Annotated in this window: 46 protein-coding genes; 26 read left to right on the top strand and 20 right to left on the bottom strand. The window is 70.5% G+C overall.

Annotation, left to right across the window (positions count from 1 at the left end; genetic code table 11):
* Positions 1-140: 140 nt before the first annotated feature.
* The 8 genes from ACWCRA_RS13075 to ACWCRA_RS13040 all read left to right on the top strand — a co-directional run bounded on the left by ACWCRA_RS13075 (position 141) and on the right by ACWCRA_RS13040 (position 6202).
* Positions 141-383 carry a hypothetical protein gene (locus ACWCRA_RS13075; protein ID WP_451067484.1) on the top strand — a complete coding sequence of 81 codons (243 nt, stop codon included), beginning with the start codon at positions 141-143 and terminating at the stop codon, positions 381-383.
* The gene (locus ACWCRA_RS13070; protein ID WP_451067483.1) at positions 380-1762 is read left to right on the top strand and encodes a hypothetical protein; all 1383 of its coding nucleotides are present in this window, start codon (positions 380-382) and stop codon (positions 1760-1762) included. Before ACWCRA_RS13075 ends, ACWCRA_RS13070 begins: the two co-directional genes overlap by 4 nt.
* A gap of 4 nt (positions 1763-1766) precedes the next feature.
* Positions 1767-2627 carry a hypothetical protein gene (locus ACWCRA_RS13065; protein WP_451067482.1) on the top strand — a complete coding sequence of 287 codons (861 nt, stop codon included), beginning with the start codon at positions 1767-1769 and terminating at the stop codon, positions 2625-2627.
* A gap of 311 nt (positions 2628-2938) precedes the next feature.
* Positions 2939-3175: a hypothetical protein gene (locus ACWCRA_RS13060; RefSeq protein ID WP_451067481.1), complete on the top strand. Its 237-nt coding sequence runs from the start codon at positions 2939-2941 to the stop codon at positions 3173-3175.
* A 314-nt stretch (positions 3176-3489) separates the two neighbouring features.
* Positions 3490-3738 (top strand): hypothetical protein, encoded by a 249-nt coding sequence (locus ACWCRA_RS13055; protein WP_451067480.1) that lies wholly within the window; start codon positions 3490-3492, stop codon positions 3736-3738.
* 230 nt (positions 3739-3968) lie between these two features.
* Positions 3969-4436, top strand: coding sequence for a hypothetical protein (locus ACWCRA_RS13050; protein ID WP_451067479.1), 468 nt, complete (start codon positions 3969-3971; stop codon positions 4434-4436).
* Positions 4433-4987, top strand: coding sequence for a hypothetical protein (locus tag ACWCRA_RS13045; protein ID WP_451067478.1), 555 nt, complete (start codon positions 4433-4435; stop codon positions 4985-4987). Before ACWCRA_RS13050 ends, ACWCRA_RS13045 begins: the two co-directional genes overlap by 4 nt.
* Positions 4988-5173: 186 nt before the next feature.
* Entirely contained in the window at positions 5174-6202 is a 1029-nt protein-coding gene (locus ACWCRA_RS13040; protein ID WP_451067477.1) for a hypothetical protein, read from the top strand.
* Between the two features lie 134 nt (positions 6203-6336).
* Here the strand turns inward: ACWCRA_RS13040 and ACWCRA_RS13035 are convergent, their stop codons facing one another.
* Genes ACWCRA_RS13035 through ACWCRA_RS13015 form a run of 5 tightly spaced genes read right to left on the bottom strand, consistent with a single transcriptional unit; the run spans position 6337 to position 10286 of the window.
* Positions 6337-6741 (bottom strand): pyridoxamine 5'-phosphate oxidase family protein, encoded by a 405-nt coding sequence (locus tag ACWCRA_RS13035; protein WP_451067476.1) that lies wholly within the window; start codon positions 6739-6741, stop codon positions 6337-6339.
* Between the two features lie 3 nt (positions 6742-6744).
* Positions 6745-8325, bottom strand: coding sequence for an amidase (locus ACWCRA_RS13030; RefSeq protein WP_451067475.1), 1581 nt, complete (start codon positions 8323-8325; stop codon positions 6745-6747).
* Positions 8322-9509, bottom strand: coding sequence for an MAB_1171c family putative transporter (locus tag ACWCRA_RS13025; RefSeq protein ID WP_451067474.1), 1188 nt, complete (start codon positions 9507-9509; stop codon positions 8322-8324). Before ACWCRA_RS13025 ends, ACWCRA_RS13030 begins: the two co-directional genes overlap by 4 nt.
* A 6-nt stretch (positions 9510-9515) precedes the next feature.
* Positions 9516-10022 (bottom strand): ImmA/IrrE family metallo-endopeptidase, encoded by a 507-nt coding sequence (locus ACWCRA_RS13020; protein WP_451067473.1) that lies wholly within the window; start codon positions 10020-10022, stop codon positions 9516-9518.
* A gap of 51 nt (positions 10023-10073) precedes the next feature.
* Positions 10074-10286 (bottom strand): hypothetical protein, encoded by a 213-nt coding sequence (locus ACWCRA_RS13015; protein WP_451067472.1) that lies wholly within the window; start codon positions 10284-10286, stop codon positions 10074-10076.
* Positions 10287-11225: 939 nt separating this feature from the next.
* Here ACWCRA_RS13015 and ACWCRA_RS13010 point away from each other — a divergent pair.
* The 3 genes from ACWCRA_RS13010 to ACWCRA_RS13000 are packed head-to-tail and all read left to right on the top strand — an operon-like array spanning position 11226 to position 14100.
* The gene (locus tag ACWCRA_RS13010; protein ID WP_451067471.1) at positions 11226-11750 is read left to right on the top strand and encodes a hypothetical protein; all 525 of its coding nucleotides are present in this window, start codon (positions 11226-11228) and stop codon (positions 11748-11750) included.
* 11 nt (positions 11751-11761) lie between these two features.
* Positions 11762-12913: an MAB_1171c family putative transporter gene (locus ACWCRA_RS13005; protein ID WP_451067470.1), complete on the top strand. Its 1152-nt coding sequence runs from the start codon at positions 11762-11764 to the stop codon at positions 12911-12913.
* Positions 12907-14100: an amidohydrolase family protein gene (locus ACWCRA_RS13000; RefSeq protein ID WP_451067469.1), complete on the top strand. Its 1194-nt coding sequence runs from the start codon at positions 12907-12909 to the stop codon at positions 14098-14100. Before ACWCRA_RS13005 ends, ACWCRA_RS13000 begins: the two co-directional genes overlap by 7 nt.
* A gap of 20 nt (positions 14101-14120) precedes the next feature.
* Here the strand turns inward: ACWCRA_RS13000 and ACWCRA_RS12995 are convergent, their stop codons facing one another.
* The gene (locus tag ACWCRA_RS12995; RefSeq protein ID WP_451067468.1) at positions 14121-15008 is read right to left on the bottom strand and encodes a helix-turn-helix transcriptional regulator; all 888 of its coding nucleotides are present in this window, start codon (positions 15006-15008) and stop codon (positions 14121-14123) included.
* Between the two features lie 257 nt (positions 15009-15265).
* Between ACWCRA_RS12995 and ACWCRA_RS12990 the strand changes: the two genes are divergently transcribed.
* The 8 genes from ACWCRA_RS12990 (at position 15266) to ACWCRA_RS12955 (ending at position 23000) form a co-directional block, all read left to right on the top strand.
* On the top strand, positions 15266-16531 hold the full coding sequence (locus ACWCRA_RS12990; protein ID WP_451067467.1) for an MSCRAMM family protein: 1266 nt from the start codon (positions 15266-15268) through the stop codon (positions 16529-16531).
* 107 nt (positions 16532-16638) lie between these two features.
* Complete coding sequence (locus ACWCRA_RS12985; RefSeq protein WP_451067466.1) at positions 16639-17514, top strand: class E sortase; 876 nt, start codon at positions 16639-16641, stop codon at positions 17512-17514.
* Positions 17511-17834 carry a hypothetical protein gene (locus ACWCRA_RS12980; RefSeq protein WP_451067465.1) on the top strand — a complete coding sequence of 108 codons (324 nt, stop codon included), beginning with the start codon at positions 17511-17513 and terminating at the stop codon, positions 17832-17834. Before ACWCRA_RS12985 ends, ACWCRA_RS12980 begins: the two co-directional genes overlap by 4 nt.
* Before the next feature lie 105 nt (positions 17835-17939).
* A complete protein-coding gene (locus ACWCRA_RS12975; RefSeq protein ID WP_451067464.1) occupies positions 17940-19301 on the top strand; it encodes a helix-turn-helix domain-containing protein in 1362 nt (453 codons plus the stop codon).
* Positions 19298-20053: a DciA family protein gene (locus ACWCRA_RS12970; RefSeq protein WP_451067463.1), complete on the top strand. Its 756-nt coding sequence runs from the start codon at positions 19298-19300 to the stop codon at positions 20051-20053. Before ACWCRA_RS12975 ends, ACWCRA_RS12970 begins: the two co-directional genes overlap by 4 nt.
* A gap of 12 nt (positions 20054-20065) precedes the next feature.
* Positions 20066-20518, top strand: a complete 453-nt coding sequence (locus ACWCRA_RS12965) for a winged helix-turn-helix domain-containing protein (protein WP_451067462.1) — start codon at positions 20066-20068, stop codon at positions 20516-20518.
* Positions 20519-20568: 50 nt separating this feature from the next.
* Positions 20569-22119 (top strand): AAA family ATPase, encoded by a 1551-nt coding sequence (locus ACWCRA_RS12960; RefSeq protein WP_451067461.1) that lies wholly within the window; start codon positions 20569-20571, stop codon positions 22117-22119.
* Entirely contained in the window at positions 22119-23000 is an 882-nt protein-coding gene (locus ACWCRA_RS12955) for an HNH endonuclease (RefSeq protein WP_451067460.1), read from the top strand. Before ACWCRA_RS12960 ends, ACWCRA_RS12955 begins: the two co-directional genes overlap by 1 nt.
* A gap of 53 nt (positions 23001-23053) precedes the next feature.
* On the opposite strand, the gene ACWCRA_RS12950 is transcribed toward ACWCRA_RS12955, so the two are convergent.
* The 4 genes from ACWCRA_RS12950 to ACWCRA_RS12935 all read right to left on the bottom strand — a co-directional run bounded on the left by ACWCRA_RS12950 (position 23054) and on the right by ACWCRA_RS12935 (position 29045).
* Positions 23054-24244, bottom strand: coding sequence for a methyltransferase domain-containing protein (locus ACWCRA_RS12950; RefSeq protein ID WP_451067459.1), 1191 nt, complete (start codon positions 24242-24244; stop codon positions 23054-23056).
* A complete protein-coding gene (locus ACWCRA_RS12945; protein WP_451067458.1) occupies positions 24241-24402 on the bottom strand; it encodes a hypothetical protein in 162 nt (53 codons plus the stop codon). Before ACWCRA_RS12945 ends, ACWCRA_RS12950 begins: the two co-directional genes overlap by 4 nt.
* 237 nt (positions 24403-24639) lie before the next feature.
* Positions 24640-28254 (bottom strand): DEAD/DEAH box helicase, encoded by a 3615-nt coding sequence (locus tag ACWCRA_RS12940; protein WP_451067457.1) that lies wholly within the window; start codon positions 28252-28254, stop codon positions 24640-24642.
* On the bottom strand, positions 28251-29045 hold the full coding sequence (locus ACWCRA_RS12935; protein WP_451067456.1) for a hypothetical protein: 795 nt from the start codon (positions 29043-29045) through the stop codon (positions 28251-28253). The genes ACWCRA_RS12940 and ACWCRA_RS12935 overlap by 4 nt, the downstream gene beginning before the upstream one ends.
* A gap of 276 nt (positions 29046-29321) precedes the next feature.
* On the opposite strand from ACWCRA_RS12935, the gene ACWCRA_RS12930 reads away from it, so the two are divergent.
* The 7 genes from ACWCRA_RS12930 (at position 29322) to ACWCRA_RS12900 (ending at position 36356) form a co-directional block, all read left to right on the top strand.
* Positions 29322-29873 (top strand): hypothetical protein, encoded by a 552-nt coding sequence (locus tag ACWCRA_RS12930; RefSeq protein ID WP_451067455.1) that lies wholly within the window; start codon positions 29322-29324, stop codon positions 29871-29873.
* Complete coding sequence (locus ACWCRA_RS12925; protein WP_451067454.1) at positions 29873-32047, top strand: Mucin-19; 2175 nt, start codon at positions 29873-29875, stop codon at positions 32045-32047. Before ACWCRA_RS12930 ends, ACWCRA_RS12925 begins: the two co-directional genes overlap by 1 nt.
* A 60-nt stretch (positions 32048-32107) precedes the next feature.
* Entirely contained in the window at positions 32108-32878 is a 771-nt protein-coding gene (locus tag ACWCRA_RS12920; RefSeq protein WP_451067453.1) for a hypothetical protein, read from the top strand.
* 607 nt (positions 32879-33485) lie between these two features.
* Entirely contained in the window at positions 33486-33956 is a 471-nt protein-coding gene (locus tag ACWCRA_RS12915; RefSeq protein ID WP_451067452.1) for a hypothetical protein, read from the top strand.
* Positions 33957-34275: 319 nt separating this feature from the next.
* Positions 34276-34974: a nuclease-related domain-containing protein gene (locus ACWCRA_RS12910; RefSeq protein ID WP_451067451.1), complete on the top strand. Its 699-nt coding sequence runs from the start codon at positions 34276-34278 to the stop codon at positions 34972-34974.
* Positions 34975-35433: 459 nt separating this feature from the next.
* Positions 35434-36078, top strand: a complete 645-nt coding sequence (locus tag ACWCRA_RS12905) for a hypothetical protein (protein WP_451067450.1) — start codon at positions 35434-35436, stop codon at positions 36076-36078.
* Positions 36075-36356 carry a hypothetical protein gene (locus ACWCRA_RS12900; protein ID WP_451067449.1) on the top strand — a complete coding sequence of 94 codons (282 nt, stop codon included), beginning with the start codon at positions 36075-36077 and terminating at the stop codon, positions 36354-36356. Before ACWCRA_RS12905 ends, ACWCRA_RS12900 begins: the two co-directional genes overlap by 4 nt.
* A 39-nt stretch (positions 36357-36395) precedes the next feature.
* Here the strand turns inward: ACWCRA_RS12900 and ACWCRA_RS12895 are convergent, their stop codons facing one another.
* From ACWCRA_RS12895 to ACWCRA_RS12850, 10 genes are all read right to left on the bottom strand, one after another.
* The gene (locus ACWCRA_RS12895) at positions 36396-37214 is read right to left on the bottom strand and encodes a hypothetical protein (protein ID WP_451067448.1); all 819 of its coding nucleotides are present in this window, start codon (positions 37212-37214) and stop codon (positions 36396-36398) included.
* Positions 37215-37231: 17 nt separating this feature from the next.
* Entirely contained in the window at positions 37232-38521 is a 1290-nt protein-coding gene (locus tag ACWCRA_RS12890; RefSeq protein ID WP_451067447.1) for a hypothetical protein, read from the bottom strand.
* 362 nt (positions 38522-38883) lie between these two features.
* Positions 38884-39327, bottom strand: coding sequence for a hypothetical protein (locus ACWCRA_RS12885; protein WP_451067446.1), 444 nt, complete (start codon positions 39325-39327; stop codon positions 38884-38886).
* A 62-nt stretch (positions 39328-39389) separates the two neighbouring features.
* Positions 39390-40265: a hypothetical protein gene (locus ACWCRA_RS12880; protein ID WP_451067445.1), complete on the bottom strand. Its 876-nt coding sequence runs from the start codon at positions 40263-40265 to the stop codon at positions 39390-39392.
* Positions 40266-40379: 114 nt separating this feature from the next.
* A complete protein-coding gene (locus ACWCRA_RS12875) occupies positions 40380-40613 on the bottom strand; it encodes a hypothetical protein (RefSeq protein WP_451067444.1) in 234 nt (77 codons plus the stop codon).
* Positions 40614-41565: 952 nt separating this feature from the next.
* The gene (locus ACWCRA_RS12870; protein WP_451067443.1) at positions 41566-43557 is read right to left on the bottom strand and encodes a hypothetical protein; all 1992 of its coding nucleotides are present in this window, start codon (positions 43555-43557) and stop codon (positions 41566-41568) included.
* A 37-nt stretch (positions 43558-43594) separates the two neighbouring features.
* Complete coding sequence (locus tag ACWCRA_RS12865) at positions 43595-43801, bottom strand: hypothetical protein (RefSeq protein ID WP_451067442.1); 207 nt, start codon at positions 43799-43801, stop codon at positions 43595-43597.
* A 23-nt stretch (positions 43802-43824) separates the two neighbouring features.
* Positions 43825-44472, bottom strand: a complete 648-nt coding sequence (locus tag ACWCRA_RS12860; RefSeq protein ID WP_451067441.1) for a bifunctional DNA primase/polymerase — start codon at positions 44470-44472, stop codon at positions 43825-43827.
* Positions 44473-44563: 91 nt separating this feature from the next.
* Entirely contained in the window at positions 44564-45094 is a 531-nt protein-coding gene (locus ACWCRA_RS12855) for a hypothetical protein (RefSeq protein ID WP_451067440.1), read from the bottom strand.
* 161 nt (positions 45095-45255) lie between these two features.
* Positions 45256-46251, bottom strand: coding sequence for a DUF932 domain-containing protein (locus ACWCRA_RS12850; protein ID WP_451067439.1), 996 nt, complete (start codon positions 46249-46251; stop codon positions 45256-45258).
* Positions 46252-46374: the final 123 nt, after the last annotated feature.

Here is a 46374-nt window from a genome sequence, read left to right as displayed (position 1 = left end):
CACGGCGTACGAGGACCTGGCGCTGGAGGCGGCCCTGCGGGGCGGTCGGGACCGGGTCTTCAAGGCGCTGCTGTCCCACCCGCGGATCGGCCCCGGGCGCTCTCCCCGCTTCTCTCGTCGCCGAGACCTCGGAGCACCCCATGCGATGGCCCCGCCGTACGGCCCGCTTCCCCAAGCGCACCCCCGACCGCGAGACCGTGACGATCACCTACCACCCGCCGCGGCGACCGGACTTCGGCCCGCGACCCGGGTCCGGTCCGGACCGGACCACCAACGGCGCAGACCACGCCCGGGCCCAGCCGGGCCCCGACGAGCTCCAGGCCCGGGCCCTCATGGCCCTGGCGATCGCCCTGTACGGGTGGGAAAGGACCCCGTTGCCATGACGACCGACCACACGGACGTCCCGCCCACCGGCGTCGACGACGTCCTCGCCGCCATCGACGACGTCCTGGCATCCGTCGGCAACGGCGCCGCGAGCCCCGAACCCACGACCCCGGCAGCCTCACAGGACACCGAACTCCCAACCCCCGCAACGGCGACGGCCCAGCCCCCGGCGCTGCCGCGGGAACCCGCGCCCTCGCAGGCCCCGGCACCCGCCGCCGTGCGGACGAGCCCGGATCCGCCGACCCGCCGGCCCCATCCGGACGACTGGTGGGACCCGCTCTTCCACCACCAGGACGCCGACCTCGACACCCACACGGGCAACCTGCCCACACCGCGGTACCACACCGCCGAGGCGAACGCGCCGCAGCCCGCCCCCGCGCAGACGCCCCCCGGCGGCGCCCCCACCCCCGCAACGCCCGGCACCAGCACCGCACGCGACACCCACGACGGCGAATCCACCAACGACGAGGGCGACGAGGGCCCCGGCGACGAAGACGTCGACGAGGACGAAGGCGAGGACGAGGAGGGACGGGACGAAGGCCGCCCGAGGCGGGGGTCGTTCCTCCGGCGGCCCCCGGCGCCGCCCCAGATGTCCGGGCCCGTCGAGACCGTCATCCGCTCCGCCGAACTGGACCGCTCCGGCTGGCACACCCGGCGCATCCTGTGGGTCCTGCGCTGGGGAACACCCGCCCTGCTGGGCTGGGGACTCGGCCTCGGCGACGCGGCCGTCCGGCACCTGGCCGCCTTCACCGCCGCGCCCTGGACCTGGGCCGTGATGGTCGCCCTGCCCGCCATCCCGACCGGCGTCCTGGCATGGCGCGCCCGCTGGTTCTGGCCCCCGCTCGGCTGGGCCTGCCGCATCCCCCTCGCGACATGGCTCACCGCCGCGTTCACGACCGCACCAGTTCACCACCGCACAGCAGAAGGAACGCACGACATGGACGAGCACGTCATCATCGCCGCCGACCTCGGCGGGGGCCTGAACCTCGGCACCGTCACCGCCGGCGGCCTCGCGGCCGTCATGACCGCTTTCTGCGTCCTGTACCTGAAGAGCGGCGGCGAGAGCAAGTACACCAAGTGGGTCAACACCGAGTTCCTCATGGTGTTCGGGTTCGCCGCCAGCGCCTTCTACGAGACCGCGGGCTGGAGCGGCCCCTCCGACCTGATCCTCCAGCTGACCAGCCAATGGGCGAACTCCTGGGGATACGGGGCACTCGCCATCATCATCACGGGCTTCCTCCTGCTGCGGAAGCACTCCGACAAGCGGGCCGTGATCGGCGGCTTCATGGCCTCCACCCTCTACGCCGCCGCCGGCGGCAGCTTCGCCTGGCCCGAGAACCTCCTCACCACCCTGGCCCAGGCCATCGGCTTGGTGTAGCCCGGTGACCGAACCCGCAACCCCACCGGCCCGGCCCGGCGGCGAACCACCGCCGGGCCGCCGCATACGCACAGCCCTGCGCGCACTCGTACGGCGGACCGTTCCGGCCGCCCGGCGGAAACCGGCCGCCGAAGGAGAGCACACCGCCCCCGCAGCGCCCCAGCCGCCGTCGGGATGGCGGGAGGTCCTGCACCGAAGGCCCTGGGCACAGGCCGCTCTGCGGCTGGAACGCGGCACACTCCCCGCCCTCGGCGAAGCCGTCCGCCTCGCCCTCCCGGACAGCGGATCGGCCAAGGACAAGGCCGAACACCTCGTCATCGCCCTCTTCGTGATCGCCACCGTCGTCACCGCCGTACCCCAGGCACCGGAAGTGGGCATGCCATTCCTCACCGGCCTCTATCTGTGGCGCGCCTGGGCCCTCGGCTCCCCGGACACCCAGCAGCCCGGCCTTCGCGGCCAGGAGGAACAGCCCGAGTCCGGCCCGCTTCCCGCCGCCCCGGAGCTCGACCCGGACCGGTGGCTTGCCGCGTTCGTCGAATACAGCGTCGCCGTCACCCACCGGGAGGGCCGCAAGGGCATTCACCTCTCGGACCTCCTCGCCGGCGCGCAGAAGTTCTCCGGCCGTCTGGCGGGATGGGACGTCGCCCGTCTCCGGAAGGAATGCGAACGGCTCGCCATCCCCGTCAGCAAGGGCATCAACATCGGCGGGAAGAACACAATCGGCATCCGCTACGACGAGCTCCACCAGCACCTCGGCCGCCGGCCCCAGATACCCCCCGGAATGGTGCCCGACCACACCCCCTCGACCACCCCCGCCGCCGGCCCCTCCCCGGCCCCGAAAAACAGCCGCCCGGACGGCCCCTGACACCCCCGGCCCGACCCCTTCGCGACGCCCGCCCAACCGGCCGGCGCCGGGCCCGCCCAACCCCCCGCCGGCACCCCGTCCCAAAGCCCTGGCGACAACCGAAAACCCGGCCACCCTCCCCCCACCCGAAACCCGCCCCCACACCACCTACCTCTCCCACCTACAACACTGTGACCTGCAACAACTACACCTCACCTACACCCATCCACATCCACCTACCCCCACCTACACCCGTGTTCGGCGCGGCACGGCGATGGCCGGATCAGCCGATCCCCGGACACCGCGCACCTTCCGACGGGCATCCTGAGCCCATGTACCGCTACACCTGCTCGACGTGCCGCCGCCATCACACCTCCGAGCACCAGGAGACGGCACAGGACCACCAGGCCGAGCACCACCGCACGGCACACCGGCAGGACGTGCCGGTGAGGGAGCACGTGTACTTCCGCCGCGAACCCCAGCGTCCGCGCATCGGCTGCCTGCTGGCCCCCTTCGCGATCGGACTCGTCATCGCCGCAGCGAACTGGATCCAGCGCCTGCTCGACTGAGCCGCCCCGCCCAGGATTACGGCTCGCTCCGGTGATTCCCGCCCGGCAGCCGCCCAAGGTGATGCCCCGCCCGGTCCCCGGGCCCATCCCCACCATGCTCCCCGGGTCCCGGCCGTCCCCGCTCCAGTCGTTTGAACGCGCCCCGACTCCCACACCGTGCTCGGCGCGGCCCCCGGGGCCGCCAAAGCGCAGGTCGCCCGAGTCCGCCACCGACGCCCACGCCGTTCACGGGCCGAACCCCCGGTCGCCATGAGCGACCGGACGATCCCCAGCCGTCCGGCACCCCACCGGACGGACCCGCTCAAGGAACCACCATGTGCTTCTTCTGCCGTATCCACACCATCCTGTTCCTCTGCCGCCTCACCCTGAAGACGCTGCGCCTCCTCCTGGTCGCCGCCTTCCTGACCGCCCTGGCCACACCGCTGCTGCTGACCGGACGAGCCGTCCGCACCACCATCGAGACAGCCAGCCCCGTTCCGCTCGCCGCCGGAGTGCTCGCCGCAACCGTCCTCACGGTCGCGGTACTCCGGTGCCGCTCCCACCGGCGGCGGCGCACCTCCTGACCTTGTTCCTCGCCGCCCCGCACATCCCGGGCTGAACTGCCCCGGGCAGCCCGCCGTCCGTCCGGCGGCAGCCCGCCGCACACCCAGCCCGCCGATCAGCCGCTTCCGCCGAAGCCCCCTCGCGGGGCGAACGTCCGCCGCACCGCGGGGAATCCGGCAACCCGCGGCGACGCCGGACCGCCCGCAGAGCACCGCAACCTCCATGTCGCCGACCGACGGAAGGATCTCCCGTGCCGCCCACACCCCGCGCCTATCCCGAACTCGACAAGGCTCCCGGCCTGCCGACCAACGGTGCCGCACGCGCCGCCTGCACAGCCCGCAGCACTCCGTTCGACGACCTCGACGCGAGCCCCGGCACACCGCCCAACCACCTCGTAGACGCCGCCGCCCGCATATGCGACGGCTGCCCCGTCGCCGCCGCGTGCCCGGTCCGCGTACACCGCAGAGCCGCCGCGGGCAAACGGCGGGCCGAACGCCCACGTTCGTCCCGCCAGGCGAAGACCACGGTCACCGCGTTCTTGCGCACGCACGGTGAGACCACCGCGCCCGCCATCCACGACGCGACCGGTCTGCCCCTGCACAGCATCCGCAGCGCGATCCACGACCTCCACACGGACGGCCGCATCAGCAAGCGCCCAGCTTCACCCGGCTCGGGCAACCGCGTCTATCTGACCCTCACCCAGGAGGCCGCCATATGACCCCGTCCGTCACCGGACACCAGCCGGCACCGGACATGCGTGACCTCGTCCACGCGCTGCGCGCCCTGGGCGCCTTCATCCGCCGACAGCAGGAGATCAGCAAAGCGTCACGGACCGGCCAGGCGTACCCCGCCGAATCGCTCGCCGCCCATCTCCACGAGACCGCCACCGTCCTCGCGACGGCGGTGGACCGCGGCACCCACCCCTGGGGCCGCGAGCACTACGACGCGACCATCCGACAACTCGACGGTGTCCGGGCCCGGGCGGACGCCGAGGGCCACGGTCTCGGCGACTTCCCCGACCCCGTACACACGGCGCGCTCCCGCCGCCAGGCCGCCGTGCTCGGCTGGAGGGGCGAACTGCGACGCCGCGAGGAGAACGGCGAGCGGATCGGCTACGACGAGCGGCACGCCTGTCTGACAGAACGGGTGGCCGTGTACGAGCTGTTGCTCCGCGCCGGGGATCCGGACCTGTCCGCCGAGGACATCGACCGCGCGCGGAGGGAGTTGACGGACCATACGGAGCACGAACCTCAGCGAGACCAAAACTGATGCTCTTTGCCCCTGAGCACCGCGGGGGACGCGTCGCCGGATTCCGCAATCGGCGGGTGAGCCGACGAGCCGGGCTCTGCCCGGCCCGCACACGTGCGGACGTCCAGGCTCCACGCGCAGCCGCCGCGAGCTGACCCCCGCCCTTCTGGGCCTGGGCGGCGACGGGGGGATCTCTACCGTTGAGGGATGACACGAAGCGCACCCAGCATGGCGGACCAGATCCTTCTCACCGTGGCGAACCGGGCGGGGTTACCGCTGACGGCCGGCAGGCTCCAGCGTTGGCGCAGGGAGGGGCTGGTGCCCGTGTTCCCGCGAGTCGGCGTCCGCCGCGTGATTCCCGAGGGCGCGGACGAGCTCGTCATGGGGCTTGCGTTCTGCGACCGCATGGCACCGCGACTGCCCCCCGGGGACCTGGCCCTCCTCGCCTTTTTCAACGAAGTGCCCGTACCGCACGCGCCAGTGAAGGCGGCGCTCGCCAGGGCCTACTTCGGAGCACGGTTCGAGCGCGAGAAGATCGAGCTGCGCGCGTATGAGCGGATCACGCCCGGATTCCAAGATCTGCTCCCGCCCGAGGACAATCACGCCGATGTCGCTGCGTCAGTCGCCCTGGACGAGGGCAGCGCCGCGGTGAGGCAGATGCGGGACAATCTCCGGCGCCGCAAGGACCTGGCCAGGGCCACTCACGCCGAACTCGACCAGCGCGTCCAGGGTGTCCTCTTCGGGCTCCACCGGCCTGAGCTCCGCACCGACGACCACGAGTTCATGGCCGATCTGCGGGCCGCGCTCGGCTTCGGCGGGCCGCCTGCGAACTCCCGGGCGGTCTGGATGCTGGCCGCCTTCTGCCGCAGTGAACAACTGGCGGAGCGCAGCGAAACCACCCCGGAACGGCGGCTCGACGAACTCCTCGCCCTCGCCGACGACGATCTGGAGAATTGCCGCGACTTGGTGCGGGAGACGATCGACGCCCTCTGGCACCACGCGACCGAGGGCAAGCGCCGGCACTACCCGGTCGACTCCGCCGAATCGGCACGCGGTGCCGGCGCGATGCTCGTCGAGTGGATCAGCAACCGCCAGGTCCACCCCGCCGGCTCACGGCCCGCCCAGCTGTACCTCGACGGCCTTCGCTCCCTGTGGCAGATCTGCTCGCCGAAGGACCACGGAGAGGGACGGGCCGCTTTCCGTGCCCGTACCGGACAGCCGCAGCGGACCTCATGACCGGCCGGGGAATGATTCCGGCGCCCGTTCGGCAATCACGGAACACACCGCCCTGTGGCCCACCGTGGCAGCGGTCAGGAACCGGGTCGGGCCGGGGCGAACCATGATGGTTCGCCCCGAACCGGTCCGCTCGTTCAGGCCCGGCCCATGGCCCGGTCCAGTGTGATCTCGACGAGGACGCGCTCGGGGTCCGGTTCCGGGGTGCGCCCGTACCGCTCTCCGTAGCGGGCGACGGCGTCGTCGATGAGCTCGGGCTCGGTCCGGACACGGGCGGTGCCCTCCAGCGTGGCCCAGCGTCCCCGGTCCACCTGGCAGACCGCGACCCGTGCGCCGTCAGGTCCCGCGGCCAGGATGTTCTCCACTTTCTTGCTGGACTTGCGGGTGATGACCCGGGCCAGCCCGTGCTCGGGCTCGTACGTCACGCCCACCGGCACGACGTGCGGGCGCCCGTCGGGGCGCAGGGTGGTCAGCGTGCACAGGTGGTACTCCTGCCAGAACCCCAGGTACGCGGGCTCCGGGTTGCGTATGTCGTGGGCCATCGGTCAGTGGTTCCGTTCTGCGAAGGCGGGTGGGACGGCGGGCTGGGGAAGCAGCCGGGCGAAGTGACCGGCGACCGCCAGGACGGTGCGGTCGGCGAGGTAGGGGCCGATGATCTGGACGCTCAGGGGAAGACCCTCGGCGTCCACTCCTGCGGGGACGACCGCGGCCGGCAGCCGGACCTGACTGGTCAGATTCGCCCAGGTCGTCTGGTCGTAGTAACCGCGCCGATCGCCGTCGACGGAGATCGAGCGCTGGTGCACGGGCAGGGCGGTCTGGTCCTCCACGGCGGCGGTGGGCGCGGCGGGGGTGATCAGAACGTCGTGGTCGCGGAAGTACTCGGCCCACTGCCGGCGCAGCTTCTGCCGGGCCTCGTCGGCGATGATCCAGTCACGGTGGCGTTGTGTGCGCGCCCGCAGATAGAGAGCCCGGGCGGAGGTGTCACCCGCAGGGAGTGCGGCCGCCTGGCCGATCTCGTCCTGGAACGCGGCATCGGATGCCGACGCGGTCGACGTCGCGTACAGGAGGTTCTGGAAGGCCCTGTCGCTGTCGCGCATGTCCACGGGCCGGGTCGCGTCGTCCACGAGGGCACCGGCCGAGCGGATCCGCTCGGCGGTGGTGCTCATCAGTGTTCGTGTCGCTGAGCCGACGGGGCAGTACGGGTCGTCGGCCCAGATGCCGATCCGCAGGTCCCGCAGGCGGGAGAACCGGGGTGCGGGCAGTTCCACACGCCATGCGACGGCATCCGCAGGCGAGGGGGCGGCGAGCACGCCGAGAAGGAGGTCGAGATCGGCCGGGGTCCGGGCGACCGGGCCGAGGGTGACCATGTCGCTGCTGGTGAGGCTACCCGGGGCGCGGGGAATGTGCCCGCGGGTCGATATGAGTCCCTGACTGGGACGCAGTGCGTACACGCCGCAGTAGGCGGCGGGCAGGCGCAGGGAGCCCGCCAGGTCGGATCCGACGTCGAGGCTGGTGAGCCCGGCGGCGACGGCGGCAGCCGGCCCGCCCGAGGAGCCGCCCGCAGTCAGGCGGTCGTCGTACGGGTTCTTTGTCGTGCCGAAGAGCGGATTCGACGTCTGGATGTCCTGGCAGTACGCCGGGGTGTTCGTCTTGCCGGTGATGACGGCGCCGGCCCGGCGCAGGAGGGCAACAGCGTCCGCGTCGGTCAGGGGTACGTGGTCGGTGAGGTCGGGGGTGCCGCACGTGGTGCGGGTCCCTGCCGTCTCCAGGGCGTCCTTCACCGTCATCGGCAGGCCGTGGAGGGCGCCGAGCGGTTTGCCCGTGCGGGAGAGGTGCCGGTCCGCGCGGTCGGCGGCGGCCCGTGCGCCGTCGGCGTCCAGTGTGGCGATCGCGTTGAGACCCGGGTTGACCCCGGCGATGTGCCGGAGCTGGCGTTCGAGCAGCTCCCGGCTGGTGATCCGCCTCTCGCGCAGGGCTCGGACCTGCTCGGTGGCGGGGGCGAGGTGGAGCGGGTGGGGCATGGGCGTCCGTCCGTGTCGGGGCGCGGGGCGGGGCTGCGCGTCGGCCGTCTGCGGCAGGGATGCCGCTGCGGCCAGCGAGGTGCTGAGGAAGGTCCGGCGGATCACTTCGGGGACTCCTGCGGAACCGCCGGAGCTGTGAAGAAGGAGGCCACGCGCAGGAGGTGCCGGTCCTCGTCGGCGGCCGGAGTCGACAGGCGCACGTCGGCGTATTCGGCCGGCTCGGTGACCTGCTCCTGGCGGCTCTGCAGAATCAGGGCGTGGCGGATCTGGTCGGCGGTCACCGCGGCTGCCAGCTCGGGATCGCTGAGCCCTTCGGCCCGCCGCCGCTGCTCCGCGGCAATGCGTACGTCGGGTTCGAGGTAGGGACGGAGTTCGATCTGGCCGTCACGGATCTCCACCGCGCGCCGGTAGAGGAGGAATCGGACGGAGCGCAGCCGTGCCATCTCCGCCAGCTGCGAAGGCGTCTCGATAAGGGCGATGGAGGGAACTGCCCGGTGCATCGCCGACCAGAGGCGGCGGAGCCGCCAATAGGAGAGATGGTCCGTCGACCAGTCGCGTACGGAACGCCCACGCGCGGCCAAAGTGGGAAGAAAAATGCCGATCAATGTCAGCGAGGCGCCGATGTCGCCGCATGCCCAGGCGATCGGGTCCAGTCCGTGAACGTCGAAGCCGAATGTTTCTCCGAGAATTCCGCCGAAGCGGATGGCGCTGTACCCGAGGGTGATCGAGGCGCCGACGGCGACGGTGCGCAGGCTGCGGACGAGCCAGACGTCCTCGGCCTGGCGCGCGTACTTCCAGCAGGCCCGGGCGAGGAGGATCTCACCCGTCGTGTATGCGGTGAGGTAGAGCGTCAGATACGCCTGGTAGTAGGGGTCGTGCGCGTAGTACTGCGCGAAGGCGGTCGGCTGCTGAACGGCCGGCGAAAGCAGCGCGAACAAGGTGAAGAGGCCGGCGACGACCACCGCGCCGACGGCCAGGTGGACCCGGACGCGCTGCCGCGCCACGGCGGGGGGTCTGCCCCAGTGGGCGAGCAGGTTCATCTGGCAGACGAGGACCGCGATGACACAGCTTTGCGAAAGCGGAGCAGCAATGTTCGTCACCCCGAAGAATCCATCGATCCGCACCCAGATTGGTGTGATGGATATGGCGAAGCTCAGCGCGGATGCGAGGAAGACGAGACTCAGGGCGGTAAGTGCCGCGTCCCGCCTGTCCTTTCTGAGGTCTCGCACGAGGAAAAGGAAGCCCAGACTCGCGATCGTCAGGCACAGGGGATGCAAAACGTCTTTCATGCTCTTCTACCTCTTCGAGCGCAGCAGTGTGCGCGCGATGCGGTCAACATCCATTTCTCTTGACTTCCGCATTTTTCGTGGACGGGCGGAGTGAACATGAGCCTGAAGATATGAGCCCACCAGCTCAGCTTCCACCTCGTCGTTCTCGGCGTAGTCCGTCCGGCCGAGAACCATGCGTACGACATCCGGGTCCATGAGTGTGATCAGACCGCCTGTGCTGCCTTGGGGGAGTTCCGCTCCGCCCCGGTGATCCCTCAGAATGTGTGCGAGTTCATGGGCAATGATGTGGTCCTGGTGCGCCAGGCTCGTGCGCGGGTCGTAGAACACATAGTTCGTGTCTTCCGTCGCCACGTACATCCCGCAGGGTGCGGTGCTTCCGAGCTCGGCGGGCAGCAGCTGGACCGCACGGCCCGAGCGCTTCTCGATCTCGGGGACCAGGTCGCGGATGCTCGCCACCGCCGGGAGGTCGAGGCTGCGGACGTAGGTCCGGCAGCTGCCTCGCGTGGGCCTCATGGGTGGTTTCCTTCTGGAGGGGGACCTGGCAACGGTACTCGTCGCCCCAGGTCAGCCGTCAGCATGGCCGGGATCGGCGGGCAGGCCCTCCAGCTCGCGAACCCTGTCGATCATGGCGAGCACCGTGTCCATGCTCTTGTCCGACAGGCCCACGGCCCGCAGCGCCACTCGCTGGACGTTCCCCTGGCGCAGCCGCTCCAGTACGTCGAGCTCCGCGCCGAGGCGCTTGGCTATCTCGTCGTCGAAGAAGTAGGTCACCGGCACTCCGAAGAACTGTGCCAGCGCTTCAAGATGACGTTTCGTCGGATTGTCCCGGCGCCCGGTCCGGAGCTGCCAGATATAGGTTCCCGAGACAGTTGGCCCTCCACGCCTCTGCAGTTCCGCAGCCACCTCGTCAGTGCTGTAGGGACCCCGGCCTTTGGGGTGTACCACTTCGAATAGGCGCGTCAGTCTCTGCGCGAGCGAGAGAGGTATGTCACAGAGCGACTCTGGGTCTTCACGCTGATCGTCATCGTGGGGCGGATTCTTGTGGGTCATGTGCGTTCTGCTCGGCTTTCGGTTCGCATCCATCTCAGTTGACTATGCCAGAGGTCTCTGTCTACGTTCATGGCGTCCCCGGGCAACTGGGATGGATGCGCTCCGCCTAGCCCGAGGAAGATCGTCACAGTATGCACGCAGCGTGCACTGTCCCCATTTGTGAGGCAGTGCACATCCGAGGAGGTCCCGCGTGAACGGCGCCCAGCGTGCCGGGTGCTTACCCGGCTGACTCGGCAGCGCGCAGCACACGGGGCGTAATTGCTGCTGCCAATTACTCCTCCACCGCCGGGGGCGCACCGACAGGGCATCCGCCAGGCGCGTGACGATGAAGAACGGGTCTCATGCCGGCGGCGTGCCGCCGCGTGGACACCCTGCGGCATCCGCCCCCTTCCCCCCGCTCGTGACTCGCGGCCCTTCAGCCGCAGGCTCGCCATGTCCCGGCGAAGGCGCAGGAAGAGCAGTTGCCCGGCACAACCGCGTTCGATCAGGCCCTCATGCCCGGCCTCGACTTCATGACCAGAGGAACAGCAGATGTGGTGGCGTTCGGAATCCAGCCCGCTGAAGGCGCGCGGCCGGCGAAGCGTTGAACACTCAACCATCGGGGCTCCGGGGGAGAGACCATCCTCCGGCTTTCTCGCCCGCAGACGCCGCGGCGGTGCGAAGCGGGTGACCGAACGGGAGCTTCACCGACGCATCCGCCGCGAACTGCGCGCGCTGGACATCCAGCCTCCGCTGAGCGTCACTCACCTGTGCGCCGCGTTCGGCGAGAGCCGAGGCCGGCGGATCGAGCTGCGTCCCTTTCCCCTGCCCAAGCCCGGCCCGCTGGGCCTGTGGTTCGAGCTCCCCCAGGTCGACCTCGTGCTCTACCAGCAGGAGACAACCCGCCTCCACCAGGACCACATCGTCCTGCACGAGGTCATGGGCCACATCCTCGGCGATCATGGCAACGACAGTCCCGCAGGCCTGGCCGAGCAGTACGGCCATATGGTTCCGGGCGTGAAGGCGAGCGCCATCCGCCGGGTCATGGGCCGCTGTTCCTACGACGACGGCCAAGAATGCGAAGCCGAACTCGCCGCCACGATCATCCTGGAGTGGGCCTCCGTGCTGGACCATGTGAGCGAAACACCGGCGGAGGATCCGTCCGTACGCCGTATCCACTCCGCCCTCGGCGACAACCGGGGGTGGCTGTGACCATCACAACCGTGAGCTTCCTGTCGATCCTCGCTGCAGCCGTAGCCTGGAAGCTCTACCAGCTCTCCCGGGACCCGCACAACGCTCCACTGCGCGCCGTGACCCTGTGCCTGGTGTGCGCGGCGGCTTCCTACCCGCTCTCCATGCCCGGCGGCGCACGTGACCTGGACGCCGTGCTCGGCCACGGCGCGGCGAAACTCGGGCAGAACCTTCTGCTCCTGGGCACCCTCTACTTCCTAATGTGCTTCTACCTCTACTCCGCGGCCGACGCGGAGGTCGGCCGACGCCGCGCACGGCGGGAGGCGGTCGCCGTACTGATCGTGGGCGTCGTCATCACCGTCGCGGTCGTGACCGCACCCGATCACGACGAGTTCGTCAGCTACTCCGAAGCCGACATGACCGTCCCGCAGGTCGCGGTGTTCTGGCTCGTCGCCGGCGCCTACATGGTGTACGCACTGGCCGCCGCCGGCTGGTGGACCCGCAGATACGCGCGGATGTCGGACAGCCTTCAGGCGACGGGGCTGTGGCTGGCCGCCGCCGGCATGCGCGGCATGGCCATCGCCTCCGCCCTGCGCGCGGTGTTCGTGATTGTCCGTTCGCAGGGCGGCGACGTGCCCGACGCCCTGACGAAGGCGGCCTCCGTCATGCTGGTCCTGTCGATCCCCCTCTTCGTCATCGGGATCAGCTACGCGGGCGCGCGCAGCAGACTGGCGGCCATGAAGGTGTCGCGCCACCACCGCGCCGTCCACCGCCAGCTCGAACCGCTGTGGAACCTGCTCTCCGAGATCTACCCCGCCACCGTGCTCAGGCCCGCCTCCCTGTCCTGGCGCGACCGCTGGCTGGCCCGCGGTGTCCACCGCCGCTATCACCGGCGCATCGTGGAATGCCGGGACGGCCTCGTCCGGATCAGCCCGTACCTCCACCCTTCCGGGCAGGACACCGCCGCGCTGGACCTCCACCGGCCCGAGATCCTGGCCCAGCAGCTGCGCACCGCCGCCGAAGCCGTCAAGGCGGGCGCCCCGGCACCACGGCAGGCCATACCGCTCGCCATGCCCCAGGACGACGACCGCGACGCCGACGTCCGGCAACTGGTCGCCCTGTCGAACGCGCTGAACAACCACCCCGCAACTGCCCCCGCCAACAAGGAGCTGACCACATGCTGATCACCGCAGGACGGATCCACACCGGAATCGCCGACGAGTCCCTCACCGACGGCGCGATCCTCCTCGACGGCGACACGATCACGGCCGTCGGCCCGCGCGCCGAGATCGAGGCACTGGCCCCGGCCGGCGGGCCCCGGCAGGACTTCTCCGGCGCCACCATCGTCCCCGGCCTCATCGACGCCCACGTCCACCTGGCCTTCGACGGCGGCCCGGACCCGGTCGCCACTCTCCAGGACCAGGACGACGACGCCCTCCTGACCGCGATGGCCGCCCGGGCGGAGAAGCTCCTGCACACCGGAGTGACCACGGCGCGGGACCTGGGCGACCGCAACGGCCTCGCCCTGCGCCTGGCCGACGCCATCGCCCGCGGCACATCGGCCGGCCCGCGCATCATCTCCGCCGGCACCCCGGTCACCCCGCCCGGCGGACACTGCTGGTTCCTGGGAGGCGAGGCCTCCGGTACCGAAGCGGTCCGCGCCATGGTGCGCCGCAACGCCGAAGCCGGAGCGCGCGTCATCAAGATCATGGAAACCGGCGGCGGCCTCACCAAGGGCGGCCCCCAGAGCCATGAGACCCAGTACTCGGCCGAAGAGCTCGCCGCCCTGGTGGACGAGGCTCACCGGGCGGGCCTGCCCGTCGCCGCGCACGCGCACGGCGTCGACGGCATCACCCACGCGGTTGAAGCCGGCGTCGACACCATCGAGCACTGCACCTGGATGACCGCCACCGGTGGATTCGACGTCCGCGCGGACGTCCTGGAGCAGATCATCGCCAAGGGCATCCGCGTCTGCCCGGCGGTCAGCCCGCACTGGCCGATGCTGTCCCGGTTCTTCGGCGAGGAGAAGACAGCCGCCATGTTCGGCGCCGTGCGGCAGATGGCGGAGGCAGGGGTGCGGCTGATCGCCGGCACGGACGCCGGCGTGCAGCGGGCCGACTTCGACGGGCTGCCCGCCAGCCTCACCTTCTACGAGCACCTCGGCGTGCCGAAGGCCCGCATCCTGCACATGGCCACCGTCGAAGCCGCCGACGCCCTGGGCCTGGGCGACCGGGCCGGCCGGATCGCCCAGGGTTTCAGCGCCGACCTCCTGGTCCTCGACGGCGATCCGCTGGAGGACCTCGGCGCGCTGCGCGCGGTCAACACCGTCTTCGCCCGCGGAAACCGGCACCAGCCGGCCGCAACGGCCTAGGCAGGGGAAGGGGATGGGTGCTACTGCTCCTCGCCGTCGGCGCGGGGCAGGCCGCCCATCTCCTTCATCTCCGCGACGAATCCGTTGACGAAGGCGAGGACTTCCGGCGACAGCCCCTCTTCACCGAGGCCGCGCGCGGCGGCCCGGCCGATGTCGCCCTCGCGTGCCGTGGCGAGGAGCCTGAACCCTTCGACTACCTGCCGGGTGACGTGGTCGTTGGACTGGAAGAAGAGAGCCGAAACGCCGAAGACCTCCGCCAGCCCCTCGCCGACGATGGGGGAGGCGGTGACCCGCGTACCGGTCCGCAGTTCCTCGACGTCCTTCTCCGAGACGACGACCGCGCCGGCGTACTGGTTGATCCCCTGGGCGATCTCCGAGTCGGTCGGCGGGACCTGCTCCCCCGGGTAGGAGTGCTCCAGCAGATGGGTGATCTTCTCCGCGAGGGTCTCCGGCATCGCCGGCGCGGGAGACCGGTCCGGCACGTCGATGCCGAAGGAGCGGTCCTGGGCGTCGCGCAGCTCGACGAGGGTGACGCCGTACCCGGTCGCGAGGGGCTGTTCGTACTCGGGTTTCAGCCGGGCGACACCGCTCTCGGCCTTGTAGACGGGGATGTGACTGCGGCGGCCGATCAGCCTGCCGCTCTCCTTGAGAGGGATGCCGGCATCGTCGCGCAGATCGGCCAGGTCCGGGGGGCCCTCCCGGGGGAACAGCCTGTTGAGGGGCTGCCGGAGGAATCGCGCGAGCCCGGGGAGTTTGTGCCAGGCCGGTTTGGACCGCCCGCTCTCCCAGTCGCCGACGGCGACGCGGGTGGAGTCCACCGCCTGCCCGACGGCAGCTTGCGTCAGTGGGGGATCGAGGGCCCTGCGCGCCTTCAACAGGCGCTGGCCGTCGAAATGGCGGTGCGGCATGGTCACGTCTCCGGAACGGGCTCGGGATCAACAGGAAAAGAACTTCAGGCACCAGCTTGATACCAGGATACGCGTAACGTAGGTTTCGTTATCGAGGATCTTGGCGGATTCCCGCATTCCGCATGGTGTGCGGCTGCCGGCTGTTCCTCACGATCCTCCGCGCCACCCCCGCGCGGAGCCACCGGACCCGGCCAGCCACCTGGCTCGCTACCCGTCGCTGACCGGGTCCGGTTCTCGTCCCCGATACGGAGATACGCATGAGTGTCGCACCATCCCCTACCCACTCACAGACAGGCCGCCGGTTTCGGCGTCCCGTCGTTGCTGCTACGGCGGCTGCGCTGGGCGCGGGCATCCTGCTGGCACCGAGTGCGAGCGCCGCGGACAAGTGGGGCCCCGGATACCTGATCGCCGATGCCTCCGGAAAGCCGGACGCCTCCCACATCGGCGCGTACGGTGCCCCCGGGCAGACCCTCCCCGGCGTCAAGGGTCTCGCGTACTGCGCCGACCCGACTCTCGACGGTCCCCAGGCTGCGGACGGTTACGGCCCGGCCAAGGAGTACACGACCTGGACGTCGGTCAGCGGCAAGAAGGCGAGCGCCGAGTCCATCGCCCGCGCCGCCTACATCCTGGCGAAGTACGGCCAGACCTCGGACGACTCGCAGGCCGCCGCCGTCGACGCCGCTCTTTACACCCATCTCGAAGCCGGCAGCACCTACGCCCTGCCCGGCGGCAAGCGCGCACTCCAGCGCCTGAGCTACCCGAACGTCTCCCCCTCGGCAAAGACCAAGGCCACCCAGTACCTGGCCGAGGCCGACAAGTACGCCGGCCCCTACAAGCTCAACATCAAGCCCACCTCCGGCAGCGGAGACGTCAAGCCGGGAACCAAGACGGACGTCACCCTCGACGTCACCTCGGCCGCCGGCCACAAGGTCCCCGGTGTCAAGCTGAAGCTCGACCTGTCCGGCGCGGCCACGGGCACCCTCACCGCCACCACCGGTGCCGACGGCACCGCGACCGCCACCCTCACCCCGGTCAAGGACGGCACCGCCACGCTCAAGGCCACCGCCGCCTCCCTCCCGGGCACCGCCCTCAACGCAATCCTCCCGGAGAACAAGAAGGCGCAGCGCATGCTCGTCCAGGGCACGCCCACCAGCGCCACCGCCGAACTCCAGCTCAAGGTCATCCCGCTCAAGGGCGGCATCAAGGTCGCCAAGACCGCCGCCGATTCCGGCAAGCCCCTCGCCGGCGTCGAGTTCGAGGTCAAGGACTCCGCCGGCAAGACCCTCGCCACGGGCAAGACCGACGCGGCCGGGCACTGGACGGCCACCGGGCTCGCCCCCGGAAGCTACACGGTCCACGAGGTCCGCGCCGTTCCCGGCTACCAGCTCGCCCCCGACCAGACGGTCACCGTCACCGACGGCAAGGACACCCCCGTCGCGGTCAAGGACGTCCGGATCCCCGAGCCTGAGAAGCCCAAGCCGCGGCCCGTCACGATCAAGGAACTGCCCAAGACCGGAGCCTGACCGGCCCGGACGGCCACAAGCCGCCCACACCGAGCACGGCCCCCACCCCACTGCGGGACCGGCCCACCACCCCGGGCCGGTCCCGCCCCTACCGCTGGACACCGAACATGCCGCTCACCCCCGCATCGGACAGCAGCACCGAGACCACCCCCGCCAAGCCGGGCCGCCGCAGGCTCCTCGCCGCCTACGCCCTGCTCGCCACCGGCACTCTGACCGCCGTGGTCATCGCGGCCTGCACTGTCACCGACGACGACCGCGCCACCAGCAGCGCCCCCTCCGAACCCCCGAGCAGCGCCCCCTCCGCGACCGCTCCCTCCTCGCCCGGCCATGCGTCGTCCACCCCTTCCCCCCGCGACCCGCTGACCGAGACGAGCCCGGCCACCGGCCGCGACCGTGCCGTGGGCGGCGACCCGGCGGTCCCTGACCGCTCCGGGACAGCACGCACCCAGGCCGGCTCCGCACTGGAGTCCTGGTCGAACGGCAACCCCCGGCCCACCGGCGACCGAGCCGTCGGCGGCGAGGCCGTAGCCGGAGCAGGCGGTGCCATCCGCGAAGTCCTGCGGATCCCCGCCCTCGGCCGGACCTGGAGCCAGCCGGTGTACGACGGCATCGGCGATCGCCAGCTCCGAGCCGGCATCGGGCACTTCCCCCAGACCGAAGAGCCCGGACAGACCGGCAACTACGCCATCGCCGGACACCGCAGCGGGATCAGCGACCCCGCCTTCCGCGACATCGACAACATCAAGCGCGGGTCGGACATCCACGTCACCACCGCCGACCGGATCACCTACACCTACACCGTCACCCGAGTCCGCACGGTCGCACCGACCGACGTCGACGTCATCGCCCAGGTGCCCGGCAAGCCCGCCGCCACCCCCACCAAGGCCAAGCTCACGATCGTCACCTGCTGGCCCGCCAACGGCAGCTCCAAGCGCATCGTCGTCGAGGCCGACCTCACCGCATCAAGGGGTGGTACCCAATGACCACCGTCCCTCGAACCGCCAAGATCAAACCCGCCGTCGCCTGGCCGGACTACGAAGAGGACCACGCCCGCAAGGAACTCGCGGCCCTGGAGATGATCACCAGCGGGGTTCCTCTGGATCGAATCGCCCTGCGCACGGACCTGCCGACGCATCACGTCCGCCGACTGGCGAGGCTGGCGGCCGAAGAGGCCAAATTCCCCAAGCACCCGCGCAACGTCTGCCGCCACCCGCGCCGCTCCCCGAGGTACCGCCGGTCCTCCCAGCCCGCCCCGGCCGCACCGCGGCCCGCGGAAGAGCCCGAGCAGCTCAGCATCATCTGACGGCCTCCGCCCCTTCGTAGGCCCGCCCCACCTCCCCCTCCCTCCAGTCCCGTTCGCGACTCCCACGCCACGGGTCTACTTCGCGCTACCCGAAAACGGACCGCCGTGCCCTCCGAATCACTCGCTCCGACCGCACCGCCCTGCGCGTCGGCAGCAGACGCCTTCCCCCGCCTCCCGGATGCCCGGCAGTGGCTCCCGGCCACCTCCGGCCGCATCGCGTCCGACGGATTCAGCTGGATGCAGGCCGTCTGCTGGTTCCAGCTCGACGGCTCCTACACGCGGGGCCGTGACCACGGCCCCCGGCGCATGGGGCCGACCACCCTGCGCGTCGCCGCAGAACTCGCCCGCCTCGCCCCCTGCCGTCCCGGCGTCGACTACCTCGTCCGCCAGCTCACGCTCTCCAAGCGCACCGTGCAGTACCACCTGGCCGTCCTGCGCGAGACCGGCCTGCTCACGTACCGGACCAAGGGGACCCGCGTCCGCGGACAGGGCGGACTCGCCAGCGAGTTCGTCTGGACCATCCCGCCGGCCTTCGACGACGCCCTGCACCTGCGCACCGGCCCGTCCGAGCGGTACATCCGCGCCGTCCACGGCATCGACGACGCGGGTCGCCCGCTGATGAAACGTATCGCCACGATGGCCCGGCAGACACTGCGCCGTCGCCGGCGCACCCGCCCCGCGAACAACTCCCCGGCCCGTTCCTCGGCTCCATCGCGTTGCACCCCAATGGGGGGTGGTTCCTCAACGTCTTCTACTGCGGGTACAACTACCTCTCCCTCTGAGAGCAAGCTCGAAACGGGGCACAGCCCAACCTCCACCCCGAAGACCACCAAGCCCCGCACCCTCAACGCCGTCGGCCGCCGATACCGACTGGCCGCACAGCTGATCCGGCAGGTGCCCTGGCTCCACCGCGCCTCCGTTCCCCGCATCGCCTGGATCCTCCGTCACGTCTCCGACGCCGGATGGAGCGTCACCGAGGTCATCGCCGTCCTCGGCCAGCAGGCCCCCGCCCACACCGTCCACCGCCCCTCCGGGTTCCTCGCCCGCCGCCTGCTCGGCGTCCACCAGCTCTACGACACCCCTGCCAAGCGCCAAACCCTCGTCGCCTGGTGGCGTGACTCCCCCCAGGCGCAGATCGACCGCCACGCCGAATGGGAGGGAACCTGGCAGGCCCCCCGCAGCCGCGCGGTCACCACCCTCGTCGGCCGGGCCATCGCGGCCGTCCGCCTCGGCGCCACCCCCCAGCAGTTGCCGGCGGACCGCCCCGAACTCAGCGACACCGACATCGCCGCCCACCGGACCACCGCACACCACAGCTTCCTGGCCGGAGATAGCGGGCTGATCACCTCCACCGTCGACTTCCTCGGCCGATCCGAAGCCGAGCGCCTGTACGGAACCGAACTCGTCGCCCGCGCCCTGCGCCTGCATCACGCGAGCAGCCACCTGACCCTGGGAGCCAGCCGGTGAACCCATCCCAGCCCACGGGCGTCGACCTCGCCCGCGTCGCCCTGAAAGCCGCCCGCGAGAACGCCAAGAAGCGCGGCGCCTCCGCCCGCCAGACCAGGCCCCTGCGCCGGACCACCCGCACCGGCGGCCGCGACCCGATCGCCTTCGCCTCCGCCCTGACCCTGCTGGTCGCCGACCGGGCCTGGGAGGTCCCGGTCACCGGCGGATCGGTTCTCGACCGCTGGTCCGAGATCGCCGGCCCCGAACTCGCCGCCCACATCACCGCAGTCCGGTTCCACGAGACCACCGGCCAGCTCGACCTCCTGCCCGACTCCGCGGCCTACCGCACCCAGATCCGCCTCCTGGCCCCCCGTCTCCTCGCCTGCATCCGGGACGCCCTGGGCACCGACACGGTCCGCCGCCTCAACGACCTGCCCCCCGGCAGCGCCCCCCATGGCGTCGAACCACCCGCGCCCCCCGCCCAGGAACCGAACCCGCCCGGCCCGTTGATCACACGGGAGAACGCCTCTCCCGGCTACCAGGCCGCACTCGCCGCCCACCGGTCCACCGTCGCCCGGACCACTGATCCGACGGCCTCCGGCGGACCTTCCCACCCTGGCCTCCTGCGCGAACCCCCTGGCGATTTCGCCCGCGCTCTTGCCGACCTCCAGAACACTCCGGCCGCCAGCGGGGGCACGAGCCACACACGAGCCCTGGCCCGTGCCCGCCGCGAACGCGACAACCAGATCACCAACCACCACCCCCTCGCCTGAACGGAGCCACCGGTGTCCAGCTACTACAGCTCCCTTCACCCTTACCAGCAGATCGCCTACGACCTGCGGCGCCTGATCACCAGCGGCTACCTCAAGCCCGGCGACCGCCTCCCCTCCAGCCGCGACCTCAAGTACCGTTACAACGTGGCGGAGATGACGGCACGCAACGGCCTTCGAACGCTGTGCGAGCAGGGCTTGGCCCGCAGCGTCACAGGACGGGGGACCTTCGTCTCCGACCTGCCGGAACCGGACCAGGAATCCCGGTCCGAAGCCTCAACTCGCTACACGGCCTCGACCATCACCGATCAGGTGCTCGACGAGCTCTACGAGGAACTCGACCACCTCCGGCTCCTCCTCGCACACCACCGCACCACCCTCCCTCTGCAGTCCGACAGCACCGATCCGCCCGGCTGGACCTCGTCTCCAGCGGACCGACCCCGCCCCGGCCGCGCACCCGCGCCGTAGGATCGGCGGTCCGCCCGAAGCGCCGGCCAGAAGAGCAAGGGGACAGTGCCGTGGATTTCGTGGTCATCGACCGATTCGACGGCATACCCAGAGCGCCGAGGCCGCTCGCGGTGCTGACCCGGGACAACTGGGACGACCGAGGCTGGCGCACCATGTTCGACCTGACGGTCATCGACGACAACGGGCAGCGTCACGAAGTCGGGCTGGTGAAGATCGGCGCTGTCGGCATGGACCAGGACACCCAGCCGCGGGTGGAGCTGTCGGCGGAGTTCTCCGAGCTCGGCGAGAACTACTTCTCGGTGGGCCAGGACGTCACCTACTACGAGCGGCTCAAAGACCTCGGCGACCGGATCCGCCAGTCCGTGCTCGGAGGACTGAGGGACATGGCCTTCGACGAGGAGACCTTCGCTGTCGCCGTGCAGGAGGAGGTCACCAGGGTCTCCCTGTGGCGCAGCCTTCGTACCGCGACGATCGAGGAGCAGTTCCGCCGCATCGCCCGCGAAGGCGGCCACAGCCGGCTCTCCTACCGTGTCGTGTACGAGACACCTGCCCGGCCCGGCGGCGACAGCGCCCGGCTCGGCTTCCACGTCGAGCCCGGCCAGCTCCCGCCCAGCAACATCCACGTCCTCACCGGACGGAACGGCGTGGGCAAATCCGTCCTGCTCAACCGGCTCACCCGCGCCGTTGTCTATCCCGATGCCGACCCGGCCGAGGTAGGAACCCTCACCGAGGCAGGCCGGGCCCATCGGGAGTCCTTCGCCAACCTCGTCACCGTCTCCTTCAGCCCCTTCGACGATCTGCCCCAGCTTCCTCATGAGAGCGTGACGCGCCTCACCCACGTCGGGCTGCGCACATCGCCCACGCCGGGCGCGCAGGGCACGGACAGCCAGCTGAAGACCGACGCCCGGCTCAAGAAGGACTTCGCGGAGAGCCTCGAAGCATGTCTGAACGGCGAGCAGAAGGAGCGCTGGATCGAGGCCCTGAGCACCCTGTCCTACTCCGGCAGCGGACTCCTCGCCGACGACTGGCTCACCACCTTCCAGAACATCAAGGATGCCGCACGCCGACGCACGGCGGCCAACAAACTGTTCGCCACTCTGAGCTCCGGCCACAAGGTTCTGCTGCTCACCATGACCCGTCTCGTCGAACTCGTCGACGAGCGCACCCTCGTCATCATCGACGAACCCGAGAACCACCTCCACCCGCCCCAGATCGCGGCCTTCGTCCGCGCCCTGTCCCACCTCCTGACCGACCGCAACGGCCTCGCCATCGTCGCCACCCACTCCCCGGTCGTCCTCCAAGAGGTTCCCGCCGACTGCGTGTGGAAGCTCCACCGCGCCGGCGACCGCCTCGTCGCCAACCGGCCCAGGATCGAAACGTTCGGCGAGAACGTCGGCATCATCACCCACGAGGTCTTCGGCCTCGAAGCCGACGAGACCGGCTTCAACCGGGAACTGAAGCGCCTCGTAGACGAAGGACTGTCCTACACAGAGATCCGCTTCCGCTTCCGCAACCGGCTCGGAGGCGAAGCCCGCATCATCGCCCGTTCCCTCATCGCGCTCCGCGAGAGCGGCGAACTCCCGGGCGGAGGCTCCCGCTGATGCTGCCCCTGCCCCGCCCCGCTCTCGACGCCCGCACCGTCTACACCACCTGCATCTCCACCGCAAGCCCCCTCAAGGTGCGCGCCGAACTGATCCAGCTCAGCGACCGGGTCGCCGAGGCCGCCGCGGACTACGAGAAAGCCGCCGCCCAGCGGGCACTGCACACCCTCGGCGCACTGCAGCACCAGCCCGGAGGCAAACCCGCCCCCAAGACCAACAAGGATCAAGAGGAGGCGGACAAGGGTGTCAACGACCACCTCACCGCCACCTACACCTCCCGCATGGTCCCGAAGAAGAGCCAGGGCCGCACCTTCTACAACCAACTCCTTGCCGCCGCTCCCGACGGCCGCTGCACCCTGTGCGGCCAAGGTCTCGCGGACACCCTCGACCATCAGCTCCCCAAGGCGGTCTACCCGCTGCTCGCGGTCACCCCGGACAACCTCGTCCCCGCCTGCCGCTCCTGCAACACAATCAAGAGCGATCAGGCCCCGGCCGCCGCCGAGGAACAGACCCTCCACCCGTACTTCGACACGGACATCAACGACTACATCTGGCTCGCCGCCCGCGTGACCGGCCTACCAGGGCCTGCCGTCACCTTCCACGCCGATCCGCCGCCCGAGATGCCCCGTGTGCTCGCCGCCCGTGCCCGCCACCACTTCTCCTCCCTCGAACTCGCGCGCACCTACGGCCCTCAGGCCGGACCGGAACTGCGCACCCTCAGCCGGAGCCTGAAACGCCTGCCCCTCACAGACATCCCCGAGCACCTCGCCGAGCGCGCCGAGGACTGGACACAGGAGAACCCCAACAGCTGGCAGGCCGCCCTGTACCGGGCGCTCGCGACCAGCTCCTGGTTCACGGTGAACGGCTACCTGGAGCCGTAGAAGTGACCCACCCGCGCTGACGACTGCGGCGACTGAGTGGCTGGTGGTGCCGCTCACGGCGCCGGGGCGATCATCACCTGGGAGGGGTGGTCGAGCCAGATTTCTTCACCGTCGGGACGGACTGTCAGGCCGAAGCGCCGCGGATCTGGTTGTCCCTTGCCGGTCCACCAGCGGTGGGCGGTGCTGAGTTCGTCCCACAGAGGCCGTGCGCCGCTCTGGTGCACGGTGCTCTCGGCGTCGTCGTCGTGGATCAGGGCGGCGGCCCAGGAACGGTCGGTCAAGCTGTAGAGCCAGACACTCAGGGCTGTGCCGCGCCGGGCTCTGAGCATCATGCAGTCCGGTACGAGAAAGCCGGCGGCCGTCATGAAGGGATGCCGCAGAGGATCGTCGAAGCCCGCCGAAGCCGATGTCAGCGCGGTGACCATGGTGCTGGAGTCGCCGGGAAATCCGTCCGGCAGATACGCGCTCTGGTCGATGCGGAGCCGCTGCGAGCGGGCCTTCATGAACTCGACCGGTGTGCCGAAAGGACCTGATGCGGTGCGCCCGTCGTCGGCGACGGTCAGACGCACCAGGCGGTCAGCGGTCGAGAAGTGAGTTCCCCAGGGGGCGAGAACCACCGCGCCCGGCGTGGCCTGTTCGACGAGCGCGTACGGGATGCGGCGCAGTCCGGCGGTGGCGATGATCCGGTCGTACGGGCCCCGCGCCGGGTGTCCGAGCAGGCCGTCACCGGTGATGACCGTGGGATGCAGTCCCGCGCGGGCCAGCGCGGACCGGGCGGCGTCGGCGACGGTTTCGTCGACCTCCATCGTGACGACCTGCTCGTCCCCGAGACGGTGCGCGAGAAGCCCGGCGTTCCACCCCGTGCCCGTCCCCACTTCGAGGACCCGGTGGCCGTCGCGGATATCGAGGGCGTCGAGCATCTCCATGACGACGCTGGGCATGGACGCGGACGAGGTCGGCATGCTGCCCGGCGCCGGACCGGTGTGACGGCCGTCGTCCCATTGTGTGGTGATGGGGATGTTGGCCTCGGTGGCCGTGTACCAGCCTTCGGGGTCGGCGGTCCGGTCGAGGGTCTGCGAGGTCCGGGATTCCATGTCGTGCGGCCAGATCACGTCGGGCAGGAACATGGACCTGGGCACGGCGTTGAACGCGCCGGCCCAGTGGAGGGGGAGAACGCCGCGGTCGGCGAGTGTCCGGCCGAGGGCCGCCCAGCCGGGCCGTGGCTCTGTCTCGGTGTGCGTCACTTCTTGTGCTTGCCGTCCCCTTCGGGGGTGCTGCCGTCGGGGCTCGGCGGATCCTGCGGCGGCTGCCACGGCTGCCACGGCTGGCCGGGGTGTCCGTCCCCGCTCCCGTCACCACCGCTGCCGTCCGCGCCGTCCGCCCGGACCGTGCCTTGAGTCATGTCCTCGCCCCTTCGCCGAAGCGCTTTGTGTTCCAGCTCACCCTAGGAGACGTGGAGTTGACGAGTCAGGGCATCTGGGACGTTTGGCCGGGAAGACTCCCGTTTGAAGTTGTCATCGTCTGCTGTTGCCCGCAGTGTGCCCGCCGGCTCCTGGGACGGGACTGGGGGCTGACTCGGCGGTTCGCCGACCATGGGCCCGGGGTGTCCTTGCGTCCCCAAGGGCCATGGCCGGAACTCCTACGTTCTGGCGAGGACCACGTTGATCTGGACGGCGTCGCGGGAGTGGAGCGGATGAGCGGGCCCGTCTTCGTGTCCGGTCAGAGAGGCCGGGTCGGTGTGCAGCCGGGCGTGGACGGTGGGGGCGGAGTGGTCGTCGAGGACGATGGCCAGGGGGCTGGCGGTCTCCCGGGCGATCCAGCCGAGCAGCCGTCCGTCGTGCTCGACGCGGATGGCGCTGGGGTCGGCCGTGTTGCTGCGGTCGCGGACGAGGTCGAGGGTTGTGCCGGGGACCAGGCGGACGAGGTGGGTGTGACCGGCGGCGTGGCGGATGCCGCGCAGCGGGGTGGTGAGCGTTCCGGAGCCGCGCAGGATGACGGTGCGCGCGGCCTGGGGGCTGCGGCGTTCGGTACTGCGGATGAGAAGGGCCGCGGTGTCGGGGTCGGTGAGAGCGGTGAGTTCAGGGGCGGTGAGCTGGCTGATCCAGTCGAGGAAGCCGCCGAGGGTTGGTGCCGGGTCGGGGAAGTGTCCGGCGAGGGACGAGGCGGCGGCGCGGTCGTGGACCCCGATGCTGGCCGCGTAGCAGGCCGCCGGCGTGGCGACCCCGTACTTGATCATGGCGGGGAGCGCTGCGAGGTGTCCTTCGGCGGGTGTGCCGCGCTTGAGTTCGAGAAGCTGGAGGACGGCGGAGACGGCCCAGGCGAGGTCGTGGGCGATGACCCGGTCGAGGACGGTGGTGGTGGCGGTGACGTCGGCGGTGCCCAGAGCCGCGTGGTGGGCGCGGTGCAGTTCGGCGACGGGAAGGGCGTTGACCCAGCCGTCGGCCAGGGGGGCGATCGCCGCCGGGGGAACCTTCTTGCGGGCTGCGCCGCGCAGGAGCTCGGTGATGTGTGTGGCCGCGTTCAGCACAAGAGCGCGCAGGTCGTTCCAGCGATCGGGGGCGAGGAGTTCGGGCCGCTGGACGAGAGCGGCGGCGATCTCCTCGGCGGCGTTGAGTGCGTCGATACCGCCCTGGACACTGAGGCCGGTGCGGACGATCGCGGCGCGGGAGGGGCGGTCGGGTATCTGGCGGGCGATGGCGGTGATCCGGCGTGCGGAGAAGCGGGCCAGCGGTTCGAGCTGCCACTGCCGGGCGCCGAGCTGATGCCCGCCGAGGGTGCCCTGGAGGACGACGAGGGCGAGGCGTTCGAGGAGTTCCTGGTCGGGGGTGTCGACCGCTTCCTCGGCCAGCAGGGCGAGGAGTTGGACGTCCAGCCCGCTGGCCCAGCTCGCCAGGGTGGTGTCGTCGGGGTCGTCCAGGATGAGTTCGCTGAGGTCCTGCCCGGCTTGGGGCGGGCGACCGAGGCGGGCGGTCGCCAACTGGCGGTAGAGGCCGGCGAGAGCTGACACGACCGGCTCGACCTTGTCACGGTCGAGGTAGGCGTGGCGCAGCCGCGCGGCGCCGCGCTGGTCCTTGGCGATGAGGACGACGTGGCCCTCGGATTCGTGGAACGCGCGGCCGGCGCGCCCGGCGGTGTTCCAGAAGTCGCGAACGGAGATCGTTTCGCCCTGATTGCGCCAGACGTCGGGCACGAGGACGGTTTTGACGGGGAGGTTCATGCCCTGGGAGAGGGTGCTGGTCGCGCACAGGACCCGCAGGGTTCCGTCGCGGTAGGCGCGTTCGAGGTGGGTGCGTACGGCCTGGGGGACTTCGCCGTGGTGGTAGGCGCAGCCGTGGAGGACCATGTCGGTCAGCTCGTGGCCGGAGCCGGTGTGGCGGGCGATCTCGGCGGCGAGCCGCAGCCGGCGGCCGGGGATGGCGCTGAGGTCCGCCGGGCCGGCCGATTGCGTACCGAGCCCCGGGGTCCCGGGGGCGGTGAGCGCTTTCACGAGGGCCTTCGCTGCGGCAGCCGCCTTGATCGGCGTGGGTGAGGAGATCAGGACGGGGCCGAGGCGGTCGAAGTGGAGGGCCAGGGCGGCGGCGACGTCCTTGGGCGCCTCCGGGAAGAACCGGGTGCGCTTGAGGCGACGAGTCAGTACCCGGGGTACGAAGAACTCGCCCGGTCCGCCGTTGCGGTAGTCGATGGCGCCGCTCTGTCCGTCGGCTTCCTTGCCCCACCAGGAGAAGATCCCGGTCCGCAGACGGGAGGGCGACCAGTCGATGCCGGCATGGTTGCGGCCCTGGGCGTCGGGGTCGAGCCAGCGGGCGAGGTCGGCACCGTTGGGCAGGACCGCGGAGAGGAGGAGAAGCCGGGCGCCCGGCGTGGAAAGGCGGATGCGGGTCAGGAGCATCTCCAGGCGCAGTCCGCGGTCCGAGCGGTCCAGAAGGTGGGCTTCGTCGACCAGGACCAGGGCGAGGCGGGCGCCGAGTTCGGGCATGTTCCGCAGGAGCAGATCGAGCTTCTCGCTGGTGACCACCAGGACATCGGTGAAGTCGAGCAGCTGGGACTCGTAGCGGACGTGCTCGGAGCCGCCGAAGAGGGAGGACACCCGGTGGCCGGCGAGTTCGAGGGTCTCGGAGAGCTGCCGCTCGACCTGAGCGGCAAGAGCCCGGGTCGGGACGACGTAGACCGCGAGCGGCGCGGGCGCCCACCAGCCCTCGTCCGGGCCGGCCGGACGGTGAGCGAGGGCGTGGAGGATGGCCCACTCGGCGATGTGGGTCTTGCCCGCCGAGGTCGGCATCGTGACAATCATGCTGCCGGCGTCCCGGTCGACGAGCCCGGCGTCCAGCGCGGTGCGCTGAGAGGGCCACACCTGCGTCATCGGGCGCCCGGCGACGATGAGCGCCTTGAGGTAGCGCTCCCACTCCGGGCCCCAGGTCGAGGCGCGGCGCAGCAACAGCCAGGGGGAGGTGGCGACGATGTCCTCGGCGACATGGGCCAGGGAATCGACCAGGGTCCACGTGTCCGCGACCGAGGCGTCCAGCAGGATGGAAGCGGCCTTGCGCAGGTCGGCGACCGCGGCCTTCCCGGCCGCACGGTCACCCAGCCGCCACAGCGCGGCCAGAGAGCGGGCGGCACGCCCGGCGAGCCCGTAGGCGGCCAGCACCGCCGCGTCCCCCTGGTCGGCGTGCCCCTCCGCCGCCTCGCCGACCAGCCGGCGCCCGAGCACCACGAGTTCTTCCCGGGCCTGCTCGCCCAGACGGGCCGCCGCGTCGATGTCCCGCCGCAGGAGCGCGCCGGTGACCTCGGCTATCCGGTACGGGGCCGCGGTCATCGGGGATTCGATGACCTGGCCCTCCCCCCGGCCGAAGTGCCCGCGGACCTCGCGGAGGTAGCCGGTGGCCAGGGCGTGGGAGTTGGCCTGGTAGCCGGCCAGGCTCCACACCGACGCGGCGATGGCCAGCAGTTCGGCCCGGCGCGGGTCACCCTGCTCGTGGCGTTCGGCGAGATCCGCGTACGCCTCGGCGATCTCCGGGAGCGGCCCGGGGTCGGCGCGCCGTTCCCGGGGGGTGCGGGTCAGCTGTCCGAGGCGTGCCAGGGTCAGACCGCGGCGCAGACTGGCGGGGTCGTAGGTGTAGGCGGCGGCCGGACCCTCGGTGCTGATCTGGTCACCCAGCACGTGGGAACGCAGCTGGGCCCGCAGCAGCGGCGCGGCCTCACCGCCTGCGAGGGCGTCCTCGCCGAGACGGCGCACTTTCCCGTTGTAGTCCCTCACTGTCCGGCCTCCTTGCTGCTCTTGCCGGCGAGGGAGGGCCCGGTCTCGGCCACCTTGTAGACACGGGCGACGAAGTCCTGCAGACCGGGAATCTTGACCACGGTCAGCTCGGTGCGCTGCTGGACGACCCCGGCGAGCAGGGTGACGACATCGTCCTTCCACGCCTTCATGTCGTGGACGAACACCATGTGCCGCTCGACCACCCGATGCTCCGGGCGGCGCAGCAGGCCGGCCAAGTGGCCGGCGAGGAACTGTGGGCCGGCCTCGGAGCAGCGGGCCATGGCGAAATGGATGCTCTCGTCGAGGCGGTCCATGACCTTCTCCAGGCTGTCGTACGCCTCCTGTCCCAGGGGCTTGTGCCGTGTCGCGCGGGTTTTGACCTCGGGCACGGCGATCACGGGCGGGTTCTCACGGAACCGGAAGGCCAGCACGTCCGTGCCCTGGACGGCCTGCCCCGCGGTCTGCTTCCACCGGAGCTTCAGAATGGGCACGCACCACCGGCGCACCCGCCGGTAGAGGGCACCGGTGACGATCTCCCCGAAGTCACCGTGCCGCACCCGGACCGTGGCGGGGAACTTGTTGGTCCGCACATAGGCGGCGACCTCCGGCGCCCCGAGATCGTCGAAGACCAGCGCGAGTTCATCCGGCCGGATGTAGTTGCGGGCGACCTCGCGGCCCAGGCAATCCAGCAACTCGTCCTCGCTGAGCCGCCCGGAGTCCACCAGCGCCTCATAGCCCAGTTCCCCGCCCGGCTGCTGGACCTGCTCACTGCGCAACCACCTGTCGAACACGTACGCCCCCTGACTCGCGCCCTTCGGGCAGGCATTGTCTCCCGGGCCCGGGGGCCCGGAAGACCGAACCGGCTACGACAACCCGGTTCCGCTCCGGCACGGTACGAAAGCCCGCCGGCCACCCGGGACCCACCGCCCATGACCTCCGAACGCATGACCAGCGAGTCCCCTGAAGGAGGGAAAACAAGTGCTTACCAGTTCTGACCCATAAGCACCTCCATGTACTCTACGATGAGGGGCACGACCCCAGACCCGGCAACAGCAGGAGCCCCAGGCGTGCCGACCGAACAACACGAGCCCCGGCTCCAGGCCCTCGCGGTCAACGTGGGAAAGCGCTGGAGCGAGGTGGCAGCCGGCCTCAGCACAGAGGGCGACGTGGTCCTCTCGGCCTGGTCGCCCTGGCGCGGCGGATCCACCACCAGCAAGCTCTTCGACCCGGACCGGATCGCCGTCCTCGTCGCATGCCGCCGCGGTGAAACCATGGCGGTCTACGACGTCACCCCGGACGCGGCAGGAGAGCGCTGGCACTGGGTCGGCGACGAACCGCGCCGCCGGATCGCCTTCCACGGACAGCCCTCCACGCGCTACGCCGCACACCTCGGCGCTCCGGCCCCCACCTGGAAACGCGGTGAGGGAACACCGGTGAAGGTGCTCGAACTGGACACCCTCCTCCGGGGAACCGCCCCCAGCGACACATCCCCGCGCCAGATCGTCCTGGGGGAGGCACTCGTCAGCACCGACGGCAACCGGCGCCTGACCGTGTCCGTCCCGTCCGACTACACCGTCGTCATCCAGACCCGCACGACCGAAGCCGGCAGGAGCAGCTGATGGACACCACGGCCTACACCGACGGCCTCGCCCGGCTCCGGGAACTCCGCGACGAGATCGGCAAGAGAGAAAAGGCCCTCAACAAGCTGTACGCCCAGCGCGACAAGCAGATCAAAACGCTGGGCGAGCACGCCAAGGCCAAGGCCGAACGCCTGGCCCCGGCCGCAGGCCTCGCCGTCAAGGACATCGTCGCCCTCGTCCCCGGACTCGCCCCCGCGGCGCCCGCCGCCCCCCAGCCCCCGGATGCCGCTGTCACCCGCCCCGGGCGGACAGCCGGTACCGGGACGGGACCCGGCGCGGCCACCCCGTCCCTCACTCCGCTCACACCCTCCCCGCTCGTCACCGAACCCGAGCCCCCTGCGGAAGCCGCCCCGGCACCGGCAGCCCAGGACCGGACGGCCGAACTCCCCGAAGAACCCGGCTCCGCCCCGCCGCCCCCCGCCCCCGAGGCCGCGCCTCCCGCGACGCCGGCCGAAGGAACCCTGCGGGAACTGCCGTCCATCCCCGAAGGGACCGACGGAGACCGCTGGTTCGCCCTGGCGCCGAACCTCGTCTCCGAACGGCCGAACTTCCCGCAGAAGGTACACCCCGCCGTCTTCCTCGACGCCGCCACCGGCGTTCTCGCCCACAAGAACCACCGCTACCAGCTCGATCTCGGCACCGGCTCCGCGGCAGAGATCCTCACCGCCGTGTACGCCACCGTGCCCGACACCGTGGAGCGGATCTACATCACCGCCGGAGACCCCTGGCACCGCGACGCCGACCGGCACCGCTACCTGAAGGACGCGGTCACCGCCTGGCTGGACGCCCCCCTGCCCGAGGGGTGGCGGGTGGACACTGGGCGCGGCAAGGACGCTCTGGCCGGCCACTTCGTCCACGAACGCCGCCCCGTCGGACGCTGGCAGCGCGGCGACACGCACACCGAGATCCGCAGCGTCACCGAATGGTTCGACCCCGACGGCGCAGACGTCAGCACGGTCCGCCACGCCCTGACCCTGACGTGGGACGCACTCAGGAAACACTGGCCCGACGTCGTGCTCATGGGCTCCCCGAGCCAGACCGGCCGCGACCTGTGGTCCCGCACCATCCCCACCAAACAGGGCGCCCGCTGGACGGACGGCTACCCCGTCATGTCGGACGAGATCCGCCAACTCCTCCACGCCACCTCCGGACAGGGCCGCAGCGAGCTGATCACCCCGCCCCGTGTCCCGGAAGAACTGCCCGGGTGGACCGAACTCGACCGCACCCTCGCCTACGGCAAGCACACCTGGGCCAGCGGAGTGGGCGCCCCCCAGCGCGTCACGGCCCGCACCTTCACCTCCTGGGAAGCGAAGCGCCAGAGCGACGCCCTCTTCGCCCCGTCCCACTGGCACGTCCGGGTCACCGTCCCCGGCGGATGGAACCACGTCGGACTGCTGCCCGCCGCCGTCGAGGGCGACCGCTCCTGGACCTACCCCTGCGAACCCGGCCGGACCTTCACCACCTGGGCCGGCGGAGCGGAGATCAACGCCGCGCTCCGCAACCCCATCCAGCCGTGGAAGATCGAGATCCTCGACGGCCTCCTCTGGGAGTCCGGCACCCCCCTGCGCGAATGGTCCGACAACCTCAAGGCGGCATGGGCCTCCCTGTCGGCCGCGGCCCAGCACGCCGGAGCCGACGAGCTGCGCCTGGCCTACAAACTCGCCTCACGCGCGGTGCGCAGCGTCCTCCTCTTCGGCATCGGGTCCTTCGCCCAGCGCCCCCGCATCACCACGGGCACCGTGCCCGTCGGCCAGGAGCGTCAGGTCCCCAAGGGAGCGCGCGTCGTGGGGATGAGCGGCAACAGCATCGTCTGGGAGCGCACCTCGATGACCCGCAACCCCTGGGCCCACCCGGAATGGGCATCCGGAGTCTGGTCCGCAGCCCGCGCAGCCCTCCTGTCCACCCGCGCGAAGACCGCCGACGGACAGACCACCCACGTCGGCGCCCTCCACCTGCCCCCCGGAAGTGTGATCGCCTTCCGCACCGACGCCCTCTACACCTCCGTGACGCCGGGCTGGGCCTACCACGGCGAACCCGGCGACTACCTGACCAAGGGCCACCTCCCCTGCACCGTCGCCGCACCCACCACCGAGCAGGAGTTCTCCTCCCTCCAGGCCCTCGGCCGCAACTGGCTCATCACCAACCAGCACTGACCACCCGCACCCCGCGCCCGGCCACACCCAGCGCGCAACAGGATGAAGGAGAAGGGCACGATGCCTCCGCGCAGCCGAGGAAGAACCCCGGCCAGCAGGCGGGAACCACCGCCGCCCAACGAGGCTGCCCGGCTGACCAACGAACTGCGGAACGCCGACTTCACGAAGCGCCAGGTCGCACAGATCCTCGGCCGCAACTCCGCCATCGTCAGCCACTTCTACACCCGCGGACCCGGCGCCGGCGGAGCCTACGTTCAGGCACTGCGCGCCGTCGTCCAGGAAGTCCAGTCCGGAGGGCCCCGTGACGTGGAGTCCCTGCGGCAGCTCGCCGGACAGCTCGTGAAGCGGCGCCGGACCAAGACCGGTCGACTGGCCCGCGTACGGGCCAAGGACACCGTCGAGATCGAGCACGACGAGGAATGGAGTTCAGGACTCGCCCGGGCCGGCCGTCAGCACATCGCCTCCGGAGCCTCCCGACTGAAGCCCGTCATCGACGCCGCCGCTGCGAGCGGAGGCGTCATCGCCTTCTCGGTGCGCGCCTCAAAAGGGAGATTTCTCATCGACTCCGGCGACGCCGACGACAGCCCCGGAGTGTCCCGCCATGTCGTTCAGCGAGACGACGGCACCGAGGAACGCAGCTACGGCAACTCCCCCCGCAGCCGCGGCACCACAACCGGTGGCTTCGACGCCATGGAATGGTCCGAGCGCATCACCGAGCACGGAGGCGACGTCGCGTCCGCGATCACCGACTGGATGGTGGAAACCGGACGCCTCGCGGAAGGCGCGAAGATCACCCATCTTGAGCTCCGGGCCTGGAAGACCGACGACTGACAGCAACCCGCGGCGGGACACTTCGCTTCGGCCCGTCACCGCCGAGGCCGGCCGCCCCCGGCCGACGTTCCCACTGCGACGGGAACAACGCAGGTCACCGGTTCGACAGCACGGGTTCCGGGAAGCGATGCTGTCCGGGGCCCGGCGGGTTCTCACCTCGAAGCCGATGACCGCCGGGCCCGCCCTCCTCCTGAGCGGGGTCGAGTACCGAGAGCGGATGCTGCTCGGACGGCCGTGAGCGCTCCTGCGATCCGGGGAACGCCCTGGGCGCAAGGGCACGCTCGGACTTCCGCCCCGGCGGCTCAGGTCGGAGCTGTCGGCGTGACGTTCCGGACCGAGGCACCCCGGCCCACGGAGAACGGGCGTCTGTATTCCGGTGTAGCGGTCCGGCCGACTCCGGGCCTTCCGTCCGCGGAGCGCGGGGATCCGTACCTACGAACAGGCGCGCCTCTTAAGGCTTGCGTTGACCCTCGATCTAAATGTATAGTTTTAAGAGTCAAGAAGTTCGCTTCGGCCGGTCTCCTCGACCAAGCCGGAACGCGGAAGCGGAGCCTTGCCTTGGCAGGCACCGCGCGGATGATGAGGGTAGATGGTCAGGAAACATCTGATGACGACCGCATTCCTGGTGGCACTCACCGCCGGAACGAGCGCCTGCGGTACGGAAACGGACCGCGAGGACCCCTCCGCGGCCACGGAATCCGTGAAGGGCCTGCGCGACGATGTGCGCCACGTCGCCAAGAAGACCGAAAACGCCACCCGCCCGCACATGGTCACTACGTGCACGACCGTGCCCAAGCGCGTCAAGCACACGTCCAGCAGCGGCAGCGGCAAGCGCCGGACGACGCGAACCTGGTACACCACCGAACAGTCAAAGAGCTGTACGACGGTTGAGCAGGGCACCGAGACCTACAAGCGGACCGTCCGCCCGGAACGCTGGTGCGTCGAACTCGACGACGTGAACGGCGATCGGAACAGGGACGACGTCTGGTTCCGGGTCACCCCCGACACCTATGACAAGACCCTCGCGACGCCCGAGGGCGACCTCGTGGAAATCACCCCCTCCGGAAAGGGCTGCTGACACAGCACCCCTGACCGGGATGCTCCGCCACCGTTGAGAACCCGGCCTCGGCGGATACGCCCCGAGGCCGGGGATCGCCCCCAACTCGCACCCCCCGCTGCTGGCCACGCGCACTCATGCCGGATGGACCACCGACGCCGAGGACCGAGCGCCGTGACCCGTGCCCGGCGGAGGTCGTCGCGACACCCCCAGGTGAGCGGCGCACCGAAATCTGTCCACAGGCCATCAGACCTATGGTCCGAACAGCACGGGAAGAAGGGTTACTCGCATGAGCAGGGCAAACAGGCGCCGAAACCGCGCAGGAGCGAGCGCGCAGGAGATGGCCATCCGGCTCCGCGCCGCCGAACGCGCCCGGCAGCACCGGACAGCACGCTGGATCATCCCCCCGGCCGCGGTGCTCGCGGCCGCCGTCGGCTACGTGGCTGCCGGTGTCACCGGTTCGTGGACGGCGGGAACCATCGCCGCGACCACGATCCTGATCGCGGCCTTGCGCCGTACCTACCGGACCCGGGGCAGCTCCTGGGCGACCGGCGCGGCCGGCGAGCGCCGCACTGCCCGGCTCCTCGCCCCGCTCACCTGGCTCCGCTCGTACGTCGTACTCCACGACCGCGCCATACCGGGCTCCCGAGCAAACTTGGACAGCCTGGTCATAGGCCGGACGGGCGTGATCTATGTAGATACGAAGAACTGGACCTCGACGAAGTCGCGCGTGCGCATCGACCACCGCGGCGAGCTCTGGTACGGCCGGTTCTCCCAGACGCGGGCCCTCGCGACGGTCCGGTGGGAAGCCGACCAGGCAGCCAAGGCACTGGGCTGGCCCGTGCACGCCGTGGTCGCCGTCCACGGCGCGAAGGTTCCCGGCGGCCGGATCCAGCTCGACAACGTCACGCTCATCCAGGCCACCAAGCTGCGCCGGTACTTGCGGTCCCTGCCCTCGGCACCGGGCTGGGACCGGGCCATGGTCCGGGAGACCGCCCAGATCGCCGACCTCCGCCTCAGGCCGGCCGCTGCGGCCTGACCCGGACCGGAGCACGCGGAACTCGACGTCCGCATCCGTCGCACACCCCACCCGTTCGCACTCGCGGCCCGCCTCGGTGGCCCCGAACCCCCGCACCGGGGCACCACGGCCCGCCAACCCTGCGTGCCGAACACCCCCGACGCGCCGGCAAGGATGCCCAGCTGGTCCGAAGAACGACGGGATCGGAGGCCGGCGTACAGAGGCAGCGGACCAGGACGCACTGCCGCCATGCCCACCATCGGGTGACATGAAGACGTTCCCCACACGTCCCGTGTACGGTCTGCTGCTGGCTAGACACGTACTGCCGATTCATCTCTCCTGCCGCGTCCACGCCGCTGCGGAGCGATCAAGGCGCCCCCGTGAACCGAGGTTCCGGCATGTGCCCGTGCCCGATCACCGAACTCGTCTGCACCGCAGCCTTCTCTTGACGGAGCGTGGATCCCTAGGGAGAGGACCGCCATGTCCAAGGCCCGATCGAGCAAGCACATCAAGAGGGTCCGCGCCCGGATGGACGGCACCGGACAGCGCTACCGTGCGGCGCACCGAGCCGTCCTCGCGGCGAACAGCAGGGCGACCGGTACCCTGCGGAGCGCGCCCGTCCAAGCCATCGGACTGATCAGCAGCGGTGTGCCCAGCGACCCTCGGGCAATCGCCCTCGAACTGGCCGCCGTGTGGGCGCTCGGCGGCCTGCGGGTCGTCATCGTGGACGAGGCCAGCCCACTGAACATCTTCGCGCCCCCGCGGCTGACCCGTTCCCGGCAGTCAGAAGAACGCCCGCCTGCTGAATGGGAGCGCGTAGCGCTGCCGGGTACCGGACTGCTGGCCACCATGACCGTGAGGGACGACTTCAGCCGGGACCGCGCGGGCCAAGCACTCAGCGAAGCCGTGGAGCAACTGCGCCGTCAGTTCGACCACATCATCGTGATCCGGGAGCACTGGGGTCTGGACGCGTTCCTCGTCGACGCCTGCGCCGCGATCGTTTCGAGGACGAGGTTCCCCTGCACACCGGCCGGTGGGCTCTGGAGAACGGGGTCAGGGTCCAGCGGGAACACTCCTACACACCCGCCCAGTCAGCCGCTTTGCTCAACGAGCGCTACCGGATGAGCCTGAACGCCCGCGATCAGTTCTGTCAGGCTCCCTTTCTCGGACTCCTCCTCATTCTCGGCCGCGCGACACAGCACAGGGTTCCGGACGGTTTCCGGGACGCGGTGTATGCCGAGATGGCGGTTCTGAACTCACCGATTCTGGCCACCGTCCCCCATCTGCCTTCGACACCTCGTGCGGTCGGCTCCCCGAACACTGTCGAGTCGGGGGCCCTGCGTACGGCGGCAACGGCGCTCTACCGGGCCCTGCCGGTGGTTTCCCTTCCCGCCTTCGTGTGACGCGGGAAGCGGACAGGCCCGGTGACCGGGGCATAGGCATCAGCAGACGGTGGGGGACGTCGGCGGAAGGCCCGTGCCGCGAGCTCCAGCGGAGCCGATCGTCCCAGGGCTGTCGACGACCTCGCCGCGGATGACCCGATCGGCGGGGGGCAGAGCGGGCACCGCTGGGGCGACCGCCCGGGGAACGATGGTGCCCTCGACCGCGGGATCCGGATTGAGCATGCCGAGAATCCGCACCGCCAGTTCGGCGGGCACATAGTCGAGCCTGAGGCTCACGGTGCCGGCGTCGGTGCTCAGCGTGGCGTGGCCGGCGGCGAGAGCCGGGTGCACACCCGTGTTGTAGCGGCGCCCGGACCAGTACGAGCGCGTACGGTCCGGCTCCACCCGAGACGGTCCGCCGGCCGGTGAGAAGCCGGGCAGGGTCTGTTCGAGACGTCGGTTCAGCGTGACGCGGGCCCGCCGGTTCTCCTCGTCCTTGCGGTGCTCCTCCAGGGCGGCTCTCCACGTCGTGAGGTAGTCGGGGAAGAGCCGCCGACGGATGTCCTGAGCCATCGAGATCGGATCCCGGTCCATGGCGACCGTGATCTGCTGAGCGCGCCAGCCCCCGTAGCCGGCCGGGTAGCTTCCGCCGACGGTCAGGCGCCGACCCGCGGCGCCCTTCCTGGTCCTGCCCTCATGGCGGAGCCAGATTCCCATTCCGCAGGGGTGCAGAAGGTCGAGCGCACCGTAGTGGGCAAAAGCAGCTCGATGGGTCCATCCCTCTCCCTCGACCCCCTTGCTGTCGAACGCCGCGGCAAGGGCGCGGCCGAGGGCGTCGAAGTGGTCGTGCAGCGTCTGTACCTCGGCGGATATCTCCAAGGCTGTCCTCCTGGTGCTCAGTTCGTGGGTGTGTGCTGTCCGCCGGACGGGGCCGCCGTTCCGGCGGCGAGATGGCGGTACTGGCGTTCCCGCTCCCGGTGACGGACGGCGCGAGCTCGTACCTCGTGGTGGCGAGCACGCAGTTCCCGCAGTTCTTCGCGGGTCTCGTTCCGCCGGCGCGGGGCGTCCTCCTGCGCGGCGGCCAGGCGCAACGCCTGCGTGTCCGACCGGGCGAGATAGCGCAGGGCGAGGGCGCGCAGCACCGCGGAGGCCCGTCGTTCGGTCGGCTCGGACGCCGACATGCGGGCCCTGACTCCGGTGCGGGCCGTGGTGGGCAGCCGCGCCGGAGTCGTGGCGGTGATCCTCGCCGCGTGAGAGCAGTCCCAGATGCCGCCGATGCGCACACCGTTGATGGCCGGTTCGTGCTCGTGCTTGTCGGAGTAGGGGGACCGTGAGCGGACGTGCCCGTACGTGACGCGGATGCCCTCCGGCATCGGCTCCGGGCGGAAACGGTTCCGGCCGACGGTGAAGCGGCCGAGAGTTCGGGGGCCCGCCGCCTCGTAGACAACCGTGCCGGGCATGCCCTCGCTGACCGCGATCTCCCGTACCGACAGCACGCCCAACGGGTGGCCGTCGCTGTCGAGGAGAGGGACCTTCACCGGTGCAGGGTCGGGCGGCAGGACCGGTAGGGGGCGCCGCCGGATGATCCCGGTGAGGACGTTGAGGCGGCGCCGGACCTGGGCGCGTTCGGTCTCCAGGGCAGCGGACTCGGTCTCACAGTGCAGGGCGAGTTCGGCCTCGCGGTCCGCGAACTCCGCCGCGGTGGGGCCCGCCGCGGCTGCCAGCAGGTCGTGCCGGTTCGTGAGAGAACTCCAGTGCCGAAGGATGGCGAGCAACACCGTTTCGGTCCGTCGCCGTACTCCACTGCTCAGCCCGCGGTGGACTCCGTTGTCCCGCAGACTGCTCGCATACGTGCCGAGGAACCAGCCGGACGGCGGTGCGTCGGGGTCGATGCCGCCGCTCCAGCCGTGCAGCCGGACGTTGAAGATCACCGGCTCGTCCGGCCGGTGATCATCGTAGTGCGAGCCGATCGAGTCGGTCCCGTCGCCGTACTGCACGGCCACTGTGCTCGGGAGCACCGTTCCGCCGGAAACGGCCTCGGGGACGACGACGAGCGTCCCGCGGATGTGCGGACCCCGGACCGTGTACCTGACACGGCCGTGCTCCAGCCTCGTCACGCGCACGGCGAGCGTCCCGATGCCGGGCAGGGCGAGGTCGGCGCGGGTCGTGGCCGGGCGGGAGTGCATGGTGCTCCTTGAAGGCGGGCGGGGTGGTAGAGGGAGAGAGGGAGAGCTGCCGGCTGAGCGGACGCGGGGCCGGGAACTCCGGACGCCGGCAGTCCGGTCGGCGGGGCCGGTGTGAGAACGGGGAGCCGAGGACTGGAGGCGTCGCGCCGGAGGAGCGCCGAACTCTTGGCCATGGAGTGAGGTGGCCGTCGCTGCCGTCGACGTTGACGGGGATGATCCCGAAGCCGTCGAGGCTGCGGCAGGCGATTCCACGTGGGCACTTCACCATGATGTCTCTTAGGACTATACAGAAGAGTTTTCACGCCTGCAAGTCATAAGAGACGTAGTGGTGATGCTTGCGCCTCCCCTGGAATGTTGGAGGGTCAGGAGTCGAAGGTGGCAACCGTGTGGGCGCGGCCCAGCGGGTCGGTCACGGTCCAGTACGCCTCGGTGATCTCCGGGTCGAGCTGCTGCTCGCGTGCCTGTGCCGCTGCCTCGTCGACGCCGGGGGCATCGGTGACCGTGGTCTGCCACGTCACGGTGTAGGACCCGCCGGTTTCGGTCACGGGGACACTCGGAACGAGCACCAGACGCCCGAGGTCGAGTGCCCCGGCCCAGCCCGCATTCCGCAAGGTCGCCGCGTATGCCGCGTGGTGCGCCTCCTCCTCGCTCCAGTTGTCGGAGCTGTAAGGGTTGAAGCAGACGACGAGGTGATCGGCGTCGGCCGCGGGACGGCGGACCAGGAGCTCGCCGACATCGTGTCCGCCTGCTGCCAGTGCGCGTTCGACGGCGGTGCGGGCCGGGCCGACGGCAGTGATGGGCGTCATGAGGAGGGCCTGTCTCCGTTCGGAAGGTGGTTCGAGTTGTGCCGAGCGGCGGCTGGGCAGGACTACTGCGCGGCGTCGGGAGCGTCCAGGAGGTAGCCGGTGCCCTCGCAGTGGTTGCACGCCCTTACGGCGGCGTCGCGGACGACACCGGTCCAGAACCTGATCTGCTCTTCCCGCTGGGAGAGCGCGGTTGCGTAGTCGGGGCCGGCCACGCGGTCGGCGACGGGGAGGTGGATCTCCTGGCGCACCAGGACGGGGACCTGCTGGCCGGACTTGAGTTCGCGCCCGTTCCGTCCGAGGTTGGGCCGCCAGCGGGAGACGGGCTGCTGGAAGGGCACCTGGATGGTGACGTAGAGCCCGTCGGGCTTTCCGTCCCGCCCGCTGAAGCAGTAGTCGACGTGCCGCATGGGCTTGATCAGGGACGTCAGGTGGGCCTGGAGGCCGGGGATGTGGCCGGGGAAGCAGTGCAGGTACTCGGGGTGTTCGGTGAGCGAGTGCGGAAGGCGCGCGACCCAGCCCGGGGCATCGGGGGAAGGCGGCTCATCACCGTGCAGGACCCTGAAGGGGCCTTCGTAGACGACTTCCTGATCGGGCTGCTCCTCGGTGATCGCATCGTAGAACCGGGAGTACGTGTCGTCGGAGCGGAGCTCGTCCCATTCCTCCGCGCTGAGCACGTCCGGGTAGCGCTCGGAGCGGACGGACGGCTCACTCAGCACGTAGCGGACGGCCTTCGGGTACGGCCGGCAGACGACCGTGATCCGCTCGGCCTGATGGGCGCTCGACCACCAGGGGCTCCGCTCGCCCCCCACTCGGGTCATCGGCTGGCCGTCAGCGTAGATCCCGGTTCGGGGCGCACTGCCGAGTGTGGTGCAGTTCGGCAGGTGGTAGAGCCAGCGGCCGTCGGTGTGCCGGACGGCGTACCGGTCGAAGTCCGTCATGAGCGCTCTTTCGTGGGTGCGAAGGGAAAGGGAAAGGTTGGTCAGGCGGGACGGCCGAAGCGGGGATGTCCTCGGCGGAACCGGGGGCGGTGCGAGGGCATCCGCCGGCCCGGGTCAGGGGCGCAGTGCCTCCTCGATGAGGTTCACCTCAAGGACGGTCGCGTCGTGCCCTCTCGTGGCCTCTTCAGGGGTGGTGTACCGGCGGGAATCGACCTCGTCGTCGATCTCGGTGTCGAAGACCATCGTTTCGAACCTTCGTCCGCACGGCATGGGCGCGCCCATGCCCACGGTGGAGATCCGGTACCGGCCGTCGGTCGACGTGGCCTTGAGGTCGAGGGTGATCTCCATGGCGGTGCTCCTTGCGGTGTGCGGGGCGGGCACGCCGCCGTCCTGTTGACTCTTAAAACTATACCTGTCGATCAATGGGAGTGCAAGTCTTAAGGGTCAAAAAGGGGATAAGCTCTTCGCCGCGCCGACCTGGCCAGGCGAAGGCGCGGCGCGATCTGGGAATGTGGAAGCGACCCGCGCGCCGGGCGAGGGCGAGCCCCGAAGGAGAGCACGGAGGCCGAGCGCCTTGTACGCGGCGCAGGCATAGCGGGGTGCGGACGCTGGCGGTCAGCGGCCGCGTTGCACGAGGATCAGCACCGGGGTGCCGCCAGCGCGGTAGGCGAAGGCGGCCAGATCGCCGCAAGCGGTGCACCGGGTCGCCAGGTATCGCGCAGGCGGCTCCTCGCTCCGCCCTGTGGCCCACTGACCGGGACCCCGGTCGCCACAGTGCGCGCACTCCTGCGGCACATGGGACATCCACGGCTGACCTTCCCAGGGGTCCCACCGGAGGGGCCTGCCGCGGTGCTCCCGGGGCAGCCGGGGCAGCCGGGATGCCGGCGGCCCGACCGGCGGCACCGGCTCGCAGTCGGGCAGAGCCTCCGCTACGGCCGGAACCCGAGGCGGCTCACCTCTCGCCACGGCCAGACAGGTTCGGCACGCCCGGCGCTCGTCCCACGGTCCCGCGAACGGGCGCACAGCGGGCCCGGGGCGTTCACCGCCACCGCACAGCAGCAGCACCCCGGCGGTGAGCCGCACCGGGGGGCGCACCCCGGAGTCCAGGACGTGCAACTCCCCGGTCGCCGGTGCGCGTACGACGGTGCCGGGGGCCGGGGCCGTCGGGCCCCGGTCGCTGTCTGCGCCCGTTGTGCCCGGAACGTGGTTATCTGCGGAGGGCGTCGGCCGGCCCTCCCTGAGCCGCGTCGTGGACAGGAGCGAGGCCCGGCGTTCTTCGCGGTGGGGGTCGGTCACAACGTCACCGGGGGCTGCTCGCCAACAGGCTCAGGAGCCGGGGCGAGCGGGTGTTCGCGCTGGCCTTGTCGTACACGCTCCAGCCGGCGGCGGTCAGAGTCCTGCGAACCTCTGCGAGCGCGGAGTTGCGGGCCGGGCGCAAGCGACGGATCCGGGAATGATGCTGCCCGCGCTCGGTCTCGTGCCCGTCGATGAACCAAGTGCATTCAACGGACCCGGGCGCGTTGGGGCTCACGAAGAGCCCTGCGGCTTCGTGCCCGTGGCCATTGCGCACTACAGCGAGAGGAGTTCCGGCCCGGCGGGCACTCGCGAGAGCGGTGCGAACCGCCGGATGGTCCGCGTGCTCCGGGAGGCAGCCGACGGCCACGACCCCCGCCGCGTCGTCGTGCGGGTTCTGCGCCCCGCACCACAACTGTGCTGCCCGCTGGCCCAGGGGGGCCAGGGCGGCCGGGTCCGTGATGCCGGCGACGGCGTGCATCACCGTGCGGAAAGAATCGGATACTTCGGGAACGGACGCGCTCTGGTCCAGTACCGCGAACAGGGCTGCGGCACGCCGGACAAGGCGGACGACCGTGTCCTGATCCTCGGCACGCGTGATGCCGTCCATGGCCAGATGGAGACCGTCCGCCGGATCGCCGGGCTCGTCGCTCCGAGCCGCAGACCCATCGCCGGGAGGAGTCCGGAGCTGGCGCAGTGTATGGCCGTTGGGCCCGTACTCCACCCAGCCCTCCCGGTCGGATCCGTCCATGGCCCGGCACCACAGGCGGCGCATGGCGCGCCCGAACCGGTCGGTGCAGTCCTCGGCCGGTCCGAGCACCTCAGCGCGCCGGCCGTCGTGACAGCCGCGCACCAGTACGTCCCCAACGGCCACATCCTCGAAGAGGACGCTTTCCGTGGCCGCCAGGACAGCCGCCCATCGGGCTCGCTCGGCTGACCGGGCCGCGGCTTCCGCCGCCCGCTCCTCGGAGCTGCGGTACGGCGTGACCACCGTGGTGCACCCTGCACGGGACAGGCTCAGGCCCTGTTCCTCCCACACATGGGACGCGCCCGCTCGCAGCTCGGCGGCCACCTTGTGCACGGTCGACCCATGGTCGAAGACGGCTTCGTCCGTTCCCGCCGAAGTGGTGATCAGGTGGGACCAGCGGGCGAAGGCAGGGTGCACCAGCTCTCCGGCGAGGCGCATCGAGCGCTTCTGCTCGACCTCCGCAGTACACCGAAGGCTGGCGAACCCGTCATGGTGAGCCCGTTGCCGGCAGTCGAGGCACTCGTACAGCCCGACCTTGGCGGAAGGCGACGCGCCGGGAGCGGCGACGCGGGCGCCCGTCTTCCACACGGCGTGTCCGTGAGCCGGAAGAGGTTCGACCGGCCGCCGGGTCCGTCCGGCGGGACGGAGCTCGCCCAGGGAGTAGACCCCGTCCTCAGAAGACTGCTTCTTGCGCACCCGGTACCGGCCGCTGTTCAGACCGTAGGCCACGGTGCCGCGGAACTCCGGCTGAACGCGGTGAGCACGGGCCTGCGGGTCCCAGTGCACCGGCCGCACGATGACGTCGCTGCCCGGTGCGTAGAACTCGGTTTCGGGGATGCTGGCTTCGGCCGACTCCTCGGCCGTGGCCGGCCGCAGCTCGATGAGACCCCGGACGTCGCGGTAGGAGAGTACGCGGCTTCCGCCGGGGAGTTCCTCGACCAGGACGCCGTCGTCATGCGCCTGTTCGATCTCGAAGAGCGCCCGCCGCGCGGGAATGCGCTCCGCGGTGCCGCCGTTGGCGGACCGCATGTAGAAGCCGGCGGCGTGGGCCGGCTCGCCGGGCGGGATCTGATCGGGATGGTGGCGCTGTCGGTACGGAGGGGCGTGCTGACGCTGTCCGTCCGCGCACAGGAAGTCGCCGTCTGACGACCACCAGAGCCTCTTCTCCGAGCAGATGGGCCGCGCGCAGTGCCGACAGACCGCTCGGGCCTTCTTCCCGTTCGGCGTGCCTCTCGCTGAGACGGTGTTCACGAGCCTCCTCTTCGTTCCGGTCTTTGCGCGGTGGTGCCTACGAGTGAGGGCATACGACCGCGTGCTCCTCTGCCATCCCCAGCAGCACATGCAGGCTGTCGCCGTGCTCGGCATCGCACAAGAGTTCGCCACAGGCTGTATGAACGAGCTCCATGTCCCGCTTGACGCCGTCATCAGAGGCCCGGAACTCGTAGTGCCAGAGCGGTCCGCTCGCGGGTGCGGCGAGCGCGATGGTGTAGGTCACCCCTTCCCTTATGTCTCTTAAGATTATACATTCAATGGCGCGAATGGGCAAGTCTTAAGAGGCGTAGAGTGGTTGGTGGGCGACGACTCGGCGACCTTCAGGGGGAGGGCCATCCATTCCGGCAGAGGGGCTGGCTGTGCCCCGTGGACGAGTCGGTGGAACCCCAGCTCCGTCACGCTGCCGGCCGCCGGAACGTACGCGTCCGCAGCCCGCAGGGCCACATGCCACCCCAGAGGGCCATCCGGCCCCGGAAGGCACGGCGGGCATGCCCCGTCCGGGTGCTCGAAATACAGCATCAGCCCGCCCGACGGGGCGCGGACGGCGAACGTCTCCGTCGGAAAACTCGCGCCTTCCCGCTCCGCGCGCAGGGCCAGAACATCGGCACCGTCGACAACGCCGGGCAACCGGTAGGGCAGGGAAGGAAGTTCTCCCGGCTCGGCGGCAGTGAGCTCAAGCACCGCGAGCCCGGAGACACACAACGCGATCCCGACGTTGAAAGACCCCTCTCTCCAGCAGCGCTCGATCCGCGAGCGGTCGGTGCTCGCGCGCGCCTGCCAGTCCCGGATGGCCGGCGCGGTGCCCCCGGGACGCAGAGGGAACACCCGCCAGCCCCGCTCGGCCGCCTCCAGGGCCGCCGCCTGCAGCCCCAGGCGCTCCTCGTGGACGGTCATCAGATGCGAATCCTCCGCAATCGGGGGCGGACTGCCGCCACTTGCGGATGCTGGGCAAGCGGCGGCATGACGGTGTTGGCAGGCCAGAGGGCTACGGCTGGAGGAACTCCCGGAGGTTCCGCATCGTCGCCTCCGCCTTCTCCGCACGCCCCTTCCAGCCCTCGCACCGACTGCGGTAGTCGGCCGCCCGCTCCTTCCAGTCATCGGTCTCCCGACGTGCGGCCTCAGCCTCGGCGCGGGCGACATCCCTCTGGTGACGCATCTGGTCGGTCAGCTGGGCCTGCTCGACCAGCTGGCCGAGACTGAGGGACGCCAGATCACCTCCGACGCGGCGCGTACCGTTCGCGGGCACGGTGGCCGGGGAGGGGATGACCACCTGTGCCTTCTTCTTCGGCTTCGGCGCATCCGGGGTCCTCGGCTTGTGCACCTTGAGGTGGGGCCGGATGGAGAGCTTGTTCTCGGAGGTGTAGTCGCAGAGGCTGCAACCGTACATTTCGGCGCCGTCGGCGAGCAGCAGATGGCGGATCTTCTCGAAGACGACGTTCACGCCGGGGCGGCTGATGGGGGACTCGGCGGGCTGGTCCACGACGACGGCGATTCCGTTGACGTGCGTTGCGGTCATGGGGTGGTGCCTTCCTTGTTCGGCCTGGCCTACAGGGCCGGGCAGTGCAGCCCGGCTATCGGGCTGTCGCAGATGTCAGAGGTGGGGCCCGGCCGGTCCGCCTACCACGCAGGACCGGCCGGGCGGGCCGCCCGGAGCGAGGAGAAGCTCCGGGCGGCGGTTCAGGAGGCCAGAGCCAGCAGCTCGTATGCGCGCTGCTTCTTCTTGGTCACGTCGCTGGAGGTCAGCACCCGGTGCGCGCGGACGCTCTCGTCCTTGGCCGGGGCGTAGTGATCCAGGTACTCGTCGATGGCCTGCTTACCGGCCCAGCGGGTGCCCCGAATGTTCGCCTGAGTGTCGGCGTTCTCGAAGAGGTTCCGGAGGGTGTTCATGCGCCGGGTGTGGTTGCTCCGGGTGCGCACGCTCGGGTTGGGCTCCATCGGACCCCAGATGGACTCGCAGACCTTCTCGAAGGCTCCGAGACTCAACGTCTCGTTGATCATCTTCTCGGCCTCGTGCTCGAACGCGGCGCTGTACTCCCACACCATGCCCAGGGCCTGCCGTGCTTCGGCGATCTTGGCCTTAGCGCCGGAGGTGTGGCGCACGGAGTAGTGGGAGACGGCGTTCTTGATGGCCATGTGCTGGGTGTTGGCGCACACCACCCGCGTCGGGGAGACGTTGAAGCGGAAGCCGCCGCTGCCGTCGTGGCTGTTGAAGCCTGCGAGATACAGGTCCATGGTGTCCACACCGGCGATGGTGATTGCGCGAGGCATCCTCATGGTCACGAACACCCGCCGCCCGCCGTACAGGCTTCCAGCGGTCTCGATCGGGACGCCCGTCTCGTCCATGAGCAGGTTGAGCAATTCGCAGTGTTCTTCGTTTGCGACGGGCACGTACTTGCTGCCCACGGTGCCGAGGCGCTCGGGCAGACCGGTCTTCGGATGGGTGCGGACATTGAAGAACTCATCCGACTCGATGCGAGTGACACCGTCCTCGGTGATCTCGTACGCGTGGACGCCCCCGACCTTCCGGACGTTCCACCCGGACAGGAAGGCGAGGTCCAGAGCCTCTTCTGCCGTGAGCGCGTTCCGGGTGACGGTGCCAAGGCGGTGCCAGGCGTCCTCGCGGGCGGAGACGAAGGAGGCGGTGCCGTCGGCGTGGGTCTCAAGCGCGTGCAAGTGATCTCCCAGGTTCTGATGCGGCGGCCGTTTCCGCCTCCGTCGTGCTGACTCTTAAGACTATACATGTGCGCGGTCCGGCGATGCAAGTCTTAAGAATCATTTTTGTGTGCGGGGTCCGTT

Source organism: Streptomyces sp. NPDC001889 (genome assembly GCF_053594535.1).
This window is presented reverse-complemented; position numbering and strand designations above follow the sequence as displayed.

Bases quoted from the DNA above. Each gene is read 5' to 3' on its own strand.
- ACWCRA_RS12890 (WP_451067447.1), bottom strand. From the start codon at position 38,521: ATGCACTCCCGCCCGGCCACGACCCGCGCCGACCTCGCCCTGCCCGGC.
- ACWCRA_RS13060 (WP_451067481.1), top strand. From the start codon at position 2,939: ATGTACCGCTACACCTGCTCGACGTGCCGCCGCCATCACACCTCCGAG.
- ACWCRA_RS13040 (WP_451067477.1), top strand. From the start codon at position 5,174: ATGACACGAAGCGCACCCAGCATGGCGGACCAGATCCTTCTCACCGTG.
- ACWCRA_RS13035 (WP_451067476.1), bottom strand. From the start codon at position 6,741: ATGGCCCACGACATACGCAACCCGGAGCCCGCGTACCTGGGGTTCTGG.
- ACWCRA_RS13055 (WP_451067480.1), top strand. From the start codon at position 3,490: ATGTGCTTCTTCTGCCGTATCCACACCATCCTGTTCCTCTGCCGCCTC.
- ACWCRA_RS12985 (WP_451067466.1), top strand. From the start codon at position 16,639: ATGCCGCTCACCCCCGCATCGGACAGCAGCACCGAGACCACCCCCGCC.
- ACWCRA_RS12925 (WP_451067454.1), top strand. From the start codon at position 29,873: ATGGACACCACGGCCTACACCGACGGCCTCGCCCGGCTCCGGGAACTC.
- ACWCRA_RS12905 (WP_451067450.1), top strand. From the start codon at position 35,434: ATGTCCAAGGCCCGATCGAGCAAGCACATCAAGAGGGTCCGCGCCCGG.
- ACWCRA_RS12910 (WP_451067451.1), top strand. From the start codon at position 34,276: ATGGCCATCCGGCTCCGCGCCGCCGAACGCGCCCGGCAGCACCGGACA.
- ACWCRA_RS13020 (WP_451067473.1), bottom strand. From the start codon at position 10,022: ATGAGGCCCACGCGAGGCAGCTGCCGGACCTACGTCCGCAGCCTCGAC.
- ACWCRA_RS12855 (WP_451067440.1), bottom strand. From the start codon at position 45,094: ATGACCGCAACGCACGTCAACGGAATCGCCGTCGTCGTGGACCAGCCC.
- ACWCRA_RS12885 (WP_451067446.1), bottom strand. From the start codon at position 39,327: ATGACGCCCATCACTGCCGTCGGCCCGGCCCGCACCGCCGTCGAACGC.
- ACWCRA_RS12880 (WP_451067445.1), bottom strand. From the start codon at position 40,265: ATGACGGACTTCGACCGGTACGCCGTCCGGCACACCGACGGCCGCTGG.
- ACWCRA_RS12980 (WP_451067465.1), top strand. From the start codon at position 17,511: ATGACCACCGTCCCTCGAACCGCCAAGATCAAACCCGCCGTCGCCTGG.
- ACWCRA_RS13070 (WP_451067483.1), top strand. From the start codon at position 380: ATGACGACCGACCACACGGACGTCCCGCCCACCGGCGTCGACGACGTC.
- ACWCRA_RS13025 (WP_451067474.1), bottom strand. From the start codon at position 9,509: ATGAAAGACGTTTTGCATCCCCTGTGCCTGACGATCGCGAGTCTGGGC.
- ACWCRA_RS12915 (WP_451067452.1), top strand. From the start codon at position 33,486: ATGACGACCGCATTCCTGGTGGCACTCACCGCCGGAACGAGCGCCTGC.
- ACWCRA_RS13000 (WP_451067469.1), top strand. From the start codon at position 12,907: ATGCTGATCACCGCAGGACGGATCCACACCGGAATCGCCGACGAGTCC.
- ACWCRA_RS12900 (WP_451067449.1), top strand. From the start codon at position 36,075: ATGAGCCTGAACGCCCGCGATCAGTTCTGTCAGGCTCCCTTTCTCGGA.
- ACWCRA_RS12995 (WP_451067468.1), bottom strand. From the start codon at position 15,008: ATGCCGCACCGCCATTTCGACGGCCAGCGCCTGTTGAAGGCGCGCAGG.
- ACWCRA_RS12875 (WP_451067444.1), bottom strand. From the start codon at position 40,613: ATGGAGATCACCCTCGACCTCAAGGCCACGTCGACCGACGGCCGGTAC.
- ACWCRA_RS12955 (WP_451067460.1), top strand. From the start codon at position 22,119: ATGCTGCCCCTGCCCCGCCCCGCTCTCGACGCCCGCACCGTCTACACC.
- ACWCRA_RS12860 (WP_451067441.1), bottom strand. From the start codon at position 44,472: ATGACCGTCCACGAGGAGCGCCTGGGGCTGCAGGCGGCGGCCCTGGAG.
- ACWCRA_RS13075 (WP_451067484.1), top strand. From the start codon at position 141: ATGCGATGGCCCCGCCGTACGGCCCGCTTCCCCAAGCGCACCCCCGAC.
- ACWCRA_RS12990 (WP_451067467.1), top strand. From the start codon at position 15,266: ATGAGTGTCGCACCATCCCCTACCCACTCACAGACAGGCCGCCGGTTT.
- ACWCRA_RS12920 (WP_451067453.1), top strand. From the start codon at position 32,108: ATGCCTCCGCGCAGCCGAGGAAGAACCCCGGCCAGCAGGCGGGAACCA.
- ACWCRA_RS12945 (WP_451067458.1), bottom strand. From the start codon at position 24,402: ATGACTCAAGGCACGGTCCGGGCGGACGGCGCGGACGGCAGCGGTGGT.
- ACWCRA_RS13045 (WP_451067478.1), top strand. From the start codon at position 4,433: ATGACCCCGTCCGTCACCGGACACCAGCCGGCACCGGACATGCGTGAC.